Source organism: Micromonospora inyonensis (assembly GCF_900091415.1).
GTDB classification, from domain to species: domain Bacteria; phylum Actinomycetota; class Actinomycetes; order Mycobacteriales; family Micromonosporaceae; genus Micromonospora; species Micromonospora inyonensis.
The window spans coordinates 2010387-2067097 of record NZ_FMHU01000002.1 but is presented as its reverse complement, the minus strand read 5'-3'; the positions used below and the strand labels follow the sequence as shown (position 1 = coordinate 2067097).

Below are 56711 nucleotides of genomic sequence, written 5' to 3'. Positions count from 1 at the left end.
TGGTGATCCTCACCGGCCGTGGTCGGCCCGCGCACCTGCCCCGTGCCCTCACCACCGGGGCGCGTGGTTTCCTGGCCAAGGGCTCGCCAGCCGGCGCGCTGGCCGACGTGATCCGACGGGTACGCGCCGGCGGCCGGTACGTCGACCCCGCACTGGCCGCCGACGCATTGAGCATCCCGCCCTGCCCGCTGACCCCACGGGATCTGGAGACGCTGCGGCTGGCCGAGTACGGCGCACCGGTCGCGGTGATCGCCCGCCGCGCGCACCTGTCCAGCGGTACGGTGCGCAACTACCTCGCCTCGGCCGTGCAGAAGCTCGGGGCGGCCAGCCGCGCCGATGCGGTCCGTCTGGCCCACGACAACGGCTGGCTGTGACAGACGCGCCCGCGCCCCGCCGCCGCCTGCTCGCCAGAGGACGGTCGAGCCGGACACGTGCCCAGGCGCAGGAAGGGCCCTCCCGCCCGGCGGCTAACCTGGGCGACGTGCGGACCGTCGAGCTGCTCTGCTCCCCGCCGTTGGAGGACGCCGTCCGGGGCGCGTGGCATCGGCTCGCCGAGGCCGGCCTGCCCAGCCTGGCCCGGAACACGCACCCCACCAACCGCCCCCACCTGACCCTGGCCTCGGTCGACGAGTTCCCGCCCGGGGCGCAGGCCCGCCTCGCCGCCCTGGTCGACGCCGTGCTGCCCCTGCCGGTGCAACTGGACCGGGTGACCGTCCTGGACGGCAGCGCCCCCCTGGTGTGGCTGGTCCGTCCGTCTCCGGCACTCACCGCGCTGCACGCCGCCGTCTGGGACGCTCTCGCCGGTGCCGACGGGCTGCTGCCCTGGCACGCGCCGGGCCGGTGGATCCCGCACCTGAGCCTGGCGTTGCGCTTCCGTGACGCCGACCGCCGGCGGGCCCGCGCGGTCGCCGCGGCCGACCGCCCAACCGGCGCGTTCGTCGCCGCCCGAAGCTACGACGGCGCCGACCGGACGGTCACCGCGTTGGGCCGGGCGGTTCCCGACACGTGACCGGGCCCCCGCCCGTTGGGGCAGGGGGCCCGGTTGGGCGGTCCGACGCCGCACCCCGTGGACCGTCCGTCCAGGTGACTACCGGTGGAATCGCAGGTAGTCGAACTCTGCGGTGACCGCCGGCTCGGCCCCGCCGTACGCGACCAGGCCGATCCGGGGGGGTGGTGTCGGCCGGGAACGTCCAGACGCCACCCCAGGTCCAGGTGCGGCCGTCGCGGCTGGAGCCGGCCCGGAACTCGTGTTCGCCGGTGACCGGGTCGACCCGGTGCGCCAGCCGCAGCCAGGTGGTGGCGGCAGGCGTACCGACGATGGTCCCGCCGTACACCGGCTGGCCGGCGAAGGGCAGCTCGTAGCCGTACTCGACCTGGCGGGTGTTCCAGATCGCCACCTGGCTGAGCCGGGCGAAGCGGTCGTCGTCGACGTACGCCACGAGGCCGGCCTGCTGGTAGTTGCGGACCGTCTCCTCGCCCAGGTCGAGGGTCACCTTCGTCTCGACGACGTAGTCGCCGGTCGGCGCGTCGCGCAGCAGCACACCGGCGTCGTTGCCGGTGCCGGTCAGGTCCGCCGAGCGCACCGGCCAGCGCAGCGCCCCGTCGGCGACGGTGGCCCCCGGGTCGGGCCGCACCCACTGCCAGGGCGTGCCGAGGCCGCCGTCGAACTCGTCGGAGAACTGCGGCAGGATCCCGCCGACGCGGGGCGCGGGCACGGTCCGCCGCACCGGTCGGTGCAGGCGGGCGACGCTGACGTTGTCGAACTCGGCGACGCCACCGGCGGCGACCAGTCCGAGCCGGCCGGTCGGCGGTCGGTCCAGCCGTAGGGTGACCGCCGCGAGCTGGTCACCCAGGCGGGCCGGGCTCAGCGCGGCGACCAGCCGGTCACCGCGTACCTCGACGGCCAGGTGGTGCCGGTGGTCGGGGACGAAACCGGCCGGCAGCGGCGCGGTCGCCGTCCGGCGGCCGTCGCGGGCCACCAGGAGGCCCCTGGCCACGTCGACGCGGTCGCCGAGGGTGACACCCGCGGCGCGGGCACCGGCCGGACGCAGGTCCGCCTCGGCGCGGACGTCCCCGCCGGTGGTCGTGTGATGGGTCAGCGTTCCCGTGCCGCGCAACTGTCCGTCGGTGACCCGCCAGTCGCCGTCGCGCCGCCAGCCGGTGAGGGCGACGTCCTGGAAGCGCTCGTCGACTCGTCCGGTGGTGACCGGGGCGGGCCGGTCGCCGTCGGACGGTCCGGCGCCCGCGTTCACCACCGGCCACCCGTCGACCCAGTCGAGCCGGTCGATGAGCATCGGCCGCTCGTTGATGCCGAACGGCTCGTCCAGGTACGGGTCGGCCCGGTCGATGCCGTGGTAGACGATCCAGTCCTGACCGGACAGGTCGGTGAGAAAGCCGTTGTGCCCGACACCGATCCAGCGGTTGCCGTTCTGGGTCAACACGGGCGTGCCGCCGGCCCGGGAAGCGGTCAGCGTCAGCCCCTCACGGTCGACGAACGGCCCCCGTGGACTCCTCGACCGGCCGACGTGGACGGAGTAACCGGTGGCCGGCCCGGCGCAGCAGTTGGCGGTGGAGGCGAAGAGGTAGTACCAGCCGTCGTGGCGCAGCACGTAGCTGCCCTCGAACTTGTTGTCGATCGCCACCAGGGTCGGCGTGCCGACCGCCCGCAGCCCGTCGGGGGAGAGCTCGGTGACGGATACGCCCCCGTAGTAGCTGCCGTAGTAGAGGTAGGGGGTGCCGTCGACGTCGGTGAACTGGCTCGGGTCGATGGTCCAGAGCCAGCCGCCACCACCACCCGCGCGGGGGGCGACGACCGGCTCGTCGGCGAAGGTCCACGGGCCGGTCGGGGTGGGGGCGGTGGCCGCGCCGACGGCGAAGTCGCCCCCGTCGGGCGAGACGGTGGTGTCGGTGACGGTCACGTACATGACCCAGCGGCCGTCGACCCAGCGCACGTCGGGGGCCCAGAACCCGGCCCCCTCGGCGGCGGCCCGAGACGTCCGGCTCCCGGTCGGACCGGTGGCCGGCGGGCCCGGTCAGCCCCAGCCGTACCTGCCGGGGTAGTCGCCGACGTCGGGGTACCTGCGGTCCCAGCCCGCCCACGCCGGGTAGCTGGACCGCTCGTCGGCTCTCCGCAGTGTCGCGGTGGGCACCGGGGTCAGTGGACCCCGCGTACCGCGTCGAACGGCGGCGCACATGGTGAAGATGTCGAGGTCGACGGCGTGATCGATCGAGTTGGGAGCAGGCACGCCATGGGTCGTGCCGATGCTGGCCCGCAAGGTGCCGTCACGGTCCCGGTCGAGCTTCCAGGCGTCGGAGGCCCACCCGACGTTCCACACGGAGCTGAGCACGTCGCGGCTTACCGGCAGGGTCCACAGCGGCCACAGGAAGACGTCCTCGGCGCCCAGGCGGAACCATCCGTTGGGCAGTACCGGCCGACCGGCTTTGACGCCGTTGCGGCGGCGGTAGCCGAAGGTGGGGACGGCCAGGGTCGCCAGCCAGGTGGCACCGGGTACGGCCCCGCTGCCGCCGGGGCCGTGCAGGCCGGGATGGGTGGAGTAGCTCGCGTGGTGGTCGAGGAGCCATCCCTCCGAGCCGTCGACCCGACGCCAACTCGTCAGCGCCTCGGTCAGCAGCCGCCGGGGATCCTGCCGCACGTCCCGCATGGGGTAGTACCAGAAGCTGCCGACGGTCTGCCGGCCACGCACGGCGACCAGCGGATTCACCACGCAGAACCCGTCCTCGTCGGTCGCCCTCCCGGTCACCGTGGCCTCGAGCCTGTGGCGCCCTCCGGAGGATCGGCTCACGCGTTCGAGCAGGCTGCGGTAGTCGGCTGGGCGGACGCGCAGCGGATCGGGTGCCCCTCGCCGCCGTCGCACCGGGAAGCCCGAGGTGTGGGGGATGGCGGCCCCGTGTTCGATCCGGTCCAGCTGTCCCGTCAGGTGGTCCACGAGGTCGGCGACGCTGGAGTGCCGACGGCAGTACAGGATCGCGTGCCGGTCCTGCCGGTCCCAGCACAGATAGCTGGTCTCCATCAGCTGGTCCATCAGCCCGACGGCGGCCAGGAATCCCAGCGGCTCCTCACCGGTCAGGCCGGGCAGGTCCACCCGATTCACACTGCTCACACTCCCTGCGTCGGCCGACACCGTCCCGCCACGGCCGATGGACGCTCCGACTCTACTGTGGATGCACGGCGGGGACAGCAGCACGCCGCGGGGTCCGGCGGCGAACGGATGGAGCGCGACCACGACCGTGGAAACCACCGGAGCCGGGACGCCTTCGTCGCCGCGCTCACGGCCGGGCTGCTCCGCGACGAACCCCGCTGGCCGTGGCGGCGGCCGGGGCCACCGTCGGTAGTCCCGGCGGACGGCCGGCGCTGACCGAGGCCGCCATCGCCGCCCAGCCGGCGCGGATCCCGGGAAGCTGATCCCGTGGCACCGGGGCGGGTACGCCGACGGCCCGCCGGTCCCAGCGACGCTGGTGGCCCGGCGGGCCGTCGGTGGTGCGGACGGGGGCGTCAGCCCGCCGGCGGGTACGGGTCGTCCTTGTAGGTGTACTCGGTCTCGATCCGGCCGTCGGCGGTGTGGACGACGAGCTGGCTGGGTTCGTCGGCGTGTGCGGCCTTCCGCCCCGCCTCGACCGCGACCTGCTTGGTGTCGTACCGGCCGACCTGCTTGCCGCCCTGTTCGACCTTCCAGCCCTGACCGTCCGGCACCACGTGGTATTCGTTCCGCTTCATCGTCACCTCACCATCCCTTCGGCGTTCCTGGTACCCGACCGTGGCGGCCGGAAACCGGAGTCGGTCCACCACCGTGGACAACCCGCCGCCGCTGACCTAGCGTCTTCCAGCTATGCGGAGACATGCGCTCGTGCTCGGTCTGGTGGCGCTGCTGGCACTGACCGGCTGCTCAGGGTCGGAACCGGTCACCGGCGCGCCGGCCGGGCCGACCGACGCCCCGTCCACCCCGGTCGCCTCCCGACAGACCCCGGCCGAGGCCGAGCGGACCATGGCCAGCCTGCGTCGCGTCGACGACCTGCCCCTGTACGAGATGACCTACGTCGGCGACTACGACGCGCAGGCCGGCCTGGACCGGCCCACGCCCAGCCCGGTCGGTTGCTCGCTCTTCGCCGCCCTCGGCGACCGGGACCGGCCGCTGTTCGCCCGCAACTTCGACTGGGACCCCAACCCGGCGATGGTGCTGCGCACCGACCCGCCCGACGGGTACGCCTCGGTCTCCCTGGTGGACATCTCCTACCTCGGCTTGGGGGCCGACCCGACCGGCGACCGCCGGCTGCTCGACGCCCCGTTGCTGCCCTTCGACGGGATGAACGAGCGCGGCCTCGCGGTGGGGCTGGCCGCCGACGACAACGCCCGGGCCGAACCGGTGCCGGGGCTGCCCCGGGTGGGCAGCGTCCGGATCCTGCGGCTGGTGCTCGACGAGGCGGCCACGGTCGCCGAGGCGGTGCGGGTGTTCCAGCGGTACAACCTCGACTTCGAGGGCGGCCCGCCACTGCACTACCTGCTCGCCGACGAGACCGGAGCGTCGGCGGTGGTGGAGTTCGTCGACGGTCGGATGCGGGTGCAGCCGGGTGGCGGGAGCTGGCAGGCGCTGACGAACGTGCCGGTGGTCGACGTCCCGGAGCAGCGGCGACGCGACGACCGTCGCTACCGCGTGCTCGCCGAGGCGCTGACCGCCGCCCATGGGCGGCTGGACGCTCCGGCGGCGCTGGAGCTGCTCGACGACGTCCGGCAGGGGCACACCCGGTGGTCGGTGACGTACGGCCTGCGCAGCGGCGAGGTCCGGGTGGTCACCGCGACCGGCGGCCGGCGCGAGTACCGGCTACCGCCGGCCTGATCCGGGACGTGCCTCGGCTCGGCCCCCCGCAGGGGCCGGGCCGAGGACGTGGCCGGACTACCAGCTGCGGTAGCTGGGCTGGGTCTGCGGGTTGAACTCCTGGAACCGGGTCAGCTTCGCCGAGGCGGTACGCGGGTCGTCGATCTCCAGGACGTCCAGGCCCTTGACCGTGTCGTTGGAGTAGATGTACCCGTTGTAGTAGTACGCCGACCAGCTGCCGCCGAAGACGAGCGCGCTGTCCGACAGCGGCCCCCGCTCCCAGTAGCCGATCTCCTTCGGCGTCGTCGAGTCGGTGAAGTCCCAGACCGACACGCCCCCCTGGTACCAGGACTGGACCATGATGTCCCGGCCCTTGACCGGGAGCAGCGCGCCGTTGTGCGCCACGCAGTTCTCGGTGTCGGCGTTGGCCCGCGGGATCTTGAAGTAGCTGCGGAAGGTCATCGTCCGGGCGTCCCCGTCGCCGGAGATGTCGTAGACGGCGTTCGCGCCCCGGTTGGGGCCCACGGTGGCGTTGCAGGTCGCCGCACCGCCGCCACCCAGTTCGTCGACGAACACCACCTTCGTGCCGGTGTTGTTGAACGTGGCCGAGTGCCAGAACGCGAAGTTCTCCGTGTCCCGCACCCGGTTGATCACCCGGGGAGCCTCCCGGTCGGCGATGTCCATCAGGATGCCGTCACCCATGCACGCACCGGCGGCCAGGTCCCTGTCCGGGTAGACGGTGATGTCGTGGCACCCGCTGGTCGCGGACCCGTCCGGACGTCCCTCGTACCCACCGTCCGGGAAGAGGTTCGGGGTGGCGACCACGCTCGCCGCCGTCGGGTCCTGCACCGGCACCCGCACGATGGAGATGGAGTCGTGCGGCCGGGGGCAGCCGACGTACGTGTCGGACGGGCCGTACGAGGAGACGTAGAGGTAGACGGTGCCCCGGGTGCGGGCCGGCACCAGGGTGTGCGTGTGCGAGCCGCAGGCCGTCTGGACGGACTTGACGTAGCGCGGGGCGGTCTTGTCGCTGATGTCGAAGATCTTGATGCCCTCCCACGCGGTCGCGTCCGGGTTGACCCGGGTGCTGGCGCAGGAGTCGTCGCTGCGGGGTGAGTCGGTCGACAGGAACAGCAGGTCGCCGTGGACCGAGATGTCGTTCTGCGAGCCCGGGCAAAGTACCTGGGAGACCAGCTTGGGCCGTTCCGGCCGGGCGATGTCGTGGATCTGGAAGCCGTTGTAGTTGCCGACGAACACGTACTTGCCCTGGAAGGCCAGGTCGCTGTTGACGCTCGTGTTCAGCGGTGTTCCGATCGGCGCGTTCGCGACCAGCCGCATGTTCGGGCTGCTGGCGATCTCGTCGACCCCGGGTATGGCGGTGGGGCTCTCCGCGCCCGCCCGCGCGGGGGCCGGATCGACGGCGGTCTGCGCGGCGCCGGGCGCGGCGGGAGCGAGACCGAGCAGGAGGAGGCCGGTGGCGGCCAGGCCGAGGGTCCGCAGGTGACGTGGGGATGGGAAGGGTCTGCTCATCGTCGGCATCCTTCGACGGAAGGCTATGGTACGAGGGCGCCTTGCAACCTGACGATAGCAGTCGATGTGGCCCAGGTGGCGAAAGTGGACACCACGGTCTCGTGCGCCATGCGGAGGGGGAGGGGTGTCGATGACGGTCCGACATGGACGGTTCCTGGCCGTTGCCATGGTGCTGTTGGTGGTGGGCGCGGCCGCCCTGCTGCTGCGGTTCGCCGCCGAGCCGCCCGAGCCGCCCGAAGAGCCCCTGCCACCCGCCGCCCGCCCCACCGCCACGCCCGTGCCGGACGGCCCACCGGTGGTCGTTCCGGGGCGTCCCGGTGAGTCCGCGGTGACCCGCGCCGGCAGCGACGTGCGCCCGGACGTCTCACCCGGCTACAACGACGCGGACGTCTCGTTCGTCCGGGCGATGATCCCGCACCACAGCCAGGCGTTGGAGATGGCCGATCTCGCCCGGCAGCGGGCCGGCGACCCGGCGGTGCGGGCCCTCGCCGAGCGGATCAGGGCCAGCCAGGGGCCGGAGGTCGGGATGTTGCGGGGCTGGCTCGCCACCCGGGGACTACCTGCGGAGGCGACCGGCCACGGCCACGGCAGCGGCGCCATGCGGGGCATGCAGTCCCCGGAGGCGATGCGGCACCTCGCCGCCGTCCGGGGGGCGGACTTCGACCGGCTCTTCGTCAGCATGATGACCGATCATCACCGGGGTGCCGTCGCGATGGCCACCGACCTGCTCCGGGTCGGTGCGGACCTGACCCTGTCGGAGTTCGCCACCGCGGTCGCGGTCGAGCAGAACGTGGAGATCGACCGGATGCGGACGCTGCTCGACCGCTGACCTGCCTCGCACCCTGCCCGGAGGTCAGGCGGGGCCGTCCGCCCCGCCGTTGCCGCCTCCGGGCGGGGCGGTCGTCGTCTGGCCGGTCGTGGGAGCCGGGTCGGTCGGCTCGGTCGCCGGAGTCGTGGTGGCTGCCACCGGTGGCGTGGTGGTCGGCGCGCCGGTCGGTTCGGTCGACGGGACCGGTTCGCCGGAGTCGCTCGGCCCCGGGCTCGGGGTCACCGTCGCGCCGGCCGAGGGGCGACCGGTCGGCCAGCCGGGGCGGTTCGGGCGGTTCGGTCCCGGCGTGGTCTCCTCGGCCGGCCCCGGCCCCTGGGGATCGCCGCTCGGGACCGTCGCGGACGGGGTGGTCCGCAGGTTGGTGGCCGGCGCCGAACCGTCGTTGGTCAGGCTCATCGCCGTGACCAGGCCGGTGATGGCCACCAGCACCGCCGCGACCGCGCCCACCAGGGGACCGCGCCGCCGGTTGCGTGCACCGGCCGCACCGGTGGACCCCACGGCGGGCAGGTCGGTGCGGGTGTCCGGCCCGGAGAGCCGCAGCGGGCCGCGGACCGGCACCGTGGGCGTGCCGCCGGCCGTGGTGGCCGTCGCGGCGCCCGCCGCCGCCCGCGCGGCGACGGCCATCTCGGCGCCGGAGGCGTACCGCTCGGCCGGCTCCTTGGCCAACGCCCGGAAGACGAGGTCCCGCACGGGCGCGGGGATCTCGGCCGGCAGCGGTGGCGGTTCGTCGTCCAGATGGCGCACGGCCACCTGGAGCGGGTTGTCGCCGGTGAACGGCGGACCGCCGGTGAGGCAGCAGTACGCGACCGCGCCGAGAGCGTAGATGTCGGTGGCGGCCGAGACCGGCCGGCCGGCGGCCTGTTCCGGCGCCATGTAGAGCGCGGTGCCCGGAACGGCGTTGGTGCTGGTGATGCTGGTGACGTTGGTCGAGCGGGCCACGCCGAAGTCGACGAGGACGACCGCGCCGCTCTCCTGGACCATCAGGTTGCTCGGCTTGACGTCCCGGTGCACGATGCCGCCGCTGTGCGCCGCGTGCAGCGCCTCGGCGGCCTGGGCCACCACCGACATGGTCTCGGCGACGCCGAGCGTGCCGTCGGCCTCGATGCGCCTGGACAGCGGTCTGCCCTGGACGAACTCCATCACCAGGTAGTCGGCCGTGCCGCCCTCGGGCAGCTCGTCCTGGCCGCAGTCGTAGACCTGCACGATCCCGGGGTGGCGCAGCGCCGCCATCATCCGGGCCTCGGCGCGGAACCGGGCGATGAAGTCGGGGTCGGAGACCAGCGCGGGCAGCAGGATCTTGACCGCCACCTGCCGCCCCAGCACCACGTCGGACGCGCGCCAGACATCGCCCATGCCGCCGGTGGCGACACGTTCGTCCAAGCGGTACCGACCGCTGAGCACGACTCCGGAAGACAACACCGCAATACCGTACCCACCGGCGCGCGGAGCTATCCGGGCGCGATCCCGGGTAGAGTGAGCGGGGCGCAGTGGTTGCGGCACGCTGAGTGACGAAGGCTCGTGGTGGGCGGTGTCCCGGCGTCCGACGAGCCGCCGGTCGGCCCCGAGTCGCGCCGACGGATGTGCTCGTACGCTGCGGGAACGCCGCCCTGCGGTTGGCGAGCGTCCCGGTGTCGGCAGACGTTACGTCGACACGCCGTAGCGATTCGTTGATTTATGTCACTTGTTTTACTTGTGATGCTGCCTTGTCGCTGGGTGACCTGCCCCCTACCGTTACCGACTCGGGTCGACCCCGACCGGGGCGCGGGATCCGCCGTGACGGGCGGTTCCGCCCCGGTGCGCGCCGTGCCGTCTCGGCCACGGCTGGTGCGAGGCCAGCGGGGGGCTGATGGTGCGGGTGAAGGTCCGGTCCGGCGTCGACGGCACCGACCCCGAACGGTCGGACCCGGATGGACACGTGGCAGGATCGACCCCCCGATGACCGGTGACCTGAACGCGGTGGTGGCCGCCGCGCAGAACGGCGACGAGGAGGCGTTCCGTCTCCTCTACCGCACCCTGCAACCGGGCCTGTTGCGTTACCTCACCGCCCTGGTCGGTGCGGACGCCGAGGACGTCGCCTCGGAGACCTGGCTCCAGGTCGCCCGGGACCTCGCCACCTTCACCGGCGGTGAGTTCCGGGCCTGGGCGGTCACCATCGCCCGCAACAGGGCCATGGACCACCTGCGTCGGCAGCGCCGCCGGCCGTCCGTACCGGTGCCGGTGCAGTCCCTCAGTGAGCTGCCCGGCGACAGCGACACCGCCGAGAACGCCGGGGAGACCCTCGGCACCGAGTCGGCGATCGCGCTGATCGCCACGCTGCCGCCCCGCGAGGCGGAAGCGGTCCTGCTCCGGGCGGTGATCGGGCTGGACGCCGAGTCCGCCGCCCGGGTGCTGGGCAGACGGGCCGGCGCGGTCCGCACCGCCGCCCACCGGGGCCTGCGCCGGCTCGCCGGGCTCCTCGGCGACGCCGACGGCACGTCGTCCCCGGTCACTCCACCCCGCCCACGTCCCGGCCGGGGCCGGCAGCTGCCGGGCCCGCCCCGAACCGAACCGGCGGACGGTTGACGTGAGGGGAGCCTGGATGCGTTTCCGTCGATCCCGCCGTCCGGACGAGCGGACGGCCGAACGGCTGCTCGACACCGTCGCGACCGGTCACGCCGAGCGGTCCGACGATCCCGTCGCCCGGCTGCTGGCCGCCGCCGTCGCGCCGGCCCGCCCCGACGAGCTGGCGGGGGAGGACGCCGCGCTGGCCGCCTTCCGGGCCGCCCGGGCGCAGCGCCCCGCAACCGGGCCGGCCCGTCCGCGCCGCACCGCCCGCGCCGCGGTCTGGCTGGCCGGGTTCGCGGTCGCGGCGACCGCCGGGGTGGCGGTGGCCGCCGTCGGCCTGGACCGGTCCGACCCACCCCCGGCCCCACCCGCGCCGACCACGGGCGTCCCGGTACCGCCGGAAAGCGCGCCCGTGCCCACTCCGACCACCGGCAGCGGTGCGTCGACCACCGGGTCCCCACCTGGCTCGGGGCATCCACGCTCCATCGGACCGCATCCCCCCGGCCCTGCGGCGCAGCGGGGCCTCTGCACCGCGTACCTGGCCAAACCCGCCGACCAGCGGGCCACGTCACTGGAGAATCCCACCTTCCGTCCGCTCGTCGAGGCGGCCGGCGGTCCCGGGCGGGTCGACGCGTACTGCCGGGGCCTGGTGACCGCCTCCCCGGGCGAGCACCCCGCCTCCCCGGGCGACCGCCCCTCGTCCCCGGGCGGCCACCCGTCCTCCCCGGGCGGGCGGCCGACAGCCCACCAGCGGACCAGTCCACCGGCCGACCGACCGTCGCCGCCCCGCTGACCTCGTACGACGAGCGACGACTGTCGTTCGTCTGCTAGACATGACGCGGAAGGGCCGCCGCCCCGGTTCGCGCCGGTGGGCCCGGTGTCGACGAACGGCTCGGGGAAGGACCACAGATGGTGATGTCGCCGGAGCTGGACCGCTCGGCGATCCTGCGGGAGGCCGGTGCCGCCGCCGGCCACATCGCCCGGATCTGCTTCAAGACCGGTCCCCCGATCCTCACCGGTGTCGAGCTGGAATGGACCGTGCACGACGCCGCGGACCCGGCCCGTCCCGTCGACCGGGACCGGCTGCGCGCGGCACTGGGGCGGCACAGCCCCACCACCCTGGACAGCACGAGCCCGGCCGAGCGGCTCCACCACGGCAGTACGGTCACCGTGGAGCCCGGCGGGCAGGTGGAACTCTCCACCCCGCCGCGACCCTCGCTCGCGGCCCTGCTCACCGGCACCGACGCGGACGTCGGTGAGCTGACCCGGCTGTTGGACACCGCTGGCCTGTCCCTGGGCCGCAGCGGCATCGATCCCCATCGGGTCCCCCAGCCCGTCGTGGACACCCCCCGTTACCACGCCATGCGCCGTGCCTTCGACCGGCGCGGACCGGCCGGGCGGACCATGATGTTCAGCACCGCCGGGCTCCAGGTCTGCCTGGACGCGGGGGAGGAAGCCGATCTGACGGCCCGGTGGACGGCGGCCCATGCCGTCGGCCCGCCGCTGCTGGCGGCCTTCGCCACCGCCGACCGGCACGCCGGCCGGCTCACCGGCTGGGCATCGGCGCGGATGGCCGCGTGGCTCACCATCGACCCGACCCGCACCCGGCCGGTGTGGCAGCCCGCCGACGGGAACCGGGACCCGGTCGCGGCCTGGACCGGGTACGCGCTCGCCGCTCCGCTGCTCTGCGTCCGCGCCGACGGCCCGGACTGGACCGTGCCGCCGGGGATCACCTTCGCCGACTGGATCGACGGGGCACTACCGCGACCGCCCACCACCGACGACCTCGACTACCACCTGAGCACCCTCTTCCCACCGGTCCGGCCCCGGGGCTACCTCGAGGTCCGCTACCTGGACGCCCAGCCGGGCCGGGACTGGATGGTGCCCGTCGCGGTGGTGGCGGCCCTGTTCGGCGACCCGGCGACGACCGCTGCGGCGGCGGCGTGCGGCGCTCCGGTGGCGGACCGCTGGTACCAGGCGGCCCGCTACGGGCTTGCCGATCCACCGGTCGCGCGGGCCGCGGTGGAGCTGCTCGACCTGGCGTTGGCGGCCCTGTCCCGCTTCGACCTGCCGGCGGGTACGTCCGAGGAGATCGTTCGAGGTGTACGACGGCGTCGGGCCGTCGCGGAGAGGAACGTACGGTGACATCGACCCAGTGGGACGAGGAGACCCTCCGCGACCGGATCGCGGCCGAGTTGGCCCGCACCCGGGTCCGGACCGCCGGGCTGACCGACGCGGTCGACGACGACGACCTGACCCGCCAGCACTCTCCGCTGATGTCCCCGCTGGTCTGGGACCTGGCGCACGTCGGCAACCAGGAAGAGCTCTGGCTGGTCCGCGACGTCGGCGGCCGGGAACCGGTTCGGCGGGACATCGACGACCTCTACGACGCGTTCAAGCAGCCCCGCCGGGACCGACCGGCCCTGCCGCTGCTGCCGCCCCGGGAGGCCCGCGCCTATGTGGCGACCGTCCGGAAGAAGGTGCACGACCTGCTGGAGCGGGTGCGCTTCACCGACCGGCCGCTGGTCGCCGACGGTTTCGCCTTCGGCATGATCGTCCAGCACGAGCAGCAGCACGACGAGACGATGCTCGCCACCCACCAGCTGCGTTCCGGCCCGCCGGTGCTCGCCGCGCCCTCACCGCCCGAACCGACCGCCCGGGTCGGCGGGGAGGTGCTGGTGCCGGCGGGACCGTTCACCATGGGCACCTCCACCGACCCGTGGTCGCTGGACAACGAGCGCCCCGCCCACACCGTCGACCTGCCCGCGTACCTCATCGACGCCGCACCGGTCACCAACGGGCGGTACCGGGAGTTCATCGCCGACGGCGGGTACGACGAGCCCCGGTGGTGGACTCCGGCCGGCTGGGCGCACCGGCGGGCCGAGGGGCTGACCGCACCGATGCACTGGCGGCGCGACGGCGACGGCTGGGCGTACCGCCGGTTCGGCCGGTGGGCCCCGGTCCGGGACGACGAGCCGGTGGTGCACGTCTGCTTCCACGAGGCGGAGGCGTTCGCCGCCTGGGCCGGCAAGCGGCTGCCCACCGAGGCGGAGTGGGAGAAGGCCGCCCGCTGGGACCCGGCCACCGGCCGCTCGCGCCGCTACCCCTGGGGTGACGAGGAGCCGACCGCCGCCCACGCCAACCTCGACCAGCGTCACCTCTGGCCGGCACCGGTCGGCGCCTACCCGGCCGGGGCGTCCCCGCTCGGCGTGCACCAGCTGATCGGGGACGTGTGGGAGTGGACGTCGACCACCTTCCGGGGGCACCCGGGCTTCACCGCCTTCCCCTACCGGGAGTACTCCGAGGTCTTCTTCGGCGACGACCACCGGGTGCTGCGCGGCGGCTCCTTCGGCACCGACCGGGCCGCCTGCCGGGGCACCTTCCGCAACTGGGACTATCCGATCCGCCGGCAGATCTTCAGCGGCTTCCGCTGTGCGCGGGACGCCGGGCCGGCTGCGGCGGCCCGACGCGCCGTCCCGACCGGCGACGCCTGATGTGTCGGCACCTGGCCTACCTGGGGCCGCCGGTGCCGCTGCGGGCGCTGCTGTTCGATCCGCCGCACTCGCTGGTCCGGCAGTCCTGGGCCCCTGCGGACATGCGTGGCGGCGGCACGGTCAACGCCGACGGTTTCGGCGTCGGCTGGTACCCGGACGACGGTGAGCCGGTCCGCTACCGCAGCGCCCAACCGATCTGGAGCGACCCGGCGCTGCCCGGCCTGGCCACCACCACGGTCGTCGGCGCGGCGCTGGCCGCCGTCCGCTCCGCCACGGTGGGCATGCCGGTGCACGCCGGGGCCGTCGCCCCGTTCGGGGAGGGTCGGTGGCTGTTCAGCCACAACGGCGTGGTGCGCGGCTGGCCGGACACGGTGGCCGGCCTCGCCGCCGCCCTGCCGGTCCGCGACCTGCTCACCCTGGACGCGCCCTCCGACGCGGCGCTGCTCTGGGCCCTGGTCCGGGACCGGCTGCGTAGCGGCGCGGACCCGGCCGACGCGGTCGCCGACACCGTCCGGGCGGTCACCGTGGCAGCTCCCGGGTCCCGGCTGAACCTGCTGCTCACCGACGGCCGTGATGCGGTGGCGACCGCCGCCGGGCACGCGCTGTCGGTCCGCGTGGACGGCGACGCGGTGCTGCTCGCCTCCGAACCTCTCGACGACCACCCGGCCTGGCGGCCGGTTCCCGACGGTCACCTGGTGGTGGCCGACCCGGCCGGGCTGCGCACGACCCCGCTCGCCAGCGGGTAGCGCCGGCCGACGCGACGTTCACCAACGAAAGGGAAGTTCATGAGCGCCGAACCACTGGAGATCCACCTGGAGGAGCGGGACCTCGACCGAAGCCTGCGCGAGGACGTCCGGGTCGGCCTGACCGCCGGGGAGAAATGGTTGCCCCCGAAGTGGTTCTACGATGCCCGGGGCAGCGAGCTGTTCGAGGAGATCACCCGGCTGCCGGAGTACTACCCGACCCGGGCGGAACGGGCGGTGATCCAGCGGCACGCGTCCCGGATCGCCGAGGTGACCGGGGCGAAGACCCTGATCGAGCTGGGCTCCGGCTCGTCGGAGAAGACCCGGCTGCTGATCGACGCGCTGAGCGGCCGGGGCACCCTGGGCACCTTCGTCCCGCTGGACGTGTCGGTGAGCGCGCTGCGCCAGTCCACCGCCGCTCTCGCCGCCGACTATCCCCGCCTGCGGGTCCGCGGCATCGTCGGGGACTTCACCCGCCACCTGGACCGGCTACCCGCCGGCGGCCGTCGGCTGGTGGCCTTCCTCGGCGGCACGATCGGCAACCTGATGCCGGACGAGCGGGCCGCCTTCCTGACCGCGATGCGCGCTGCCCTGGAGACCGGGGACTGGCTGCTGCTCGGCACCGACCTGGTCAAGGACCCGGGGATCATCCTGCCCGCCTACGACGACGCAGCCGGAGTGACCGCCGAGTTCAACCGCAACGTGCTACGGGTGGTCAACCGCGAACTGGGTGCCGATTTCGTCCCCGAGGAGTTCCGGCACGTGGCCCTCTGGGACGCCGAACGGGAGTGGATCGAGATGCGCCTGCGGGCGCAACGGTCGATGCGGGTCCGGGTGCTCGATCTCACCGTCGACTTCGCCGAGGGGGAGGAGCTGCGGACCGAGGTGTCGGCGAAGTTCCGCCCGGAAGGTGTCGCCACCGAGTTGGCCGCCGCCGGTCTCACCGTCGAGGAGCTGTGGACCGACCCGGACGGCCTGTTCGGGCTGACCCTTGCCCGGGCGATCTGAGTTTCCGCTGCCCGGGGCCGCCCCCGCCGGTGGTGGCGGCCCCGGGTCGGGTACGCTGGGTGCCGCGAAGGGGAGTAGCCCGCAATGTCGTGGTCGACACACTGATGCGTTCCGCATCCGGCCACGCGGCCCCGTACCGGGGCGGGCGAGACCTTCGACCAGGCTGTCAACAGCCGGGTCGAGGGCGCCCCTGTTCCTCCTCCCGGCCTGATCCGGAAGGACGCCCATGGAGGGCTTTCTCGTCGCGCTGGCGGTCAGTTTCGGCGTGATCTTCGTTGCCGAGCTGGGGGACAAGTCCCAGCTCATGGCGCTGACGTTCGCCACGCGGTTCAGGACGGTCCCGGTGCTGATCGGGATCACCGTCGCCACCGCCGTGGTCCACCTCGTGTCGGTCGCCATCGGCTACGGCCTCGGCGCGACCCTGCCCACCGGGTGGATCTCGCTCGTCGCCGGCCTCGCCTTCCTCGGCTTCGGCGCCTGGACGCTGCGCGGGGACACTCTCACCGAGGAGGAGAAGCGCAAGGCCGAACGGAGCACCAAGTCGGCGGTGTTCGCCGTCGGCGTGGCGTTCTTCCTCGCCGAACTGGGCGACAAGACGATGCTCGCCACCATCACCCTGGCCACCCAGTACGGCTGGTTCGGCACCTGGATCGGCTCGACGATCGGCATGGTGGCCGCCGACGCACTGGCCATCCTGGTCGGCCGGATGCTCGGCCGCAGGCTGCCGGAGAGGACCATCAAGTACGGCGCGGCGGTCCTCTTCGCGATCTGCGGTCTGTGGCTGATCCTCGACGCGGTCGACCAGCTCACCTGACGGCGCGGGGAGCGCCTCGGTCACACCGAAGCAGTCAGCCGTGTTGCTGTCGACAGCAACGATGACAGCAACACGGCTGGACAGTGAGAGCCGAAGCCAGCTGGCGACGGATCAACACCCGACGTCTGTCAATCCCCTGGAAGCGTGGAGGGCTGTTTAAGCTGCCTGAGCCAGGCGGGCTTGGGCGATGAAGCGTTCGTAGTCGATGGGTGACATGCCATCGCAGGCGCTGTGGCGTCGGCGGGTGTTGTAGAAATCGACGATCCAGGTGGCGATCTTGAGTCGGGCTTCGGCGCGGGTGCGGAACCGCTGCCGGTGGATGTACTCGACCTTGATGGTGGAGTTGAACGCCTCCGCGGCGGCGTTGTCCAGGGCGCAGCCGACCCGGCCCATCGATTGCAGGACACCCAGCCGGCGGCAGGCGGTGGCGTATTCGGCGGCGGTGTACTCGCTGCCGCGGTCGCTGTGGAAGATCACTCCGTCCACGGTGCCGCCGCGGGTCGCGGCGGCCATGCTCAGGGTGGCCTGGGTCAGGTCGGCGTCGTGCCGGTCGCCCATGGCGTAGCCGAGCAGCCGGCGGGAGTGCAGATCGATCACCGTGGCCAGGTACAGCTTGCCCTCGTCGGTAACGATCTCGGTGATGTCGCCGCACCACAACACGTCCGGTGCGACGGCGGTGAACTGCCGCCGGACCCGGTCCGGTGCCACCGGCCGTTTGCCCTGCTTGGTGAGGGCGCGTCGGCGGCGCGGGGTGCGTCCGGCCAGACCCAGCCGCGCCATGCGGGCCGCGACGGTGTTGACCGACACCTGCCACCCGTCGGCGTGCAGGTCCTGGGTCACCCGCGGGGAGCCGTAGGTGCCGCCGGAGGCGTCGAACGCTGCCCGGATCGCCTCGTCGAGGGCATCGCGGCGGGCCTGCCGTGCGGTGGGTCGCCGGTCACGCCACTTGTAGAACCACGACTGCGACAGCCCCAGCGCCCGGCAGGTCACCGCGTGCGGCACGGCATGCTCGGTCCTCTGGGCGGCGACGAAGCGGGCCACGGTCACTTCGTCGCCTCCTTGACCCACAGGACCACGGATCGCTTGAGGACATCACGCTCCATCGCCAGCTCAGCGTTTTCCTTACGCAGCCTGGCCAGCTCGGCGCGTTCGTCCTCACCGAGACCACCCGCGGCGGCCTCGCCCCGAGCCCGACGCTCCTGCGCCACCCAGTTCGCCAAAGTGCCGTTGTTGATACCCAGATCCCGAGCGACCTGCGCGATCGGCTTACCCGTCTCCCGCACGATCCGCACGGCGCCCTCACGGAACTCCCGGTCGAACCGTCTCCTCGTTTCAGCCATGACCATCTATCCCCTTAGGTCTGGCCTCCACACTATCGGGGGAACCTCAAGGGGACCTGTCGGCCGGCACGTTGCTGCCCGGGGTGCGGGCAGCGGACGGTCTGGGTGAAGCAGTGGGCCGCGACCCGGCCGGGGAAACTGCCGCCACGGTCAACCTGGCCCGAGTCAGCCCGCAACCGCAAGCGCATCTCGGCGATCACGGTACATTACGCAGGATCTGACGGAGAGTCGTGGAGGATTATCCATATTGGACTCGGGATGTGGCGTTGCACGAAGCTGCCTCCCAGCTGCGCACCGGCAACGCGCCCCGCAACATGGCCTTGAACATTCTCCGCCTCGCCGGCCGCACCAACATGGCCTACGCCCGCCGCGACATGCAAGACCGCGCCAACACCTTCGCCGCCTACGGCATCCAGCAAACCATGATCAAACCGGACATAGCACAACAGCGCCGGGGCCGGGGCCGGGGTCGCCGCGCTCTTTCGGTCTCTGAATTTCTATTGCGTTCTCTTGACGCTCGTGACCAACAAGTCATATGTTTAGTGGGCAGGACCAATTGGAGGTTGAGATGCCGCTGTCGCGCTCCGCCCACGTCGACGACTTCTGTCGCCGGAACCTGCCGCCTGAGAGCCAGTGGCCAGACTTCCTCCTGCACGCGCCCGAGCTGAACTATCCGGTACGCCTGAACTGTGCCGTCGAGCTCGTTGACGCGGTCGCGTCCCGATTGGGCGACGACCGCCGCTGCCTCCTCACGCCGGGCGGTGAGACCTGGACCTATGGCCAACTGCGGGACACGTCGAACAAGATCGCGAAGGTCCTGACCGCCACCTACGGGATCGCTCCGGGCAACCGGGTTCTGCTCCGCGGCCCGAACAGCCCGTGGCTCGTCGCATGCTGGCTCGGTGTCATCAAGGCAGGCGGCGTCGTGGTCACCACCATGACGATGCTGCGCGCGGGCGAACTGGCGACCATCGCGGAGATCAGCGAGGCCAACTTCGCGCTCTGCGACTACCGGTTCGTCGACGAACTCCAGATGCCCGCAGGCCCCAAGCTCCGTGAGCTTGTCGAGTACGGCGGCGACGGCGGTCTGACCGAGGCGATCAAGAACGTCACCCCCGAGTTCGAGGCGGTGCAGACCGCAGCGGACGACGTAGCGCTGCTGGCATTCACCTCAGGTACCACCGGCCGGCCCAAGTCGACGATGCATTTCCACCGCGATGTCCTCGCGATCGCGGACACGTTCTCAGCCCAGGTCGTCAAGCCGACCGAGAACGACGTCTTCGTCGGTACCCCGCCGCTGGCCTTCACCTTCGGACTGGGCGGCCTCGTCATCTTCCCGCTCCGAGCCGGAGCCGCGAGTCTGCTGCTCGAGCGGGCGACACCGGAAGAGCTGGCCGACCACATTGCCAACCACAAGGTCTCGATCTGCTTCACCGCACCGACCGCATACAAGGCCATGATAGCGCGCGGAAAGGTCGGACAGCTCGCCTCGCTCCGCCGGGCGGTCTCTGCGGGCGAGCATCTCCCGGAGTCCACTTGGCGGCAGATCGAACGAGCGACCGGGATCAAGCTCATCAACGGAATCGGCTCGACTGAGATGCTCCACATCTTCGTCTCCGCGGCCGACGAGAACATCCGCCCGGGCGCTACGGGGCTCCCGGTCCCCGGATACGTCGTCGACGTGCTCGACGACGAGGGAAACCCGGCACCGGACGGGGTGCCCGGCCGGCTGGCGGTCAAGGGACCGACCGGTTGCCGATACCTCGCGGATGACAGGCAGACCACGTACGTGCAGAACGGCTGGAACATCACGGGTGACACGTTCATCCGGGATGCGGACGGATACTTCTGGTACCAGGGCCGCAACGACGACATGATCGTTTCCTCGGGCTACAACATCGCCGGCGCCGAGGTGGAAGAAGCGCTCGTGGCTCACCCTGACGTGGTCGAGTGCGGTGTGATCGGCACGCCTGACGACGATCGCGGCCAGGTGGTCACCGCAGTCGTCGTCCTGCGTCCGGGCGCGGAACCGTCCGATGCGATGACGAAGGAGCTCCAGGACTTCGTCAAGGAGACGATCGCACCCTACAAGTACCCCCGGCGAATCGCGTTCGCGCCCGAATTGCCGAAGACCACCACCGGCAAGCTCCAGCGCTTCAAGTTGAGGGACTTCTACCAGGACTTCGCATGACCGGCAGCGGAGGCGATCCCGTGCTCAGCGCGCAGATCGAGCGGCGTGTGGAGTGGCCGGACACCGATGCTGCCGGCCACTACCACCACTCCACGATCCTTCGATGGATCGAAGCGGCTGAGGCGGAGCTCTACGAGCAGGTGGGTCTCACCAACATGTTCGGAGTCATACCTCGGGTCCATCTCGAGGTGAACCATCGTGCACGCCTGTGGTTCCGCGACAGGGTCGATGTCCGTATCGAAATCGCGGAGCTCGGAAGAACATCCATCACGCTTCGATTCGACGTTCGCCGTGCGGGCGAACTCGCCGCTGACGGGTCGATGACCGCGGTCCACATCGACCCGGCGGCAGGGAAGGCCATCCCGTGGCCCGACGCCGTGAGAACGGCTCTCATGCCGTCCGTCGAACCCGGTACGTAGGACTGCACTCCATGCATGACGTTCGTCAAGAATCAATGTACGCAGTCACCCAACATACTTCGCATCTGTCCACCACACGCCTCATGCAGGAGGAACCCACCATGCGGATCGCTGTGATCGGCGGCGGGCCGGGCGGCCTGTACTTCGCAGCTCTTGCGAAGCAGCTCGACCCTGGGCACGAGATCACCGTCTGGGAGCGGAACGCGGCCGATGACACGTTCGGGTTCGGTGTGGTCTTCTCCGACGAGACCCTCGGCGGCATCGAGCACGCTGACCCGCAGATCTACCAGCAGATGGAGCGCGAGTTCGCCCGCTGGGACGACATCGACGTCCACTTCAAGGGCGAGGTGCACACCAGCGGCGGCCACGGCTTCGCTGCCCTCAGCCGCAAGCGCCTTCTTCAGATCCTCCAGGCCCGCTGCTACGAGCTCGGTGTCGAGGTCTTTTTTCAGCAGGACGCGCCCGACGTCGAGCAGCTCGCGGCGGAGTACGACCTTGTCGTCGCCTCGGACGGACTGAACTCGGTGGTCCGTCGGCGGTACGCGGACTCGTTCAAGCCAACCCTCGAGCAGAGGGCCTGCAAGTACATGTGGCTCGGCACCGACAAGGTCTTCGAGGCTTTCAAGTTCTACATCAAGGAAACCCCGCACGGCGTGATGCAGGTGCACGGGTACCCGTTCGATGCCAGGGGCAGCACCTTCATCGTCGAGATGAACGAGGATGTCTGGCGTGCCGCCGGTTTCGACGAGTTCGCGAAGACCGAGTTCCGGCCCGGCGAGTCCGACGAACGATCGATTGCGAAGATCCGCGAGATCTTCGCCGACGTCCTCGACGGACACGAAGTGATGGCCAACAACTCGAAGTGGCTCAACTTCAGCACGGTCAGGAACGAGAACTGGCGACACGACAACGTCGTCATCCTCGGCGACGCTGCCCACACCGCCCACTTCTCGATCGGTTCCGGGACGAAGCTCGCCATGGAGGACGCTCTCGCCCTCGCCGCGTGCCTTTACGAGCACAACTCGGTCGACGCGGCACTTGAGGAGTACCAGACCGAACGTAAGGCCGTGGTCCTGTCGACCCAGCGCGCCGCGCAGGCGAGTCTCGAATGGTTCGAGAACCTGGGCCAGTACGTCGACCAGGACCCTCTCCAGTTCGCGTTCAACATCATGACGCGCAGCCGGCGCGTCACCTACGACAACCTCAAACTGCGCGACCCCGAGTTCGTCGAGCGGATCAACACGTGGTTCGCGAAACAGCAGGGCGCCGGAGCGGATCTCACGGCGCCGCCGATGTTCCAGCCTTACCGCATCGGCGAATTGGACCTGGTCAACCGCATCGTCGTCTCTCCGATGGACATGTACAGCGCCATCGACGGCGTGCCGAACATGTTCCACTACGTGCACCTTGGCGGGAAAGCCCTCGGCGGCGCCGGTCTCGTCATGACCGAGATGGTGTGCGTATCCCCGGAAGGTCGCATCACGCCAGGCTGCATGGGCCTGTGGAACGACGACCAGAAAGATGCCTTCGCGAAGCTCACCGACTTCGTACATCAATGGAGCAAGGCCAAGATCGGGATCCAGGTCGGCCACTCCGGTCGGAAGGGTTCGACCAGGAAGATGTGGGAAGGGATCGACCTCCCGCTCGACTCCGACAACTGGGAAGTCGTCGGTCCATCGCCACTCCCGTACAAGCCAGGGGTCAACCAGGTCCCGCGCGAGCTCACCGCCGAGGACTTGAATGCCATCAAGGCGGACTTCGTCGAAGCGACCCGACGTGCCGACGCCGCCGGCTTCGACCTCGTCGAACTCCACTGCGCACATGGCTACCTGCTCTCCTCCTTCATCTCGCCGCTGACGAACCAGCGAACCGACGAGTACGGAGGCAACCTCGAGAACCGGCTGAGGTTCCCCCTCGAGGTGTTCACCGAGATGCGGGCCGTGCTCGCGAGCCACAAGCCGCTCACGGTCCGAATCTCGGCGACCGACTGGTGCGACGGAGGCATCACCGGCGACGACGCCGTCGACATCGCCAAGGCGTTCAAGGCAGCAGGCGCAGCCGCCATCGACGTCTCGACAGGTCAGGTGACGTCGGCAGAGAAGCCCGCGTACGGACGCTCGTACCAGACGCCCTTCGCCGACAAGATCCGCAACAACGTCGACATACCGACGGTGGCCGTGGGTGCGATCTCGTCCTACGACGACGTCAACTCGATCCTGCTCGCGGGTCGGGCAGACCTCTGCGCCCTCGCTCGCGTCCACCTCTACGACCCCAACTGGACGCTGCACGCGGCCGCAGACCAGGGGTATGTCGGCGATGGAGCCACCTGGCCCGACCCGTGGAAGGGCGGTAGCTGGAAGCCGCAGACCGGGCGGATCGACGGGCCCAAGCCACGCCTGGAACTCATCCGTCACGGCGAGGCGACGACTCGCCACGCGCGCTGGACTCCGGAGGTCGAAGCGTGACGAGCGGGCTGAGCACCGACGAGCAGCAGTTCGTCGCCGATGTGCGCAGAGTGACCGAGCAACAGCTCCTGGAATTTGCCCACACCGGGGTCGAAGGTCGGGTCAATCGCCCGCTCCTCGAGGAGATGGGCCGGACCGGTCTGCTGCGGAGCCTGTTCGGCGGGTCACCGGACGAAGCGCCGAGCGACGCGGCAGCCCTGCAGCTGTGCCTACTCCGCGAAACCATCGCCGGGATCTCCGCCGAGGCCGAGACCGCCCTTGCCCTCCAGGGACTCGGCAGCTACCCGATCCTGCAGTCCGGGTCGCCCGAGACGATCGAACGCTGGATGCCTGGAGTAGTGGCCGGAACGACGATCGCGGCCTTCGCCCTGACCGAGCCGAACGCCGGATCGGACGCCGCCGCCCTGGAGCTACGTGCCACCGAAGACGGTGACGGCTGGCGGCTGACGGGTGAGAAGATCTGGATCTCGAACGCCCCCGAGGCAGATGTCTACACCGTGTTCGCGCGCACGACAGAGGATGCCGGCGCTCGTGGAGTGACCGCCTTCGCGGTCGCCGGGAACAGCAACGGACTCAGCGGCGACCACCTCGACCTGATCTCGCCCCACCCCATCGGGCGTCTGACGTTCGATGGCGTGCGGGTAAAACGCACCGATGTCCTCGGCGAGGTCGACGCCGGCTTCAAGGTCGCGATGCGAACTCTCGACCTGTTCCGCCCCAGCGTCGGTGCCTTCGCGGTCGGCATGGCGCAGGCCGCGCTCGACATGGCACTCGACCACGTCTCCAAGCGCAAGGCATACGGAGGCGTGCTTGCTGACCAGCAGGCCATCGCCCACACCTTGGCCGACCTGGCGACCCGCGTGCAGGCGTCGAGGCTCCTGGTCCACTCCGCTGCTCGGATCTACGACGCTGGTGCGACCCGTGCCGAGATCACGAAGTCCGCTGCCATGGCCAAGCTGTTCGCCACTGAGACAGCTCAGGCAGTCGTCGACCAGAGTATCCAGTTCCATGGTGCCATGGCTCTGGAGCGTGGACATCGGCTCGAACATCTCTACCGCGACGTACGCGCACCTCGCATCTACGAAGGCGCCTCAGAGGTCCAGCGCTCGATCATCGCCAGGGAACTCTTTAAGGAAAGGGTGAATGCCACGTGAACCGGTTCCGCGCGTCTGCCGCGCTGACCAAGCAGTGGGACCACTTCGACTTCGCTGTCGAGGGCCCGGTCGCGACGGTCACCCTCAACCGCCCCGAAAAGCTCAACCCCCTGACCTTCGAGTCGTACGCGGACCTGCGCGATCTGCTCGCCGAGCTCCCTCACCACGAGGGCGTCCGGGTCCTCGTGATCCAAGGCGAAGGTAAGGGATTCTGCGGTGGCGGGGACGTCAACGAGATCATCGGCGAACTGATCAAAATGAAGCCGGCTGAGCTCATGAAGTTCACGAAGATGACCGGCGATGTCATCCGTGCCATGCGCGAGTGTCCGATCCCGATCATCACGAAGATCCAGGGCATCGCTGCCGGTGCAGGCTCGGTCCTCGCGCTCGCGTCTGACTTCCGCGTCGTCGGTCGCAAAGGTCGCTTCGCGTTCCTCTTCACCAAGGTCGGCCTCTCTGGCGGCGACATGGGTGCCGCCTACCTACTGCCCCGGGTCGTTGGACTCGGCCGCGCCACCTCTCTGCTCATGCTCGGTGACACGATCGACGCGGAGACGGCTGACCGCTACGGCCTCGTTTCCCAGCTCGTCGACGACGCCGACCTGGACGAGGCCGTAGCGGCCCTGGCCGACCGCCTTGCGTCGGGACCGGCACTCGCGCTCTCGCAAACGAAGTCCCTGCTCACCCGAGAGCTCGACATGTCCATGTCGGCCTCGATGGAACTCGACGCCATGACCCAGGCACTCCTGATGACCACCGAGGACCACGCGGAGTTCCACGCCGCGTTCAACGCCGGCCGCACACCGGAATGGAAGGGCCAGTAGGAATGAACCGCACCGACTTCCTTGAGACCGACGCTCTGCTTGACGAAGAGGACCGGGCGATCGGCGAGGCTGTCCGATCGTACGCGAACGCCGAGCTCGCCCCGCACGTCGCCGAGTGGTACGAGAGCGGAACCATCCCGATCGATATCGCGATCGGCCTCGGCAAGCTCGGCGTCCTCGGAATGCACCTTGAGGGCTATGGCTGTGCCGGTACAACGGCAACGGCCTACGGCGTTGCCTGCCGCGAGCTCGAGGCGATCGACTCGGGCCTTCGCAGCCTCGTCTCTGTCCAGGGATCGCTCGCCATGTTCGCTATCCATCGATGGGGAACCGAGGAGCACCGCCAGGAGTGGCTCCCACGAATGGCAGCCGGCGAAGCGATCGGGTGTTTCGGTCTCACGGAGGCTGACGCGGGAAGCGACCCGGGGTCGATGCGCACCCACGCGCGTCGAGACGGCGATGACTGGATCCTCAGTGGGTCGAAGATGTGGATCACCAACGGCACCGTCGCGCATGTCGCTGTCGTCTGGGCCCAGACCGACGACGGAATCCGAGGCTTCGCGGTACCGACCGACACCCCCGGATTCTCTGCACACGAGATCCACCGGAAGCTCTCGCTGCGCGCGTCGGTCACCGCCGAGCTGGTCCTCGACGACGTCCGCCTCCCCGCCTCCGCCGTCTTCCCCGACGTACGCGGGCTCAAGGGTCCTCTCTCCTGCCTCAACGAAGCCCGCTACGGCATCCTGTGGGGCGCGGTGGGCGCTGCCAGGGCGTGCCTGGAGGAGGCACTCGAGTACACGCTGGTCCGAACGCAGTTCGGCAAGCCTCTCGCATCCTTCCAGCTGACCCAGCGCAAACTCGCCGACATGTCCATCGCAGTGACGAACGCGAGTCTCACCGCCATCCAGCTGGGCCGGTTGAAGGACCAGCGCCGGATCACGCCTGAGCACGTCAGCCACGGCAAGTTGGCGAACGTCAAGGTGGCTTTGGAGGTGGCTCGGACCGCCCGCGGGATGCTGGGCGCCGCAGGTATCACCCTCGACCACACCGTGATGCGTCACATGAACAACCTTGAAACGGTCTCGACGTACGAGGGCACCGAAGAGATGCATGCTCTGAGCATCGGTCGGGCTCTCACCGGCATCGCGGCGTTCCGGTAGGCCGGGCCACGCACGCCCTTCCGCGCCCGCCGCTGCGTCGCGTCCGGAAGGGCATGACCGGCATGCTCGGCCAACTGTCCACCGAACAACGGCTACGCGGCCACCGCACGATCGGACGACGTGTCCACGACGCACAGACGATCCGCGGTGGCCGCCTTCCGCTCACTCCGGTTGAGCGGCGAAGCCCCAACGGCGGCTGCCCCACTAGCTTGATCTTTAACCTGGGGTCGGTTGCATCGCCCCCCGGGCGATCATGGCCGCAGCCCTTGATCGATCATTCCTCTTGTCTGGGGAAGAAGATCGGGACCAAGGGCTGCGGGATGATCAGTGTGCATGACGCCGGGCGTGGAAGCGCGGTTGGGGACCTCGCGACGTTCCGTACGGAACTGCATCGCTGTCTGAGCGCCAGAGCTGATGCGCTGTTCGAGTTGGCCGACGCGGTGTTGTGCGCGGACGGGCCGGTACGGTCGCTGCCGGCCTTGTCCCTGGTGGCGGAGCACCGTCGAGGTCACGGCGCGTTGTACGACGCGCTTGGCGCCGGTCGGATCGATGTGGAACGGTTGCGGACCGTGGTGGCCTCGATGCCGATGCCACGGGCCGCCGACGGGCGGATCGTCCTGGCCGTGGATGTCACCTGCTGGCTGCGGCCGGAAGCGCACACCGTGCCGGAGCGGATCCTGTGCCACACCTACGGCCGTGGCAAAGACCAGCACATCGGTGTGCCGGGCTGGCCGTACTCGTTTGTGGTGGCCCTGGAGTCCGGGCGCAGTTCGTGGACCGCGCCGCTGGACGCGGTCCGGCTGGCCCCGGGCACCGAGCTGGCCGCGGTCACCGCCGAGCAGCTGCGCGCGGTGGTGGACCGCCTGATCACCGCCGGGCACTGGCAGCCTGGTGACCCGGCGGTCTGGGTGGTGATGGATGCCGGCTACGACGCGGCCCGGCTGGCCTGGCTGCTACGGGACCTGCCGGTACGCGTCCTGGCCCGGATGCGATCCGACCGGGTGCTGCGCCGCCCGCCGGGGCCATGGATACCGGGCCCCAAGTGCGGTCGGCCACCACGGCATGGCAGCGAGTTCATCTTCGGCGACCCGGCCAGCTGGGGCACCCCGGACGTCACCACCGTGACCGAGACCCGCCTCTACGGCACCGCGACCGCCCGTGCCTGGCACCGGCTGCACCCCAGGCTGACCCGCCGCGCCGCCTGGGCCGACTGCCCTGAGCTGCCCATCCTGGAAGGCACCCTCATCCGCCTGGACGTGCAACGGCTGCCCTCCGGCGCGACCGCGAAGCCGGTCTGGCTGTGGTGGTTCACCGGCCTCGGCCACCAGTCCGGCGGCGACAACCCCGACCCGACCATGATCGACCTGCTGTGGCAGGCGTTCCTACGCCGTTTCGACATCGAACACACCTTCCGGCTGCTCAAGCAGACCCTCGGCTGGTGCGTGCCGAAACTGCGCGACCCGCACGCCGCCGACCGCTGGACCTGGCTGATCATCGCCGCCTACACCCAGCTACGGCTAGCCCGCCCCCTCGCCTCCGACCTGCGTCGCCCCTGGGAACGACCAGCCCCACCCGAACGGCTCACCCCCGCCCGGGTCCGCCGCGGATTTCGGCACCTGCGCGCCAACAGCCCCTGTCCCGCCGGTGCACCGAAACCCACCCGACCAGGACCCGGCCGCCCACCCGGACGACCCAACCGCCATCCCACCCGCCGCTACGACGTCCACATCGCCACCAGCAACGCGACCAGGAAGACAACCTCTTCGAAGAAGAAATCGGCCAATCCCCGGCCGCGCCGCACAGGTTAAAGATCAAGCTAGGCCGTGTGTCATAAGTGCCCGTGGTCCTGGCTGTAAGGTTGATCGGCTGGGCGTGTCGGTGATCGATACGCGGTGAGGTCTCCGGTAGATGGGTTATCGACCAAGACAACTATCTGCACGGAGACCTCGTGGCCAGCGTAGCGGTGACGAGGCGGCACGACCTGACTGACGCGCAGTTTGCGGTGTTGGAGCCGCTGCTGCCCAGACCGAAGAAGGCAGGTCGACCGCCGAAGTGGAGCAAGCGGCAGCTCATTGACGGGATCAGGTGGCGGGTCCGCACGGGTGCGCCGTGGCGGGACGTGCCGGACTGCTACGGGCACTGGCGCACGGTGTACGGGCTGTACCGGCGCTGGCAGCGGGCCGGTGTGTGGGCGCGGATCCTGGCCGGGTTGCAGGGTAGGGCCGACGCGCTCGGGTTGATCACCTGGGACGTGAGCGTGGACTCCACGATCGCCCGGGCGCATCAGCACGCCGCCGGTGCCCGCCGGGACAGTCACACGCAGGTCGAGCCGCCGGGCGGCAGTGGCGCCGTCGAGCCGGCCGATCACGCGCTGGGCCGCTCGCGTGGCGGTCTGACGACGAAGCTGCACCTGGCCTGCGAGCAGGGCCGCATGGTGCTGGCGTTCGTCATCACCGGTGGGCAGCGCGGCGACAGCCCGCAGTTCACCACGGTGCTGCACCGCATCCGGGTGCCTCGCCTCGGCGTCGGCCGACCCCGGTGCCGGCCGGACCGGGTCCTGGCCGACAAGGCGTACAGCAGCAAGGCCAACCGGAGCTACCTGCGCCGGCGCGGCATCGGCTGCGTCATCCCGGTCAAGGCCGACCAGGCCGCGAACCGACGCAAGAAGGGCTCGGCGGGTGGCCGTCCACCCGCCTTCGACCCCAGCGCATACCGGCAGCGTCACGCCGTGGAGTGCGGCATCAACCTGCTCAAACAGCACCGTGCCGTGGCCACCCGATACGACAAGCTCGCCGTGCGGTACGAAGCCACCGCCACCATCAGCATGATCGACATCTGGCTCCGACGCCTCGAACGGCACTTATGACACACGGCCTAGGCGGGGCCGAGAGGAGTCCCGTCCTCCGCATACTCGTACCAGCCGCGCCCGGTCTTCCGGCCCAGGTCGCCACGCTCGACGAGCTCAGTGACCGACCTCGACGGTGCGTCCTTCGGGTCGTTCGTCTCCGCGAAACGTGCCTTCTTCGTGAAGTAGCCGATGTCGATGCCGGTCAGGTCCATGAGCTCGAAGGGGCCCATCGGGTATCCCAGAGCCGTCCTGCATGCGGCGTCGATCGAGTCCACCGACGCGACGCCGTTCTCGTACAAGAACACGGCCTCGTCGCGCACCGCGTTCAGGATCCTGTTGGCGATGAACCCCGGGATCTCCTTCTTGAGTACCACGGGTTCCTTACCGATCCGCACGACGAATGCCTTCGCCAACTCGACCGTCTCGGCCGACGTCTCAGGGCCGGCGACGATTTCGACGCACTTCATCACCAACGCAGGGTTGAAGAAGTGGATGTTGCAGAACAGGTCGGGGCGGCTCGTCGCATCTGCGAGCTTCGAGGGAACGAAGCTCGAAGAGTTCGTCGCGAAAATGGCGTGTTTCGGGGCGACTTCTTCGAGCTGGGCGAAGATCCGACGCTTCAGGTCCAGGTTCTCGACAGCAGCCTCAATGACCAGATCGACGTCGCGCGCGAGCGCATCGAGGTCTGTGCCGAAGACGAGCCGCCTGAACACAGCGGCTTCCTGGCCCGCATCGCGCCGCCCCTTGGCCACGTCACGCGCGGATCGCGACCGCAAGTCCTTCCGAGCGCGTTCTAGAGAGCTCTCGGCAACGTCATGGCACAGGACTTCGTAGCCCGCCCGAGCGCACACGAGCGCGATCTGTGAGCCCATCGCGCCAGCTCCCACAACAAGAATCCGTTTGATGGTCGCAAGGTCATTCGGACTCTCCCGGCCGAGGTGCTCCATCTCGATCTACCTTCCCTCGAACTTCGCAGGCCGCTTCTCAAGGAACGCCTCGACGCCCTCGACCTTATCTGTTGTCTCGTACAGCACAGCCTGTGCCAGCCGTTCGATCACTTGTGCACTGCGCATGTCGGTGTCTGAACCACTTCGAACGACCAGTTTCGCCAAGCGAACTGCAAGCGGACCACGAGCAAGAATCGCCGTCGCGATTTCGCGACATTCGCTCATCAGCGAGCCGGGGTCGGTCACCCGCGAGATCAGGCCGAACTGAAGCGCCTCAAGGGCGGTGAGCAAACGACCGGTGAGGATCAAGTCCAGGCTGACACCCACCCCGACCAGTCTGGTCAACCGTTGGGTACCCCCGGCGCCCGGAACAATCCCCAGCGCGGTCTCCGGAAGTCCGAAGCGGGCAGTCTTGGACGCGACACGAATGTCGCAGGCCATGGCCAGTTCACATCCGCCGCCGAGGGCAAAGCCGTTCACGGCCGCGATGGTCGGCTTCTCGAGCGTCTCGATGTCGTCGAGCAGCCGCTGGAGGTTGGACCGTAGCGCGGTCTGACGGTCGTAGTCACGAAGACGGTTGATGTCGGCGCCCGCCGCGAAAGCCCGGTCACCGGCACCGGTGAAGATGACCGCCCGTACGTCGTCGTCACCACCGACGAGCTCGAGAGTGCTCCTCAGGTCAGCCTGCACGTCCGGGCCGAGAGCGTTCCTGACCTCCGGCCGATTGATGGTGACCGTAGCGATGGCGCCGTCGCGGACCACTGCGACCGTGTCGAACTCTGTCGTCTTCTCAGGCATCACGCCTCCTCGAGAAGAACGGAGATGCCCTGGCCAACACCGACGCACATCGACACCATCGCACGCTTCGCGTTTCGGTAGCGCAGCTCCAAGGCTGCAGTCAGAGCCAGACGGGCCCCCGAGGCGCCCAACGGATGGCCGAGAGCGATGGCCCCTCCGTTGGGGTTCACGTGCTCTGCGTCGTCCGGCAGGCCGAGCCCCCGGGTCACAGCTAGCGTCTGGGCGGCGAACGCCTCGTTGAACTCGAAGATGTCGATGTCACTGGTGCGAAGGTTCGTACGCGACAGGAGACGCTCCGTCGCAGGCAGCGGCCCGATTCCCATCAGAGCTGGTTCGACACCGACGACGGTGCCCGAGGTGACCTTCGCGAGCGGCTCGAGACCGAACCGCTCCACCGACCGCTCGGATGCAAGCAGAACGGCCGCCGAACCGTCGTTCACGCCCGCCGAGTTGCCCGCAGTGATGTTCCCGCCCGCAACGATCGCCTTCAGGTCGCCCAACGCCTCCATTGACGTTGCCCGCGGGTGTTCGTCGAGCGAGACCACGGTTGACGGACCGCGCTTGGCCGGAACTTCGACGGGAGTGATTTCCGAATCGAAGCGGCCGGACTCGATGGCCCGGGCGGCACGCTCCTGAGACCGCAGAGCGAACGAATCCTGGTCCTCCCTGGATATGTCGTACGCCTCGGCGACGTTCTGCGCCGTCTCGGGCATCGAGTCAGTTCCGAACATCTCGGCCATCCGGCTGTTCACGAAACGCCAGCCGATGGTCGTGTCGTGAACCTCCACGTTCCGTGACCACGGCACATCTGTCTTCGCCACGGCGAACGGCGCTCGCGTCATGCTCTCCACCCCGCCCGCGATGACCAGGTCGGCTTGATTGCTCTGAATGGCCCTCGCGCCCTGCAGGACCGCATCCAGGCCAGAGCCGCACAGGCGGTTGACCGTCACGCCGGGGGTACCAACCGGCAGGCCCGCAAGCAGGACGGCCATCCTGCCCACATTGCGGTTGTCCTCGCCGGCCTGGTTGGCGCACCCGATCAGCACGTCATCGAGGTGTTCCCAGTCGACAGACGGATTTCGGCGCACAAGCTCGACCAGCACATGAGCGGCGAGGTCGTCGGGGCGCACGTTGGCGAGCGCTCCGCCGTACCGCCCGATCGGGGTTCTCGTTCCCGCTACCAGATAAGCGTCAGGCATCAGCGCCTCCATGACCATGCATGGCGCAATCTTGACGGGCGTCACCAGCCCGTGGCAAGGTTGAGTGGTGGACGACATCGACCCCATCGCCATTGTCACCGGCGCCGGGCGAGGTATCGGGCGTGCAGTGGCCGTGCGGTTGAGCCGCGAGGGTTACAAGCTCGCCCTGACCTCGCGCAACGAATCCGAACTCCGGGAGACGGCAGATCTGTGCCAGGGCGAGACGATGGTCATCCCAGCCGACATCACGTCGGCCGAAGCGATCGAGACCCTGTTCGACTCGGTCGAGGACGCCTGGGGCGCTGCCGAGGTCCTGGTAGCCAACGCTGGATCCGGCTTCGCGGCGCCCATCCACAAGACGACGGACGCGCAGTGGGCCTCGATGCTCGACCTGAACCTCACCGCGCCGTTCCGTTGCATCCGTCGAGCTGTCCCGAACATGGTCGCAGCGAAACGAGGCCGGATCGTGGTCGTCGCTTCGGTTGCCGCTAAGCAGGGCGAGCCATACATCTCCGCCTACACGGCAAGCAAGCATGGAATCCTCGGGGTCGTGCGGTCGGCGGCTGCTGAACTCGCCAAGACCGGCGTGACCGTGAACGCGGTATGCCCCGGCTACGTCGACACGCCGATGACCGCTCAAACCGTGTCTGAAATCGTGTCCAGGACCGGCAGGACCGCGGACGATGCCAGGTCGGCCCTCGAGGCGAAACAGGCCAACGGCCGCCTGGTGACCGCTGACGAGGTCGCAGACGCCGTCTGGGCCTGCGTCGCAAACGGCGCGATCAACGGGCAGGGAATCAACGTCGACGGGGGAGGACTCCAGTCATGAGTCTCGAGTACGTCAACCCACCGGAACTCGGGGTGCCCAGCGGCTTCTCGCACGCAACCGTAGGTGCCGGCCGAGTCGTGTTCCTTGCCGGACAGACCGCCCTCGACGCATCCGGCGTGATCGTCGGCGACGACGTCGTGGAACAGTTCGAGAAGGCCCTCGGGAACCTGCTCGTCGCACTGGCTGCCGCTGGCGGCACCCCTGACCACCTTGCCAGCCTGACCATCTACATCGTCGACATGGCCGACTATCGCAAGAACTCACGCGCGATCGGTGCGGTCTGGCGCCGGCTCATCGGCGACAACTATCCGGCGATGGCCGGAATCGGGGTCAGCCGACTGTGGGACGCCGAGGCGCTGGTCGAAGTCCAAGGCCTCGCATTGCTCCCGCCGGTCGCGTCGAGACTCGGCGAAGGTCGCACACACCCGGAGGTCTGAGCTCCGAGACCGGCGACGAGCCGGTCGAGCCGGGCCGCGCGTCGTGGTGGCGCGCGGTCGAAGGCTCCGACCTCCGCCGCGTTCGTCGCAGTGGCGGCGGCGGTCGGCTCGGCGGGAAACGGCACGACACAGGGCTCCGGGGCGACCCGGAGCCCTGTGTCGGTGGTGGTGACCGTGTCGGTGGTGGAGCTGTGGAGGCGCGGTGTGCTGGGCCGGTCAGCCGAGGGGACCCGGCGCGAGCCGGACGAGCCGGACGAGCTGGGTGACGTGGCGCGGCTCGAGCTCGGCGAGGGAGGAGACGCCGAGCAGCTTCATGGTGCGCTCGATCTCGTCGCGCAGGATCGCGATCGTGCGGTCGACCCCGGGGCGGCCGCCGGCCATGAGGCCGTAGAGGTAGGCCCGCCCGATCAGGGCGAAGTCGGCGCCGAGGGCGACCGAGGCGACGATGTCGGCACCGTTCATGATGCCGGTGTCGACCATGATCGTGGTGTCCCGCCCGACCTCGCGGACGACCGTCGGCAGCAGGTGGAACGGCACGGGGGCCCGGTCCAGCTGGCGGCCGCCGTGGTTGGAGAGCACGATGCCGTCGACGCCGTGGTCGACGAGGCGCTGCGCGTCGGCGACGTTCTGCACGCCCTTGACCACGATCTTGCCGGGGAAGATCCCGCGGATCACCTCGAGGTCCTCGTAGCTGATCGTCGGGTCCATCGCGGAGTCGAGCAGCTGACCGACCGTGCCGCCGGTTGAGGAGAGCGAGGCGAACTCCAGCTTCGGCGTGGTGATGAAGTCGATCCACCACCACGGCCGGATCGCGGCGTCGACGATGGTGCGCAGCGTGATCTGGGGTGGGATGGAGAAGCCGTTGCGCTTGTCGCGCAGCCGCGCACCGGCGACGGGGGTGTCGACGGTGAAGAACAGCGTGTCGTAGCCTGCGGCGGCGGCCCGGCGGGTCAGCTCGTACGACGTCTCGCGGTTGCGCATGACGTAGAGCTGGAACCAGTTGCGACCGTCGGGGTTCGCGGCCTTGACGTCCTCGATCGAGGTGGTGCCCAGGGTCGACAGGGTGAACGGGATGCCGGCCGCGCCGGCCGCGCCGGCACCGGCGACCTCGCCCTCGGTCTGCATCAGCCGGGTGAAGCCGGTCGGCGCGATGCCGAACGGCAGGGCGCTACGACCGCCCAGAATCTGGGTGGAGGTGTCGACGTCGATGGCCGGGCGCAGGACGTCGGGGTGGAACTCGATGTCCTGGAACGCCTGGCGGGCGCGGATGATCGATAGCTCGCCCTCGGCGGCGCCGTCGGCGTAGTCGAACGCGGCCGTCGGCGTACGGCGCTTGGCGATGAGGCGGAGGTCGTCGATCGTGAGCGCCTTGGCGAGCCGCCGTTTGCGGGGGTTGAGCTCGGGCTTCTTGAATTTCAGCAGCTCGAATATCTCGGCGGGCTTCGGGAACTGGCGGGTGACCATGGTCGGATCCTCTCGGGGCTGGTCACGATGTGCCGGGATCAGGGGCGGAGCTGGGCGAAGTAGCCGTGGATGTGGTCCCTGACGCAGGTGCGGGCCAGCTCGGCGTGGCCGGCGGTGACGGCGTCGAGGAGGGCCGCGTGCTCGGCGCGCAGCCGGGCGACGGTGGCCGACCAGTCGTCGATCCGGGTGATGCCCTGCTGGACATAGGCCTCGATGGCGGTGCGCAGCCCGCCCATGACGGCGAGCATCACCTGGTTGCCGGTGGCCTCGGCGAGGGTGAGGTGGAAGCGTGCGTCGAGGGCGAGGAACTCCGCAGGGGTGAGCAGGTCGTCCTCCATGGCGGCCAGCAGCTCCCGGGCGGGCCCGAGGCTCCTGACCTCGTCGGACGACGACGCGAGCGTCTCGACGACGGCGGTCTCGATCGCGACGCGGGTGGCGACGACGTCGTCGACCCCGAACGCCTGGGCGGCGGTCTGGAGCCGCAGCATCGTGGACATCCCGGCGCCGGGGCGTGCCACGATGATCGCGCCGGACGACGGACCGGAGCCGGTGGCCGTACGGACCACGCCCATGACGTCGAGCACCCGGACCGCTTCGCGCACGCTGGAACGACCGACGCCGAGTCGGGCGGCGAGATCACGCTCGCCGGGGAGTCTGTCTCCGGGCCCGAGACGACCCCCGCTGAGCTCGCGCTCAAGGTGGTCGAGCACGGTCCGCCAGGCGCGTGGGGCCTCGGCCATGGGAGCTCTCCTCGGGACACGGACATGTGGTCTGACCACACGGTAGCACGTGGTCAGACCAGATGGGGCGAGCGCTCACCGACGACATGGCGCGGCTACGTGCTGCTCCCGCGCCGCCGGCCCGGACCGGGCCGGCCGCCGCGGTCTTCCCGACCTCGAGGCCAACGTGCTGACCGCCCGGAAGCGGGTAAGGGCAGCTGGGCGAGGGTGCTGCGCTCGAGCACGGGTAGGTCGAATCCTTGACGCTCGTCGCACAAGCGTGATAGATGTAACGCTCGTTCCCTGGAAGAGGAGTCGCAAATGGGATACAAGATCGACACGCTGGACCCCACTCGCACGGCGCTACTGGTCATCGACATGCAGCACGACTTCCTCGCGCCCGGTGCTCCGCTGGAAACGCGTGCTGGGCGCGAGATGATTCCGACTCTCAACGAGATGATTCGCTTCTCTCGGGAACGGCGGATCCCGGTCATCTTCACGGCGCATGTGCACCGGGAAGACGGCGCCGACATGGGCCTTTACGCAGACCTTTACCCGCCTATCGAAGCGCGCTCCGCGCTCATCGACGGAACCCCCGGGGCGGAAATCTACGCCGATGTCGACAAGTTGCCGAACGAGCGCCTCATTCGGAAGCACAGGTACAGCGCCTTCCATGCCACGGATCTGGACATGGTTCTTCGAGGCATGGGAGTGACGCACGTCGTCGTCACAGGCGTCACCACCGAGGACTGTGTCCATGCCACAGCGCGCGACGCCATGTTCCGAAACTACCGGACTGCAGTTGTCTCCGACGCCACCGGCACCTACGACCACCCGGACCTGGGCTTCGGCGCGATGTCCGCTGCGCAAGTGCACCAGGCGACTCTCGTTGTTCTGGCCCAGTCGACGGCCGCCGTCATTCGGTCGGATGAGTTCTACGGGCTGCTTTCCGATGGTGCTTGATGCAATTTGTCACGACCGCCTTTCTGCGTCCGGGGATGGCGACGGGGAGTCGCACCGGCGCGACGGCGGCGAATAACGAGGCAGCGGCTCTGGTCGGTCAGAACTACGACGGTCCCATGGACGTGATGGCGATGACCGGTCCCGTCGCGTCAGCCAGCCGATGACAATCGTCACAAGGGACGGATCGAAGGACGGGTTCGCCTCCATACCTGAACCGCTGCACCCCAGCCAGCCTGCCTGCGGACTACTGGCAGCATCGAAGGAGGAGACTCCATGAGTATCGTGAACAGCACGCCCTTCGTCCGCCGGGTTGGGGACTCGGTCGCTTTCGGGGTGACCGTCGATATCTCGCACGCAGAGCCTGACGACGCGCTCGAGATGATTTTCCGCTGCCTGCAGGACGCTATCGTTGACGCCTCGGTGGGCGACATCGAGTTCGTCGATGCTGATCTCAGGTACCCGGCCAAGCGCGTGCCTGACGCTGCCCACGTCGAACGAATGTGGCGCCAACACTTTGCCGGAAACATCCCCTTGCTCCGCGTCGAGCCGAGCGGAGACGGCTCGGGGGGCGTTGCCGAACTGACCGGACGGGGCAGCGTCGGTGAAAGTCGTTCAGTTCGAGAGCCAATCTTTGCCGGTTTCGACGAGAACGAGCTCGGCTGGCAGTATTCACCGATTCTTTGGGAATCCGGCGTACCCGACATTCTGGCTTCCTGGCGAAGGCGTGGCCTGGAACACCTCGCAAGTCACGACGTCCGAGCCGATCTTCGCTATGGAGCGGACAAGAACGCCGTCCTGGACCTCTACCTGCCACGCACCCCTGAGCCGCGGCCCTTGGCCATCTTCCTGCACGGTGGCTATTTCCAGATGATGGACAAGGCCGACCACGGCCACTTCACCAAGGGGATCCTCGACAGCGGTTACGCGGTCGCTGTCCTCAACTACAGTCTCTGTCCCGACGTCGGCCTTTCGGATATCGTGACGCAGGTCGACGAGGCATGTTCGTGGCTGTATGCGAACGCGCACGACCTCGGATATCGGTCCAGGGGAGCTGTGGCGATCGGGCATTCGGCGGGCGCGCATCTAGCCGCAATGATGTGCGCAGGCGTCCGAGGAAAGCCGGAAGAAGAGTTCTTGAGTGGCTTTCTTGGAGTCAGTGGCCTGTATGATCTGACCCCTCTGCTCCTCATGCCGGTGGCCTCCACGCTCGGACTTCAACGGGCAAACGGGTTCCGAGGATTGAGCCCGATGTTCCTGGTGCCGCCGGCCAACCTCCGAGCCGTCGTGGCCGTGGGCGCACAGGAATCCAGTGAGTTTCACCTCCAGACCGAGCAGCTCAGGACGCAGTGGGCGGCACATGTCGGGGAGGTCACATCCCTGCATGTGCCAGATGTCGCTCACTTCGGGGTGATGGAGCACCTGGTCGAAGGTGTGCTGTTGGACGCAGCCCTCGATCTGCTTGGACAGGAATAGGCGCGACGAGGCCGGCTCACATGAACGAGAGTGGCATGGTGCCGATGGGAGGGCGGGACTGCTGCACGAAACGGTGACAGTTTGACCTGCCCTACGACCTGGTTTCCCGCTCGCGGTGTTGAATCTTCCGGCGGGAACGGTGTTTGCGGGTGGGAGACTAGCTCGTACTCGATCTGGTTCCCGGAGCCGAGCGCTGAGGCGGTGCTGGGCGCGGAACCCGATGTACTCGAAGATCGCGCTCGCAAGCTCGACGTGGTCTCCATTTTTCGGTGGTTCAGGGGCTCGATCTGCGCCGAGGACCAGGACCTCTCCATCATCGCGTTGTCAGGGCCGTGGCCGACCGTGCCGAAGGATGGCAGCAGCCTCAACCGAGCGGACCCGCTCACCGAAGGCCCAGGAAGTGAACTGACCTGAATTGACCGGACTCACCGGTGTATGCAACACCGGTCTGTCCGAGCGAGGCCAGTTGATCGCCGAGTGCCTCGGCGGGTGTCTTCCGCCCCAGTGTCTTCGCGGAATCTACCTGTGAGTTCCTTGCCGCGGTCGGAGGTCAGCGAGCGGCGCAGCTGTTCGGACATCGTGGCCATCTGGGTGGTGCCGCGGAGCGTCGGAGCGCGTGGTTGGGGGGCGCGGCACGCAGGTCCCGGCGTTCCACTGGCCGATCGGCCCCTTCGGGGTATTGACAAAACAAGGACGATCGCAAAATATTCGTTATATCCGTAAGTTCTTCGCACCATCCGTCCATCGCAGGGTGTTCATGCCTTGCCTCAGGAGGCGCTGTGAAACTCAAGTTGTGTACACGTCGAGGGAACTCCACGCCGCGCCGCGTGGCGGCAGCCGTCACCAGTCTCGCGCTGGCCGGGCTCACGATGTCGGCGTGCGGGAGCGACTCCGGCAACTCGTCCGACGGCGCCACCAAAGGTGCTCCCAAGGTCGCGATCTTGACGAGCGTCGGACTCAAGGACTCCGGCCTCGGCCGGATGACCCAGGCCGGGGGCGACGAGATCGCCAAGAAGTTCGGAGCCGACGTCGATGTAGAGGGCGACATCAAAGCCGAGACGTGGGCAGACACCTTCCGCAACTACGCATCGCGCGGCTACAACCTGGTGATCGCCAACGACATCACCGGCCAGGCGGCAGCCCTCGAGGTGGGCCCCGAGTTCCCCGACACGGACTTCGTGATTGTGGGCGGCTACAAGTCCCAGGCACCCAACGTCTCTGCCGTGACGAACGACTACAAGGACGGCGGCTACCTCGCGGGCCTGGCTGCGGGCGTGGCGACCAAGACGAACCACGTCGCCGGGATCGGAGCCGACGACTCTATTGCGCCGATCAAGGAGTTGATGGATGGCTACGCCGCCGGGGTCAAGAAGGTGAACCCGGGTGCCACCGTCGACATCTCCTACACCGGCATTCCCACCGGCGACCCGATCAAGGCCACCCAGCAGGCGACTGCCGCCCTCGACAAGGGTGCCGACGTCATCTTCGGTATCACCAATGATGGGCAACCGGGCCTCTTCAAGGCGGCCGAGAACGCGGGCGCGTATGCGATCGGCTTCGGGGTGGACGAGAACGAGATGGCCCCGAAGACCGTGATCACCTCTCTGGTGTTCGATTTCGTTGGCATGATGGTGCGGACCTTCGAGCGCTATCACGCCGGATCGCTGGCTCCGGAGGTCGTCTCCGAGGGCTACAAGCAGGACGTCTTCTCTCTCGCGGACTTCCGCGGATTACTCCCCAACGACAAGGTCAGCGAGATCAACGCCAACGTCGCGGCCGCCACCGCTAACTGAGGACACATTCGGCATGGATCTGTTGCGAATCTCGCCGCTCCGAGCGGTGGTCGCTGCGGCGCTCGCGCTCGTGACGAGTGCTCTCGCCGCGTTGACCGTGGGTGTCTCACCCTGGTCGACCCTGGCGACCATCGTCTCAGGGGCGGTAGGGACCACCTACGCCCTCGGCTCGACGATGAACTCGGTAGCGGTCCTGACGATGCTCGGTTTGAGTTTCGCATTCGGGCTGCGCGGCCACGTCATCAACATCGGAATGCAGGGTCAGTTCCTGCTCGGCACGGTCGGATCGTTCCTGGTGGCAACCTCCGTCAGTCTCCCGACGGCGCTGCACCTACCGGCGTGCCTTCTCGGTGGAGCTGTCGGCGGAGCCCTGTGGGCGCTGATTCCGGCATTGATGAAAATGCAGCGCGGTGCGAATGAGCTGGTGACGACGCTGATGATGAACTTCATCGGGGTCGCGTTGGTCGCGTATCTCCTGCGCGGTCCACTGAAAGACGCCAACGCTGATTTGCCGGAGAGCGTCGTCCTTCCGCAATCGGCTCGCCTGCCGATCATCATGCCCGGAAGTCGAGCGAGCGCGGGCATCATCGTCGCTGTCGGATGTGTCCTCCTGATCGGCTTCCTGCTGCGTTACACCACGTGGGGCTTCAAGCTCAGCAGTGTCGGGAAGAATCCCGAGGCCGCGCGTTACGCCGGCTTCAACGTCCGTTCTGTCAAGCTGCAAGCGTTCCTCGTCAGCGGTGCCCTGTCAGGTATAGCGGGCGCTATGGTCCTGCAGGGCGAAAAGTACCGCTTGCAGGAGGGGCTGATCGACAACTGGTACATCGGAATCGTGGTTGGCCTCATCGGCGGAGGATCGGCCCTCGGATGCCTCGTCGCGGGGGTGGGATTCGGAGCACTACAGACCGGGGCGTTCGAAGCTCAGTTGAACCTCGGAGTACCCGCCGCGATCGTGGACCTGATGCAGGGAGTGGTCATCGTCATGTTCCTCCTCGTTGCTCGCGCTCCCGACATCCGCGCGCTCATCAAACGACATCAGAGGTCTCGTGAGCGACCTGTCGGCGCGGCGGTCTCGCGGGGCGACGCGGACGTCGGTTCGACCAGCACACGAGAAGGGGTGCGCTCGTCATGAATGACGTCAGCACGATCCTTGTCTCTGCGATTGCGTTGACGACCCCGCTTCTCCTCGCAGCGATGGGCGGCCTGCTCTCCGAACGAGCGGGCGTGTTCGCTCTCGCGCTGGAGGGCTACATGCTCGTCGGCGCGTTCCTCGCTGTCATAGTGGCCCGAGACACCAATGCCTACGTCGGAGCCGTCGCCGGAGGAATCGGCGGGATGCTCCTGGCCTGGGGGTTCGCCGAACTCTCGATTCGGCTGCGCATCAACCAGGTGACGGTCGCGATCGGCCTGATCACCCTGGCGAGCGGTGCCACGACCTTCTTCAACGACGTGATCCTCGGCAAGGCCGGGACGCCCTACCAGCGGGCACCCGGCCTACCCCGCCTGGAGATTCCGCTACTTTCCGAGATCCCCGTGATCGGGCAGGCGCTTTTTGCGCAGAATATCCTTGTCTATATCGCCTACGGGGCGGCCGCGTTCCTAACGTACTACCTGACGAAGAGCCACTCCGGCATGCGACTGTCCTCGGTGGGCGAGGCTCCGCGGGTTGCCGAGACGCGAGGAATTCCGGTCTCCACCACCCGCAACCGCGCCGTACTTGTCAGCGGGCTCCTGGCTGGTCTCGGTGGCGCGATGCTGTCGCTGGGGATCCTCAGCTCGTTCACTGCCGGCGTGTCGGGAGGCAGGGGATTCATCGCGCTGGCGGCTCTCGTCGTCGGGGGCTGGCGGCCACTCAGGGTGCTGTTCGCCACGTTGATGTTCGGTACGGCCGACGCATTGCAGCTGTGGATGAACGCCCGTGGCATGGACGTTCCTCCCGAGATCTTGGGCATGTTTCCATACGTGCTGGCGATGGCGGCCCTGTGCCTGTTCGTCAATCATCGGGCGCCTGGCGCCCTGGGTGTTCCTTTTCATCGCGAGCTCAGGGGGTAGGGGCCGTCATGACTGTCGCCACCTTGGAAATGCGCGGAATTTCAAAGCAGTTCGGGGGCCGATACGCCAACGAGCACGTTGACTTCGCCGTTATGCCCGGTGAGATTCATGCCCTGATCGGCGAGAACGGTGCGGGCAAGACCACACTGATGAACATCGCGTCCGGCCTGTACAGGCAGGACGAGGGGCACGTCTTGGTCGAGGGCGACACCCGCGACTGGGCAGATCCGCTCGAGGCACTCGAGGGCGGCGTGGCGATGGTGCACCAAACATTCATGCTGGTTGACACCCTTACCGTCGCGGAGAACGTCGCTCTGGGCAGCAGGAAAGGACTGGGACACAGTTCGCGCGATCAGCTGGCGCAGGAGATCGTGGCTGTCGCGGACGAGTTCGGAATCCCGATGGGCAGGGCGTCCGACACCGGCGTGAACTGGACGAGCAGACGTGGACGAGACTTGTCTCCCTCGGAGAAACAACGGGTCGCGATCCTGTCGGCGCTCTATCGCCACTCGAAGCTCCTCATTCTTGATGAGCCGACGTCTGTTCTGTCTCCCGAAGAGACCAAGTCGTTCTTCGACGTACTCCGTAAGCTGAAGGCCGCAGGTCTGGCCATCGTCTTCATCAGTCACAAGGTTCGCGAGGTCCTGGAGCTCTGCGACAAGGTGACGGTGATGCGCGGAGGTCGTGTCGTCGCCGCTGCCAACGTGGACGAGCTCGACGACGAGAGTCTCGCGGCGCTCATGGTGGGCCGCGACATCCACCCCGCGTTGCGAACGACCAGCACCGTTCGCCCCACTGAGGTTCTGCGGGTCTCAGATCTCTGGGCGAAGGGGGATCGGGGAGCGTGGGCGCTCAAGGGAGTGGGGCTGAGCCTGAGACAAGGCGAGATCCTGGGCGTTGCGGGGGTCGATGGAAGCGGACAGCACGAGCTGGTCGAATGCCTGGCGGGGCTGCGCCCCTGGGAGCGCGGAGACGTCGAGTTCGTGGGAACCGGATCATCCGCCGGCGGCCCGCGGCGGGTCAGCCATGTTCCCGCTAACCCGCGCCGAGAGGGCCTCATCCTCGACAGCGACGCCGCCTGGAACATCGGCCTGCGGCATATCGACGAACCCGAGGCGCGAAGGGCCTGGGGCCTCATCGTCAACACGGGGTACTTCTCGCGTCTGGCAGACAGGCTCATCTCGGACTACGACGTCCGGAACTGTCGGCCCACGACCAGGGTGGCGGACCTCAGCGGTGGGAACCTCCAGAAGTTGCTGCTGGGTCGTGAGCTGACCCTCCCGCGCGACGTCGCCCTGGTCGTGAACCCGACGACCGGCCTGGACATAGGGGCGATCGAGACCATCCGGAAACAGATCCTGCGCAGTGCCGAGTCAGGTACCGCAATCCTCCTCGTATCCAACGAACTCGAGGAGCTGTTGGCGCTCAGTGACCGTATTGCTGTCTTCTACAACGGCGAGATTGCCGGCGAGATCGATCGTGCCCACGCCGACCGCGGTTCGATCGGCCGGCTCATGAGTGGGCTCCATCGTGAGTGAGGTGAGGGTTGGCCGTGGCGGCTCGGCCACGTGAACGTCGGCCGGGAAACATGTTGCTCGATCTGATTACCGATGACGGTCGCGACGTGGCGGCCCGCTGCGCGGAGTCAGGTGGCCACGGATCTGGTCCTGGAGCGGCCGGGACGAGCCCGCTCGCTGTGGTGTCGCCCACGACCGCTACGTGTCTGTCCACATCGACGGCGAACGGGCCGGTGCGGAAAGCGCCGCAGCCCTTCCCCCAGCGGTAGGCGTGGATCGATCAGCTATAGGGTAAGGCGCGAGTGGGTGCCTGAGTGGGGCTGAGGCCCGGAAGGGCCGTAGGGCACTGGGATGGTTCGAGGGGAACGCATGAGCGCTGGTCACGACGTTGATGAAACGCGTCCGCATGACCCTGGCGATCCTACGCAAGGTTCTCGCCGTACCCAGCAGCTCGTCACCAGCATCATCGCGCTGTACGGGCGCCCCCAGCCGTTGACGGTCGCCGCGATCGTCCGGCTCCTTGGCCTGCTCGGGGTCGAGGAGCCAGCCGCGCGCACCGCCCTGTCGCGATTGAAGCGCCGCCATGTCCTGGTGAGTGACAAGCGCGGGGGGTCCTCGATCTACGTGCTCAACCCCGAGCTTGAGGAGACCTTCCGCGAGGGCGACGAGCGGATCTTCACGCCGCGTCGCGCTCGACGCGAGGACCCGTGGGTGCTCGCCACCTTTTCAGTTCCCGAGTCTCACCGGAACCTGCGCTACCAGATCCGCAAAATCTTGACCCGACGTGGCTTCGGCACTGTCAGCGCGGCACTGTGGATCGCGCCTGGCCCAGTCTACGAGGGCGCGCGACGGGAGTTGGAGCGCGATGGGCTCGACCATCTCGTGGAGTTCTTCTCCGCCCGCAGCCTCGCGCAGGGCGATCTCGCGGAGAAGGTCGGTACCTGGTGGGACCTGAACGACCTGGCGACCCGCTATCGACAGTTCGAAGCCCTCTTCCGTCCCCTCCTTGAGAGGTGGCGACCAGTGACGCCTGAGGAACGGGCGTGTGCGGAGGCATTCGCCGAATACGTCGACGCGGTGACCGCCTGGCGGCGACTGCCGTACGTCGACCCTGGTCTGCCGCCTGAGTGCCTCCCACCGGACTGGCCGGGTCTCGCGGCCGAGCGTCTTTTCGGGGAGCTGCACGGTCTGCTCGCCGAGCCGGCTGCGCGCTTCACCCGCGAACTGGTCCGCAGCATCTGATTCACGCCCTCGGGCTTCACCTTCTCCGGCGGGGACCTCGACGCGACCAATAGGCGATGCACCGCGCACCTACCGGCGACCCGGCAGACGTGCGTCACGCTCCGGCACGGTCAGGGACGGGCTACGGCCTCTGACTGTGCCACACCGCCAATCGCACGGACGAGGCGCTCGCGCGCTCGCGCCAGGTGCAGCTCGAGCAGGGCGACCGCTTCCGATTCCTCTCCTTCTGCGATGAGGTCCAGCAACTGCTCGTGCTCGGCTGCGATGAGCGTCGTCTCCAAGAGGTGCCGACCCTGCACCTGAGTCATGCACAGAGTTGCCTCGGTGACGAGCGAGCCGTACATACGGCTGATCCGCGGGCTGCCGAGCGCATCGACCAGAGCGGTGTGGAAGCGCATGTCGGGTCCCACCACTTCCAGAACGGAGTCGTCCGTCAAGGCGGAGATCTCTGCGTTCGCCGCGCGGGCCGCCGGCACGTCGGTGCGTGCGCGTGCCAGGCGGCGCGCCGCTTCGCCCTCGATGTGGGCGCGGGTGCGGTAGATGTCCCGGACGTCCTCTGCCCCGAGCGTCACGACGCGCGCCGAACGATGGTTGTCCCGGACGAGCAACCTGTCGTAGACCAACTGCTCTACGGCAGCTTTCCCGGTGGGTCGCGCCACCTCGTAGCGCTTCGCCACCTCCCACTCGGTCAGCGGGGTGCCGGCCGCGAGCTCCCCGCTGAGAACGGCACGCCGGAGGTCGCGGGCGATGGCGTCCACCACCGACACGGGCTTCGCGCGAGCACTCACAGCGACAGGCTAGCTGTCTCTTCAGGGGTTGTCTAAGCAGCATACTTGCTAGACAATTAGGCCATGGATGTATGTGTGGGTCCGGGTGTTCGATGACCACGGCGCTTGTCAACGCCCTCCGGGCGGCGGTCGGTGATGTCGCGGACGTCCGCTCCCGCGCCCTGGACCGTCATGTGCGTGCAGCGGATGCCTCCCACTTCCTGCTGACTCCGCAGGCCGTCGTGGTCGCTCGGGATGCCGAAGCTGTGGGTCGGTTGATGCGGGCGACGGCTGGCCTCCGTGTCCCGTTGACGTTCCGGGCAGGCGGCACGAGCCTGTCAGGGCAGGGCCTCACCGAGGGGGTGCTCGTCGATGTCCGGGCCGGCTTCCGAGACCTCGAGGTGCTCGACGATGGCCGGCGCGTCCGTGTCCAGCCCGGCCTGACGCTGCGGCAGGTCAATGCGCGTCTAGCGCCGTACGGGCGGAGGCTCGGACCCGATCCCGCGAGCGAGGCGGCCTGCACGGTCGGCGGCGTCGTCGCCAACAACTCCAGCGGAATGGCGTGCGGGACCGTGGAGAACTGCTACCGCACCGTCGAGTCGCTCGTCCTGGTGTTGCCGTCAGGCACGGTGGTCGACACGGGAGCTCCCGATGCCGACGAGCGGCTGCGTGCCGCCGAGCCGGAGCTGCACGAGGGGCTGCTTCGGCTACGAGATCGAGTGCGCGGGAACCCTCGGTCGTTGGCCACGATAGAGCGACAGTTCGCCATGAAGAACACCATGGGATACGGCGTGAACTCCTACGTCGACTTCGACACGGCGTGTGAGATCCTCGCCCACCTGACGATCGGGAGCGAAGGGACGTTGGCATTCGTCGCCGAGGCGACCTTCCGCACCGTTCCGTTGCGCACGCACGCCGCGACCGGTTTCGCGGTGTTCGACACCCTCGCGGAAGCCAATTACGCCCTGCCTTCCCTTGTCGCAACCGAGGCCGCGACGATCGAGCTGCTGGACGCGACGTCCCTTCGGGTCGGGCAGTCACTCGGGCCCGCCGCGGATGTCCCGGCTCAGGTCGCGGCAGTCACGGGGAGGGAGCATGCTGCGCTTCTGGTGGAGTACCAGGCCGAGACTGCCGAGCAGCTGGCCGACCTTGTCGATGTGGCCGGCGCTGTGCTCGCCCAGCTGCCGGTCAGCACCCCCGTGCGGCTGGATCGGGACCCTCGAGGGCGGGCGAAGCTCTGGAAGCTCCGCAAGGGTCTGTATGCCGCCGTCGCCGGTTCTCGACCCAGCGGGACCACGGCTCTGCTCGAGGACATCGTGGTGCCGGTAGGCAGTCTCGCCGACACCTGCGAGAGTCTCCGCGACCTGTTCGACGTCCACGACTACCGCGACAGCGTCATCTTCGGGCACGCCAAGGACGGCAACGTCCACTTCATGTTGACGGACCGCTTCGAGTCCGAGGAACAGCTCGAGCGGTATCACCTGTTCACCGAGGCGATGGTCGATGTGGTCCTCGGCCATGGCGGATCGCTGAAGGCCGAGCACGGCACGGGTCGCGTGATGGCGCCGTACGTCCGTCGCCAGTACGGCGACGAGCTCTACGACGTGATGCTGGAGACGAAGCGTCTTGTTGATCCGGACGGCATGCTCAACCCGGGCGTCGTGCTGAACGACGATCCAACGGTGCACATCCAGCACCTCAAGCTCCACCCGAAGGTCGAGGAGGAGGTCGACAGGTGCGTCGAGTGCGGTTTCTGTGAGCCTGTCTGCCCGAGCAAGAACCTCACACTCACGCCACGTGAGCGCATCGTCGCACGGCGCGCGGTCGAGTCGGCCCGTCGTCGGGGCGACGAGGCGCTGGTGGCCGAGCTCGAGCAGGCCTACCGCTACGACGGGGTCGACACCTGCGCCGCAGATGGGATGTGCCGGACGGCGTGCCCGGTCCAGATCAACACAGGTGACCTGGTGAAGCGCCTCCGGCGTGACATCCACGGCCGCGCCGAGACAGCGGTGTGGACTGCTGCCGCGAAGCACTGGTCGAGTGCGACCCGCGCCGGCTCGGTGGCGCTCAGCCTCGCCGCACTGTCTCCGTCCAAGCTGGTGACCGGTGCCACCGACGTCGGTCGCACCGTCCTTGGAACCGAGGTCGTCCCCCGCTGGACGCCGGATCTGCCAGCGGGCGGGCAACGGCGTGCGCGACCCACCGTCGACGATGCGGACGCGCTCTACCTCCCGGCTTGTGTCGGATCGGTGTTCGGCGCCGTCGGCGACGGCGTGCAGGTCAGCCTGGAGCGTCTCTGTGAGCGGGTCGGGCTCCGCTTGGCCGTGCCGGAGGAGATCGACTCGTTGTGCTGCGGCACGCCCTGGTCGTCGAAGGGATTCCCGCGGGGGTACGACGAGATGCGTACCCGAGTGCTTCGAGCGGTGAGGCGAGCTGGGCACTTCCGGGTCATCAGCGACGCGACGAGTTGCACCGAGGGTTTCACGACGCTCTTGCGTGATATCCCTGGCGTTCAGGTCCAGGACGCTGTGGCATTCGTGGCCGAGAAAGTCCTGGATCGCTTGCCGGCCCACCACAAGATCCCCAGCCTCGTGCTCCACCCCACCTGCTCCTCCGCGCACCTCGGCGTCGACGACGCCCTCGTGCACATCGCGCGGTCGGTCGCCGAAGACGTGCACGTTCCGGTGGACTGGGGTTGCTGCGCGTTTGCCGGCGACAGGGGAATGCTCCATCCGGAGCTGACCACCGCCGCCACGGCACCCGAGGTACGAGAGGTGAAGAATCTAGGGGGAGCCGCGCACGCCTCTTGCAATCGCACGTGTGAAATCGGGATGACTCGCGCGACTGGTTTCCCCTATCAACACATCCTCCAGCTTCTCGACGCTGTCACACGACCGAGGGAGGAGTCGCACGGAGCGTAAGACCGGGCTGCCCACCGTGGTGGTGTGCAGCGTCGCGATGGAGCTTGGTCAGGACGCTGCGCACGCCGTGCGACCGATTCCAGACCCGGGCTTCGCGTGAATGACCTCCAGAGCGTGTGACCGGGCGGGCTGTCGAAGAAGAGCATCGAGGTCCGCGAACAACTCGGTCGCCCTGGTCCCGCTCCAGTCCTTCGGAAGCACCGAGGCAGGCAGCCCCGGGTCCAGGTACGGAAGCCGGCGCCATTCGGTCAACAACGGCACATAGACCTCGAACGCGCGCTGCGGTGACTTCGACGACTTGCGCCACTCCGCCTGAACGCCCCCAAAGTTGTCGATGAACGTGGAGTACTCGGCGTTCATCGCCTCGAGGTCCCACCATGTCCGGACGCGCTCCTCGAGAGCGCCGAAGTGCTCGTACGAAGCCCGGAACACCTCCACGTAAGGACTGAGCCCGCGCGTGGTGAGCATGTTCACCGTTTCCTGGAACAGGACGCTAGGAGCAACCCAGACTCCCGGCGACACCGTGCCGAAGCCCGACCCGGACAGCAGCGTCCGGAGCTTGTGCCGCCGGTCCCTCTCCGACTCGGGTACCGAGAACACCACCATGACCAGTCCGTCCGACTCGGTCGCCCTCTTGAGGCCGAAGATGCGGACGTCTCCTTCGCGCAGGACCTCGAGAGCACTCGCCGATAGGGAGTATCCAGCCGAACCGCCCACCTTCATGGACTCCAAGACACCGCGCCGCTTGAGGCGGGAAATCGAAGAACGCACGCTGGCCGAGTCGACGCCGAGGTCAGACATCAGACGCACGACCGCACTCACCGATAGCCAGTTGTGCTCGTCGCGGGCGTAGAGGCCGTACAGGGTCAAAATCAGCCGACGAGGCGCAATATCGAACACGGGACGAGCGTAGCGCTTCCTACACAGTCGCGATGGATCCAGGGCCCCGGTGTCGCTGTTACAATGTCCGGTTTGATAGTGCTTTGCTGGATGGCGTAGGCGACGAAGGTATTGGCGCGGTCTTAGCGTCGCTCCGGGTGGGCGCGTCCGACGGCGCCCGCCCTGCCCCACCGCCCGGGGATGTCGAGCAGCTCGATCCGGCCCATGCCCGGGGGCACGGCCGGTCTGGCCACCAGGTGCTCGCCGCGTGGCTCCATGCCGAGCATGGTCCGCAGCAGCAACAGGGGAGTTCCGGTGGACCACGCCTGTGGGCTGCACGCCGTGGGGTACAGCACGGGATATCTGGTCAGCGTCCGCTCGTATCCGCCGAACGCCTCGGGGAGCCGTCCGTCGAAGTGTTCCGCGGCGTCGATGATTCCCTCGGCGATGCGGCCGGCCTCCTGGTGGAATCCGTAGCGGCGCAGCCCCCAAGCGATGAAGGAGTTGTCGAACGGCCACACGGTGCCGACGTGGTAGCCGATCGGGTTGTAGCGTCCCTCGCCGGTGCCGAGCGTCCGCACCCCCCAGCCGGAGAAGAGTTGGGGGCCGAGCAGGTGTTGGGCGATCTTCGGTGCCCGGGATTCGTCGACGATGCCGCTCCACAGTAGGTGGCCGATGTTGGAGGAGAGGGCGTCGACCTGGCGGCCGTCGCCGTCGAGGGCGATTGCGTAGTACTCGCCGTCGGCAATCCAGAAGTCGCGGTTGAAGCGTTCCTTGAGGTCGGCGGCTTCCCGTTCGAGGCGGTCGGCGTACGCGGGGTCGTGCCAGAACTCGCGGGCCAGCCTGGCGCCGCGGATCTTGGCGTCGTAGGCGTAGCCCTGCAGCTCACAGGTCGCCCGGGGCAGGCTGGGCAGCCGCCCGTCCCGGAACGAGATGGCGTCCCAGGAGTCCTTCCAGCACTGGTTCTCCAGCCCGGTCCGCTCGTTGCGGCGTTGGTACCAGACGTAGCCGTCGCCCATGATGTCGCCGTACTCGTCGATCCAGTGCAGGGCGGCTCTCCCGGGACGTTCGAGAGACCGGACCAGGGTGGCGTCGCCGGTCCACCGCTCGTACTCGTCGAGCAGGATGACGAAGAGAGGAGTGGAGTCGGCGCTACCGTAGTACGGCGAGTGTGGCTGCTCCTCGAATGCGGCCGTCTCCCCGTACCGCAGCTCGTGGAGGATCTTCCCGGGCTCCTCCTCGCGGAAGTCGTGCAGGACGGCCCCCTGTCGCACGGTGAGCTGGTGTAGCGTCGTGGCGGCGAGGTCGGGCGCGAACGGCAGTGCCTGGATGCTGGTGAGGATGCTGTCCCGGCCGAAGATCGCCATGAACCACGGTAGGCCGGCGGCGGGGATGGCGCGTCCGCCGGCGGTCAGCGGTGCGTAAAGCAGCGCGGAGAGGTCGGCCAGGCTCCGTCGGTAGGTCATTCCCAACGTGGGCGAGTCGCAGGTGAGGCGGGGTGCCCGCGCGAGCCACCCGACCAGGTCCTGCCGGATCTGCGCTCGGGATCGACCGGGTCTGCCCTCCAGGCTCTCCCGAAGGTCGCGCCCGTCCCGGCCCAGCGCCTGCACGTGCAGGTTGGTGGTCCATTGACCGTGCGGTTCGAGTCGAACGTGGTATGTCAGCCCCTGCTCGTCGACTCGGGCCGGCACGGTGGACGAGACCAGGGTCTCCCGGCGGAACGCTTCCCGCCGATAGCCGAGACGTAGGCGCCCGCCGTCGACCTGGGTGTAGTACGTCCCGCTCTTGTTCCGCACGTCCTTGATCTCGAAGAGGTCGGCGAAGTCGCTGTCGACGTCGAGCCGAATCCGCAGGTCGACGGGCCTGGATTCGTTGTTGATCACGGTCAGTTGCTCCGTGAAGCTTCCGCCGATGGAGCGGTCGCGAATGGCCGAAACACCGATGTCCGAAACACCGATGTCGACGAGTGGAGCGGGGAGGGTCGGGACGACGACCATGCGGCTCTCGAAGTGCTCGACCTCCTCGACGCTGAGCGCGTTGACCCGCTCGTCGTTGATGGACAGGATCCATTTCGACAGGAATCGGGTGTCGAACGAGAAGAACCCGGTCGGGATGGTGGGGGACGCGTCGATGTCGCCCGTCTCCTCACTGACGACGAACGTGTTGCCGTCCAGCAGCCGGATAAGGCCGTCGCTCATGCCGCACGTCTCCGTTCGCGGCCGAAATCCCGAGGGTGATGGGCTTCGGGCGGCGCCGGCATGAGCCGAACGAAGAGGCGGGCCAGCCGTTGATCACCCTCCGTCGTGACTTCGTTGCGCAACCATGCCGGGTACATCTGTGACTGGCCAGCCAAGATCCGGTCGAAGGTCGCCCGGCTGACATGGAAGACAGAGTCGGCCTTGCCTCCATCCCGAGAGACGCGGATATTGCCCCGTTCGATGGCCACGAACCAGCGGTCGACGCCCTGCTCGTGGGTGAGGTCGAACCGTATGGTCCCGGTGGCGTCCTCGAGGAGGGTCTCGTGCCCGCGACGGGCGAGGGACTGGAAGAAGCTCGTGGTCAGATTCGACATGTCCGCCTCCCTCCGATGCGTGCCGAGCCCGGATATGCCGCGTACCCACCCTGACCCGGAGCGAGGCCCTGCCGCATCACCCGGATCGGGTGGATTTCCCCGCGCCGCTCGCCGCCGCAGTCCAGGCTCATCCGTTCCGGGTGAGGACGACCCACCCTGATGCGCATGACGCTGCTCGTGGTCCGGCGGATTTCTACGGGGGTGGTGCCATGTCGGAGACGACCAGGAACTTCTTCGAGGCGCTCGAACGACACGGCCACGAACGCCTGCTGAAGAAGACGAACGGCACCATACGGTTCGACCTCGAGCGTGACCACGAGGTCGACCACTGGTTCGTGGAGATCCGCAGCGGCGTCGTCCGGGTGTCACAGCAGAACCGCGCCGCCGACACCGTCATCCGCTCCGACGACGCCTTCTTCGACCGGATGGTCCGCGGGGAAGCCAAACCGTTCCCGGCGTGGCTGAGGAACGATCTGACGTTCAAAGGACAAATCCGGCTCGTCAGCTTGCTGGAGCGGCTCTTCGCGCCGCCGCCCAACGCGCGTCACCCGCGGATCGCCGCCCGGGACCGGGGGAGGCAGGGATGAAAACCGATGTCGTCAGAATCCTGGACGGCAACATCTTCGTGTTGAGCGACGGCAGCGGCGACATAGAGGCGGCGCCCCACGTCCCGACCGGCTACTTCTCATCCGACACCCGGTTCCTCTCGCTGTGGCGACTGACCATCAACGGCGAACGGGTGAGCACACTGGCGATGGACGACCCGTCGTACTTCGAGGCGCGGTTCTTCCTGGTGCCCGGGGCCCCGACACACTACGTCGACGCCAAGGTCTCGGTGATCCGCGAACGGGCGGTGGCCGGCGGCTTCGAGGAGCGGTTGACAGTGCTCAACCATTCCGGGGAACCGGCCGTGTTCACCGTCCGGGTGGACGCCGGCTCTGACTTCAGCTCGGTGTACATGGTCAGACAAGAACGCACGCAGGCCGGCCGTGTCTACCAACGCGTCGAGAACGGTCGCCTGCACCTCGGCTACGTGCGGGAGAAGTTCCGGCTGGAGACAGCGATCTCCACGACCGAGCCGGCGCAGGTCGACGAAGAGGGGCTGACCTACCACATCCGGATCGAACCCCACGGGCAGTGGACCACCATGCTGCACGTCCGGGGGCTGGTGCTGCATCCCGACGGTCAGGACCTGCGAGAACAGCTGACTCCCCCCCGCCAGCAACGCGACGCGGCAAGGCTCCAACACGACCTGCGGCAGTGGCTCGACAAGGCTCCGCAGCTGAGCTGCGACTGGAAGCCACTGGAGCGGACCTACCAGCGCAGCCTGGTCGACCTTGCCGCGCTGCGGTTCTCGCCGCTGGCGCTACCGACCGAGCCGCTGCCCGCGGCGGGCCTGCCGTGGAACGCCACCCTCACCGGCCGCGACCCCATCCTCACCAGCCTGCAGGTCCTGCCGTTCACACCGGACATGGCCGTCAACACCCTGCGGATCCTCGGCATCGACCAGGGCAGCGTGCTCGACGACTTCCGGGACGAGGAGCCGGGCAAGATCCTGAGCGAGTTCCGCTACGGCGAGCTGACCGCGTTTGAGGAAATTCCCACATCGCCCTACTTCGGCGCCGCCGACAACACCCCGCTCTACGTCATCCTGCTCGACGAGTACGAGCGGTGGACGGGGGACGCCGCGGTGGTGCGCGAATTCGAGGACGAGGCGCGCGCGGCGCTGCACTGGATCGACGAGTACGGCGACATCATGGGCGACGGCTACGTCTGGTACCAACGCCGCAACGAGCGGACCGGGCTGGAGAACCAGTGCTGGAAGGACTCCCCGACGGCCATCTCGTTCCGGGACGGGCGGCTGCCCAGCCTGCCCCGGGCGACCTGTGAGCTGCAGGGCTACGCCTACGACGCCAAGATCCGCGGCGCCAGGCTGGCCCGCGAGTTCTGGCACGACCCCGCGTACGCCGACCGCCTCGAACGGGAAGCCGCCGACCTCAAGGAACGCTTCAACCGCGACTTCTGGATTGCCGACGGCGAGTACTACGCACTCGCCCTCGACGGCGACGGCCGCCAGGTCGACGCCCTCTCCTCCAACATCGGCCACCTACTGTGGAGCGGCATCGTCGACGAATCCCGGGCACCGAAGATCGCCCAACACCTGCTCGGCCCCCAACTCTTCTCCGGCTGGGGCGTACGCACCCTCGCGCAGGGGGAGGGACGCTACAACCCACTCGGCTACCACGTCGGCACCGTCTGGCCATTCGACAACGCCTTCATCGCCTGGGGGCTACGCCGCTACGGATTCCACCAGGAAGCCGGGCAGATCGCCGAGGGAATCATCGACGCGTCCCGGCACTTCCAGGGTCGACTTCCGGACGCCTTCGGCGGCTACGACCGCGAGTTGACCCGGCACCCCGTCCCGGAACCCGCGGCGAACAGCCCACAGGCCCTGGCCACCGCAGCGCCCCTGCTGCTGATACGCACGCTGCTCGGCCTCGAGCCCTACGGCGATGATCTGGTGGTCTCGCCGGCACTGCCCGAACGGTTCGGTCGCATCGAGCTACTCGACATCCCCGGACGGTGGGGCCGCGTCGACGCCATCGGCAGCGTGACATCCCAGGAGGCGAACGCGGCCGACAGATGAGCGTGGCGGCGTTGCCGTCGACCGATGCCGGTGATCAGTGCTGCGGCAGACAAAGCCGCAGTTCACAACCCCTGCAAACCAGTTATGGCACGGCACAGGGTCAACGGACCAAGCGAGCGAACCTCCGCAGCTACTCGCGTAGCCACCGCCGGTCCAGCGTGGGCGGGCCCGGCGCCCGACCGGCGCAGCTGGAGGCGGCCTGAGGGCCACCTCCGGTCAGCGGGCCGCTCACCGGCGTGGAACCGACTGGTGGGTCAGGTGCTGATCCAGTACCGGCGGGTCGCGCGGGGTTCGGTGTTCCGGACGTCTTCGAGGACGCCACCGCAGCGCTCGATCGTCTTCGCCGAGGCGATGTTGTCCGCCTCGCAGATGATCAGCACCCGGTCCAGGCCGAGCCCCCGCGCCTCGTCGAGCATCCGGCCCAGCGCCCAGGTGGCCAGGCCCCGCCGACGTGCGGACGGCCGGATGCCGTATCCGATGTGCCCGGTGACCCGGAGCCTGGATTCGTCGGGTGCGTGCCGGAGCGCGATCCCGCCGAGCATCCGGTCGCCCTCGACGATCCACCGGTACGTGCAATGCGACCGGCCGGCGTCCCGCGGCCCAGTCGGATCCGACTGGTCGACCAACCGGGCCACCCAGGCCGCGAATCCGTCCGGGGAGTCGACCTCGTCGGACGGCCGCAGCCCGAACCCGTCCTCGTGGAGGCCGGGGCCCCACTCGCGGTGCGCGTCGAGCCAGGCGGCGTGCAGCCGGACGGTGGGTGCGACCAGTTCGGGCATGCGGCGACGATAGCGCTTTGCGGTCGCGCGGTGGCCGGGGCGCGGCTCATCGAGAGCCCGGTCCGGTCGTGTCCCGATCGAGGCTCGTCCGGAGCACGTCCATGACCTGCGCCACCATGGTGGAGGGACGGCGGGCACGGAGGTCCAGGACGTTTCCGCAGACGCCGACGCGGTTCGCCACGAGCAGCCGCATGATCGTCAACAGCGGGTCGAACCGGCCGGTGAGGTCGAACTGCCGGCCGTCCGGAGCGATCACGAGAGCCGGGGTGACGCCGGCGGCGAGGTTGCTGCGATTCCAGTCGATCTCGTGCGCCCGGCGGTCAGGACTCACCAGCGCGACGAGGTCCTTCGTGCGGTGCAGCAGCGCGAGGTAGTTCATCGGATGTCTTCCGTGGAAACCCCCGGCTTTGGCCGTGGGGAGGAAACGGAACCCTTGCGGAGCAGGTCAGGGATAGCCCATTCGCTGCCAAGGCGGATGGGCGTCTGGTCACACGTTGCGCTGGTTCTCGACATACCTCTTGACCACCTCCGAAGTGGCGCCGCCGGTCGTGGCGACGAAGTACGAGTTGGTCCACAGGGTCGGCATCCGGGACTTGAGGTGCGGGAACTCCTGGCGCAGCAGACGGGAGGATCGACCCTTGATCTGCTTGACCAGGCGGTGGATGCCGTACTGCGGGTCCACGACCACGAGCAGGTGCACGTGGTCGGGCATCGTCTCGATCGCCTCGATCGGTGCGTTCCGCTCGGCGCAAACCTCGCGGATGATCTCTTTGAGCCGCTCGTCCACCGTGCCGTCGATGACCTTGCGCCGGTACTTCGGGCACCAGACGACGTGGTAGTGGCAGCGGTACACGACGTTGTTGTTCGACCTGACCTCGTCCACGCCGAGACTATATAGCTTTGTGGTGTATAGTGTTCGGGGTGGACGAGACAGTGCGTTACACCTGTCGCCTGCGGCCCGGCCGTATCGCGCAGGCCGCACTGCTCGACGAGTGGGGCCGGTGCCGGTGGTTGTGGAACGAAGCTGTGCACCAGCAGAAGACCGGCCGCAAGCCGACGTTCGGGAGGCTGTCGAAACTGCTGGCCGAGGCCCGCAGCCGTCATGCCTGGCTGCGCGAGGGATCGCAGGTCGCACAGCAGCAGACACTGCGCACCTATGGTGCCGCCCTGGCCCACTCGTTCACGGTCAAGGGCCGGGGCCGACCGAAGGTCAAGCGGCTCAAGGACTCGCTGCCGACCCTGGAGTACACCACCCGCGGCTTCCGGATCAAAGACGGCCGGCTGTGCCTGCCGGGCACGGTGACCGTTGCGGTCGTCTGGTCGCGGGAACTGCCGTCCGAGCCGACCAGCGTGCGCGTCTACCAAGACACCCTCGGCCACTGGTACGCCTCGTTCGTGGTCCGCCGTGAGATCACCACCGCACCCGAGTCGGACTCGCCGGGTATCGGCGTCGACTGGGGTATCAAGACCACCGCCGCCACGACCGACCCGGCGTTCGACCTGCCGCACCTCGGCCATC

51 protein-coding genes and 1 pseudogene (2 of these 52 cut by a window edge) are annotated in these 56711 nt (G+C 68.8%); 32 read left to right on the top strand and 20 right to left on the bottom strand.

Going from position 1 to position 56711, the window contains the following annotated elements:
- Together GA0074694_RS23665 and GA0074694_RS23660 are read left to right on the top strand one after the other, a co-directional pair.
- Window positions 1-374: the 3' portion of a response regulator transcription factor gene (locus GA0074694_RS23665; RefSeq protein WP_245714871.1), read on the top strand. Its footprint begins 325 nt before the window's first position; the window shows 374 of its 699 coding nt (coding positions 326-699); its start codon lies off the left edge, out of view; its stop codon occupies window positions 372-374.
- A gap of 107 nt (window positions 375-481) precedes the next feature.
- Complete coding sequence (locus tag GA0074694_RS23660; protein ID WP_091461976.1) at window positions 482-1009, top strand: 2'-5' RNA ligase family protein; 528 nt, start codon at window positions 482-484, stop codon at window positions 1007-1009.
- Here the strand turns inward: GA0074694_RS23660 and GA0074694_RS23655 are convergent.
- The 3 genes from GA0074694_RS23655 to GA0074694_RS23640 all read right to left on the bottom strand — a co-directional run bounded on the left by GA0074694_RS23655 (window position 975) and on the right by GA0074694_RS23640 (window position 4735).
- Complete coding sequence (locus GA0074694_RS23655; protein WP_245714870.1) at window positions 975-2951, bottom strand: family 43 glycosylhydrolase; 1977 nt, start codon at window positions 2949-2951, stop codon at window positions 975-977. The genes GA0074694_RS23660 and GA0074694_RS23655 overlap by 35 nt on opposite strands.
- Before the next feature lie 81 nt (window positions 2952-3032).
- Window positions 3033-4121 (bottom strand): type I-G CRISPR-associated protein, Cas3-extension family, encoded by a 1089-nt coding sequence (locus GA0074694_RS23650; protein WP_141714258.1) that lies wholly within the window; start codon window positions 4119-4121, stop codon window positions 3033-3035.
- Window positions 4122-4513: 392 nt separating this feature from the next.
- Entirely contained in the window at window positions 4514-4735 is a 222-nt protein-coding gene (locus tag GA0074694_RS23640; protein WP_141714257.1) for a DUF2188 domain-containing protein, read from the bottom strand.
- Window positions 4736-4847: 112 nt separating this feature from the next.
- Between GA0074694_RS23640 and GA0074694_RS23635 the strand changes: the two genes are divergently transcribed.
- Window positions 4848-5852, top strand: coding sequence for a carcinine hydrolase/isopenicillin-N N-acyltransferase family protein (locus GA0074694_RS23635; protein WP_091461966.1), 1005 nt, complete (start codon window positions 4848-4850; stop codon window positions 5850-5852).
- Between the two features lie 57 nt (window positions 5853-5909).
- On the opposite strand, the gene GA0074694_RS23630 is transcribed toward GA0074694_RS23635, so the two are convergent.
- On the bottom strand, window positions 5910-7361 hold the full coding sequence (locus GA0074694_RS23630) for an LVIVD repeat-containing protein (RefSeq protein ID WP_091461964.1): 1452 nt from the start codon (window positions 7359-7361) through the stop codon (window positions 5910-5912).
- A gap of 130 nt (window positions 7362-7491) precedes the next feature.
- Between GA0074694_RS23630 and GA0074694_RS23625 the strand changes: the two genes are divergently transcribed.
- Window positions 7492-8190 carry a DUF305 domain-containing protein gene (locus GA0074694_RS23625; RefSeq protein WP_091461962.1) on the top strand — a complete coding sequence of 233 codons (699 nt, stop codon included), beginning with the start codon at window positions 7492-7494 and terminating at the stop codon, window positions 8188-8190.
- Window positions 8191-8214: 24 nt separating this feature from the next.
- Here the strand turns inward: GA0074694_RS23625 and GA0074694_RS23620 are convergent, their stop codons facing one another.
- Complete coding sequence (locus GA0074694_RS23620; protein ID WP_091461959.1) at window positions 8215-9609, bottom strand: serine/threonine-protein kinase; 1395 nt, start codon at window positions 9607-9609, stop codon at window positions 8215-8217.
- A 516-nt stretch (window positions 9610-10125) separates the two neighbouring features.
- Here GA0074694_RS23620 and GA0074694_RS23615 point away from each other — a divergent pair.
- The 7 genes from GA0074694_RS23615 (at window position 10126) to GA0074694_RS23585 (ending at window position 16793) form a co-directional block, all read left to right on the top strand.
- Window positions 10126-10752, top strand: coding sequence for an RNA polymerase sigma factor (locus GA0074694_RS23615; protein WP_091461957.1), 627 nt, complete (start codon window positions 10126-10128; stop codon window positions 10750-10752).
- Between the two features lie 16 nt (window positions 10753-10768).
- Window positions 10769-11527: a hypothetical protein gene (locus tag GA0074694_RS23610; protein ID WP_176738091.1), complete on the top strand. Its 759-nt coding sequence runs from the start codon at window positions 10769-10771 to the stop codon at window positions 11525-11527.
- 116 nt (window positions 11528-11643) lie between these two features.
- A complete protein-coding gene (egtA, locus tag GA0074694_RS23605; RefSeq protein ID WP_091461953.1) occupies window positions 11644-12879 on the top strand; it encodes an ergothioneine biosynthesis glutamate--cysteine ligase EgtA in 1236 nt (411 codons plus the stop codon).
- Window positions 12876-14228, top strand: a complete 1353-nt coding sequence (gene egtB / locus GA0074694_RS23600) for an ergothioneine biosynthesis protein EgtB (RefSeq protein ID WP_091461949.1) — start codon at window positions 12876-12878, stop codon at window positions 14226-14228. Before egtA ends, egtB begins: the two co-directional genes overlap by 4 nt.
- Window positions 14228-14974, top strand: a complete 747-nt coding sequence (gene egtC / locus GA0074694_RS23595; RefSeq protein WP_091461946.1) for an ergothioneine biosynthesis protein EgtC — start codon at window positions 14228-14230, stop codon at window positions 14972-14974. The genes egtB and egtC overlap by 1 nt, the downstream gene beginning before the upstream one ends.
- Before the next feature lie 39 nt (window positions 14975-15013).
- Window positions 15014-15979 carry an L-histidine N(alpha)-methyltransferase gene (gene egtD, locus GA0074694_RS23590; protein ID WP_091461943.1) on the top strand — a complete coding sequence of 322 codons (966 nt, stop codon included), beginning with the start codon at window positions 15014-15016 and terminating at the stop codon, window positions 15977-15979.
- A gap of 226 nt (window positions 15980-16205) precedes the next feature.
- Window positions 16206-16793 (top strand): TMEM165/GDT1 family protein, encoded by a 588-nt coding sequence (locus tag GA0074694_RS23585; RefSeq protein WP_091461939.1) that lies wholly within the window; start codon window positions 16206-16208, stop codon window positions 16791-16793.
- Window positions 16794-16949: 156 nt separating this feature from the next.
- On the opposite strand, the gene GA0074694_RS23580 is transcribed toward GA0074694_RS23585, so the two are convergent.
- Window positions 16950-17840 (bottom strand): IS3 family transposase, encoded by an 891-nt coding sequence (locus GA0074694_RS23580; protein ID WP_091455425.1) that lies wholly within the window; start codon window positions 17838-17840, stop codon window positions 16950-16952.
- The gene (locus GA0074694_RS23575; protein WP_091458880.1) at window positions 17837-18133 is read right to left on the bottom strand and encodes a transposase; all 297 of its coding nucleotides are present in this window, start codon (window positions 18131-18133) and stop codon (window positions 17837-17839) included. The genes GA0074694_RS23580 and GA0074694_RS23575 overlap by 4 nt, the downstream gene beginning before the upstream one ends.
- Before the next feature lie 568 nt (window positions 18134-18701).
- Here GA0074694_RS23575 and GA0074694_RS23570 point away from each other — a divergent pair.
- From GA0074694_RS23570 to GA0074694_RS23535, 8 genes are all read left to right on the top strand, one after another.
- The gene (locus tag GA0074694_RS23570) at window positions 18702-20324 is read left to right on the top strand and encodes an AMP-binding protein (protein WP_091461935.1); all 1623 of its coding nucleotides are present in this window, start codon (window positions 18702-18704) and stop codon (window positions 20322-20324) included.
- Window positions 20321-20743 carry an acyl-CoA thioesterase gene (locus GA0074694_RS23565; protein WP_091461932.1) on the top strand — a complete coding sequence of 141 codons (423 nt, stop codon included), beginning with the start codon at window positions 20321-20323 and terminating at the stop codon, window positions 20741-20743. Before GA0074694_RS23570 ends, GA0074694_RS23565 begins: the two co-directional genes overlap by 4 nt.
- A 101-nt stretch (window positions 20744-20844) precedes the next feature.
- Window positions 20845-23208, top strand: coding sequence for a bifunctional salicylyl-CoA 5-hydroxylase/oxidoreductase (locus tag GA0074694_RS23560; RefSeq protein ID WP_091461928.1), 2364 nt, complete (start codon window positions 20845-20847; stop codon window positions 23206-23208).
- A complete protein-coding gene (locus GA0074694_RS23555) occupies window positions 23205-24362 on the top strand; it encodes an acyl-CoA dehydrogenase family protein (protein ID WP_091461925.1) in 1158 nt (385 codons plus the stop codon). The genes GA0074694_RS23560 and GA0074694_RS23555 overlap by 4 nt, the downstream gene beginning before the upstream one ends.
- Window positions 24359-25186, top strand: a complete 828-nt coding sequence (locus tag GA0074694_RS23550; RefSeq protein WP_091461923.1) for an enoyl-CoA hydratase family protein — start codon at window positions 24359-24361, stop codon at window positions 25184-25186. The genes GA0074694_RS23555 and GA0074694_RS23550 overlap by 4 nt, the downstream gene beginning before the upstream one ends.
- 2 nt (window positions 25187-25188) lie before the next feature.
- Window positions 25189-26346: an acyl-CoA dehydrogenase family protein gene (locus GA0074694_RS23545; protein WP_091461919.1), complete on the top strand. Its 1158-nt coding sequence runs from the start codon at window positions 25189-25191 to the stop codon at window positions 26344-26346.
- 320 nt (window positions 26347-26666) lie between these two features.
- Entirely contained in the window at window positions 26667-28154 is a 1488-nt protein-coding gene (locus tag GA0074694_RS23540) for an NF041680 family putative transposase (RefSeq protein ID WP_091456034.1), read from the top strand.
- A 140-nt stretch (window positions 28155-28294) separates the two neighbouring features.
- Window positions 28295-29212 carry an IS5 family transposase gene (locus GA0074694_RS23535; protein ID WP_091461916.1) on the top strand — a complete coding sequence of 306 codons (918 nt, stop codon included), beginning with the start codon at window positions 28295-28297 and terminating at the stop codon, window positions 29210-29212.
- 8 nt (window positions 29213-29220) lie between these two features.
- Here the strand turns inward: GA0074694_RS23535 and GA0074694_RS23530 are convergent, their stop codons facing one another.
- From GA0074694_RS23530 to pcaF, 3 genes are read right to left on the bottom strand one after another with little or no spacing between them, the layout of a single operon-like run.
- Entirely contained in the window at window positions 29221-30141 is a 921-nt protein-coding gene (locus GA0074694_RS23530; RefSeq protein WP_091461912.1) for a 3-hydroxyacyl-CoA dehydrogenase family protein, read from the bottom strand.
- A gap of 6 nt (window positions 30142-30147) precedes the next feature.
- Window positions 30148-30939 carry an enoyl-CoA hydratase/isomerase family protein gene (locus tag GA0074694_RS23525; RefSeq protein WP_091461910.1) on the bottom strand — a complete coding sequence of 264 codons (792 nt, stop codon included), beginning with the start codon at window positions 30937-30939 and terminating at the stop codon, window positions 30148-30150.
- Window positions 30939-32138, bottom strand: a complete 1200-nt coding sequence (gene pcaF, locus GA0074694_RS23520) for a 3-oxoadipyl-CoA thiolase (protein WP_091463796.1) — start codon at window positions 32136-32138, stop codon at window positions 30939-30941. Before pcaF ends, GA0074694_RS23525 begins: the two co-directional genes overlap by 1 nt.
- Window positions 32139-32205: 67 nt before the next feature.
- Here pcaF and GA0074694_RS23515 point away from each other — a divergent pair, with 67 nt between their 5' ends.
- Together GA0074694_RS23515 and GA0074694_RS23510 are read left to right on the top strand one after the other, a co-directional pair.
- Complete coding sequence (locus tag GA0074694_RS23515; protein WP_245714869.1) at window positions 32206-32967, top strand: SDR family NAD(P)-dependent oxidoreductase; 762 nt, start codon at window positions 32206-32208, stop codon at window positions 32965-32967.
- Window positions 32964-33404: a RidA family protein gene (locus GA0074694_RS23510; protein WP_091461908.1), complete on the top strand. Its 441-nt coding sequence runs from the start codon at window positions 32964-32966 to the stop codon at window positions 33402-33404. The genes GA0074694_RS23515 and GA0074694_RS23510 overlap by 4 nt, the downstream gene beginning before the upstream one ends.
- Window positions 33405-33620: 216 nt before the next feature.
- On the opposite strand, the gene GA0074694_RS23505 is transcribed toward GA0074694_RS23510, so the two are convergent.
- Window positions 33621-34868, bottom strand: a complete 1248-nt coding sequence (locus tag GA0074694_RS23505; RefSeq protein ID WP_091461904.1) for an alpha-hydroxy acid oxidase — start codon at window positions 34866-34868, stop codon at window positions 33621-33623.
- A gap of 38 nt (window positions 34869-34906) precedes the next feature.
- Complete coding sequence (locus GA0074694_RS23500; protein WP_091461901.1) at window positions 34907-35608, bottom strand: FadR/GntR family transcriptional regulator; 702 nt, start codon at window positions 35606-35608, stop codon at window positions 34907-34909.
- 300 nt (window positions 35609-35908) lie between these two features.
- Here GA0074694_RS23500 and GA0074694_RS23495 point away from each other — a divergent pair, with 300 nt between their 5' ends.
- Both GA0074694_RS23495 and GA0074694_RS23490 read left to right on the top strand, forming a co-directional pair.
- Window positions 35909-36550 (top strand): cysteine hydrolase family protein, encoded by a 642-nt coding sequence (locus GA0074694_RS23495; RefSeq protein ID WP_091461898.1) that lies wholly within the window; start codon window positions 35909-35911, stop codon window positions 36548-36550.
- Window positions 36551-36823: 273 nt separating this feature from the next.
- A complete protein-coding gene (locus tag GA0074694_RS23490) occupies window positions 36824-38023 on the top strand; it encodes an alpha/beta hydrolase (protein WP_091461895.1) in 1200 nt (399 codons plus the stop codon).
- Between the two features lie 219 nt (window positions 38024-38242).
- Here the strand turns inward: GA0074694_RS23490 and GA0074694_RS33195 are convergent.
- Window positions 38243-38431, bottom strand: a pseudogene (locus GA0074694_RS33195) (IS3-like element ISAar24 family transposase); the annotation flags it as partial.
- A gap of 371 nt (window positions 38432-38802) precedes the next feature.
- On the opposite strand from GA0074694_RS33195, the gene GA0074694_RS23485 reads away from it, so the two are divergent.
- From GA0074694_RS23485 to GA0074694_RS23465, 5 genes are all read left to right on the top strand, one after another.
- Window positions 38803-39816, top strand: coding sequence for a BMP family protein (locus tag GA0074694_RS23485; protein ID WP_141714255.1), 1014 nt, complete (start codon window positions 38803-38805; stop codon window positions 39814-39816).
- A 13-nt stretch (window positions 39817-39829) separates the two neighbouring features.
- On the top strand, window positions 39830-40948 hold the full coding sequence (locus GA0074694_RS23480; protein WP_091461890.1) for an ABC transporter permease: 1119 nt from the start codon (window positions 39830-39832) through the stop codon (window positions 40946-40948).
- Complete coding sequence (locus GA0074694_RS23475) at window positions 40945-41868, top strand: ABC transporter permease (RefSeq protein ID WP_091461887.1); 924 nt, start codon at window positions 40945-40947, stop codon at window positions 41866-41868. Before GA0074694_RS23480 ends, GA0074694_RS23475 begins: the two co-directional genes overlap by 4 nt.
- 8 nt (window positions 41869-41876) lie before the next feature.
- The gene (locus GA0074694_RS23470; RefSeq protein ID WP_091461885.1) at window positions 41877-43406 is read left to right on the top strand and encodes an ABC transporter ATP-binding protein; all 1530 of its coding nucleotides are present in this window, start codon (window positions 41877-41879) and stop codon (window positions 43404-43406) included.
- A gap of 348 nt (window positions 43407-43754) precedes the next feature.
- Window positions 43755-44627, top strand: a complete 873-nt coding sequence (locus GA0074694_RS23465) for a PaaX family transcriptional regulator (protein ID WP_091461881.1) — start codon at window positions 43755-43757, stop codon at window positions 44625-44627.
- A 110-nt stretch (window positions 44628-44737) separates the two neighbouring features.
- Here the strand turns inward: GA0074694_RS23465 and GA0074694_RS23460 are convergent, their stop codons facing one another.
- A complete protein-coding gene (locus GA0074694_RS23460; RefSeq protein ID WP_091461879.1) occupies window positions 44738-45415 on the bottom strand; it encodes a GntR family transcriptional regulator in 678 nt (225 codons plus the stop codon).
- A gap of 92 nt (window positions 45416-45507) precedes the next feature.
- On the opposite strand from GA0074694_RS23460, the gene GA0074694_RS23455 reads away from it, so the two are divergent.
- Window positions 45508-48315 carry an FAD-binding and (Fe-S)-binding domain-containing protein gene (locus GA0074694_RS23455; protein WP_091461875.1) on the top strand — a complete coding sequence of 936 codons (2808 nt, stop codon included), beginning with the start codon at window positions 45508-45510 and terminating at the stop codon, window positions 48313-48315.
- A 48-nt stretch (window positions 48316-48363) separates the two neighbouring features.
- On the opposite strand, the gene GA0074694_RS23450 is transcribed toward GA0074694_RS23455, so the two are convergent.
- The 3 genes from GA0074694_RS23450 to GA0074694_RS23440 all read right to left on the bottom strand — a co-directional run bounded on the left by GA0074694_RS23450 (window position 48364) and on the right by GA0074694_RS23440 (window position 51766).
- Window positions 48364-49215, bottom strand: a complete 852-nt coding sequence (locus GA0074694_RS23450) for a PaaX family transcriptional regulator (RefSeq protein WP_218105788.1) — start codon at window positions 49213-49215, stop codon at window positions 48364-48366.
- 122 nt (window positions 49216-49337) lie between these two features.
- Window positions 49338-51392, bottom strand: a complete 2055-nt coding sequence (locus GA0074694_RS23445; RefSeq protein WP_091461872.1) for an amylo-alpha-1,6-glucosidase — start codon at window positions 51390-51392, stop codon at window positions 49338-49340.
- Window positions 51389-51766, bottom strand: a complete 378-nt coding sequence (locus GA0074694_RS23440) for an SCP2 sterol-binding domain-containing protein (RefSeq protein ID WP_091461870.1) — start codon at window positions 51764-51766, stop codon at window positions 51389-51391. The genes GA0074694_RS23445 and GA0074694_RS23440 overlap by 4 nt, the downstream gene beginning before the upstream one ends.
- Window positions 51767-51975: 209 nt before the next feature.
- Here GA0074694_RS23440 and GA0074694_RS23435 point away from each other — a divergent pair, with 209 nt between their 5' ends.
- Window positions 51976-52353, top strand: coding sequence for an SCP2 sterol-binding domain-containing protein (locus tag GA0074694_RS23435; protein ID WP_091461867.1), 378 nt, complete (start codon window positions 51976-51978; stop codon window positions 52351-52353).
- On the top strand, window positions 52350-54413 hold the full coding sequence (locus GA0074694_RS23430) for an amylo-alpha-1,6-glucosidase (RefSeq protein ID WP_091461864.1): 2064 nt from the start codon (window positions 52350-52352) through the stop codon (window positions 54411-54413). Before GA0074694_RS23435 ends, GA0074694_RS23430 begins: the two co-directional genes overlap by 4 nt.
- Before the next feature lie 254 nt (window positions 54414-54667).
- Here the strand turns inward: GA0074694_RS23430 and GA0074694_RS23425 are convergent, their stop codons facing one another.
- From GA0074694_RS23425 to tnpA, 3 genes are all read right to left on the bottom strand, one after another.
- On the bottom strand, window positions 54668-55192 hold the full coding sequence (locus tag GA0074694_RS23425; protein ID WP_091461861.1) for a GNAT family N-acetyltransferase: 525 nt from the start codon (window positions 55190-55192) through the stop codon (window positions 54668-54670).
- Between the two features lie 46 nt (window positions 55193-55238).
- Window positions 55239-55571 carry a hypothetical protein gene (locus GA0074694_RS23420; RefSeq protein WP_091461858.1) on the bottom strand — a complete coding sequence of 111 codons (333 nt, stop codon included), beginning with the start codon at window positions 55569-55571 and terminating at the stop codon, window positions 55239-55241.
- A gap of 108 nt (window positions 55572-55679) precedes the next feature.
- A complete protein-coding gene (tnpA, locus tag GA0074694_RS23415; protein WP_091460663.1) occupies window positions 55680-56075 on the bottom strand; it encodes an IS200/IS605 family transposase in 396 nt (131 codons plus the stop codon).
- 38 nt (window positions 56076-56113) lie between these two features.
- On the opposite strand from tnpA, the gene GA0074694_RS31110 reads away from it, so the two are divergent.
- Window positions 56114-56711: the 5' portion of an RNA-guided endonuclease InsQ/TnpB family protein gene (locus GA0074694_RS31110; RefSeq protein WP_218105787.1), read on the top strand. It continues 341 nt past the right edge of the window; only the first 598 of its 939 coding nucleotides appear in the window; the start codon lies at window positions 56114-56116; the stop codon falls past the right edge of the window.

What these genes read in the sequence shown, in the direction of transcription:
- GA0074694_RS23585 (WP_091461939.1), top strand. Translation starts at nt 16,206, where the DNA reads ATGGAGGGCTTTCTCGTCGCGCTGGCGGTCAGTTTCGGCGTGATCTTC.
- egtC (WP_091461946.1), top strand. Translation starts at nt 14,228, where the DNA reads ATGTGTCGGCACCTGGCCTACCTGGGGCCGCCGGTGCCGCTGCGGGCG.
- GA0074694_RS23560 (WP_091461928.1), top strand. Translation starts at nt 20,845, where the DNA reads ATGCGGATCGCTGTGATCGGCGGCGGGCCGGGCGGCCTGTACTTCGCA.
- GA0074694_RS23570 (WP_091461935.1), top strand. Translation starts at nt 18,702, where the DNA reads ATGCCGCTGTCGCGCTCCGCCCACGTCGACGACTTCTGTCGCCGGAAC.
- GA0074694_RS23615 (WP_091461957.1), top strand. Translation starts at nt 10,126, where the DNA reads ATGACCGGTGACCTGAACGCGGTGGTGGCCGCCGCGCAGAACGGCGAC.
- GA0074694_RS23525 (WP_091461910.1), bottom strand. Translation starts at nt 30,939, where the DNA reads ATGCCTGAGAAGACGACAGAGTTCGACACGGTCGCAGTGGTCCGCGAC.
- GA0074694_RS23425 (WP_091461861.1), bottom strand. Translation starts at nt 55,192, where the DNA reads ATGCCCGAACTGGTCGCACCCACCGTCCGGCTGCACGCCGCCTGGCTC.
- GA0074694_RS23510 (WP_091461908.1), top strand. Translation starts at nt 32,964, where the DNA reads ATGAGTCTCGAGTACGTCAACCCACCGGAACTCGGGGTGCCCAGCGGC.
- GA0074694_RS23455 (WP_091461875.1), top strand. Translation starts at nt 45,508, where the DNA reads ATGACCACGGCGCTTGTCAACGCCCTCCGGGCGGCGGTCGGTGATGTC.
- GA0074694_RS23440 (WP_091461870.1), bottom strand. Translation starts at nt 51,766, where the DNA reads ATGTCGAATCTGACCACGAGCTTCTTCCAGTCCCTCGCCCGTCGCGGG.
- GA0074694_RS23430 (WP_091461864.1), top strand. Translation starts at nt 52,350, where the DNA reads ATGAAAACCGATGTCGTCAGAATCCTGGACGGCAACATCTTCGTGTTG.
- GA0074694_RS23635 (WP_091461966.1), top strand. Translation starts at nt 4,848, where the DNA reads ATGCGGAGACATGCGCTCGTGCTCGGTCTGGTGGCGCTGCTGGCACTG.
- egtA (WP_091461953.1), top strand. Translation starts at nt 11,644, where the DNA reads ATGGTGATGTCGCCGGAGCTGGACCGCTCGGCGATCCTGCGGGAGGCC.
- GA0074694_RS23445 (WP_091461872.1), bottom strand. Translation starts at nt 51,392, where the DNA reads ATGAGCGACGGCCTTATCCGGCTGCTGGACGGCAACACGTTCGTCGTC.
- GA0074694_RS23640 (WP_141714257.1), bottom strand. Translation starts at nt 4,735, where the DNA reads ATGAAGCGGAACGAATACCACGTGGTGCCGGACGGTCAGGGCTGGAAG.
- GA0074694_RS23545 (WP_091461919.1), top strand. Translation starts at nt 25,189, where the DNA reads ATGAACCGCACCGACTTCCTTGAGACCGACGCTCTGCTTGACGAAGAG.
- GA0074694_RS23505 (WP_091461904.1), bottom strand. Translation starts at nt 34,868, where the DNA reads ATGGTCACCCGCCAGTTCCCGAAGCCCGCCGAGATATTCGAGCTGCTG.
- GA0074694_RS23475 (WP_091461887.1), top strand. Translation starts at nt 40,945, where the DNA reads ATGAATGACGTCAGCACGATCCTTGTCTCTGCGATTGCGTTGACGACC.
- GA0074694_RS23610 (WP_176738091.1), top strand. Translation starts at nt 10,769, where the DNA reads ATGCGTTTCCGTCGATCCCGCCGTCCGGACGAGCGGACGGCCGAACGG.
- GA0074694_RS23530 (WP_091461912.1), bottom strand. Translation starts at nt 30,141, where the DNA reads ATGGAGCACCTCGGCCGGGAGAGTCCGAATGACCTTGCGACCATCAAA.
- GA0074694_RS23435 (WP_091461867.1), top strand. Translation starts at nt 51,976, where the DNA reads ATGTCGGAGACGACCAGGAACTTCTTCGAGGCGCTCGAACGACACGGC.
- GA0074694_RS23565 (WP_091461932.1), top strand. Translation starts at nt 20,321, where the DNA reads ATGACCGGCAGCGGAGGCGATCCCGTGCTCAGCGCGCAGATCGAGCGG.
- egtD (WP_091461943.1), top strand. Translation starts at nt 15,014, where the DNA reads ATGAGCGCCGAACCACTGGAGATCCACCTGGAGGAGCGGGACCTCGAC.
- GA0074694_RS23575 (WP_091458880.1), bottom strand. Translation starts at nt 18,133, where the DNA reads ATGGCTGAAACGAGGAGACGGTTCGACCGGGAGTTCCGTGAGGGCGCC.
- GA0074694_RS23500 (WP_091461901.1), bottom strand. Translation starts at nt 35,608, where the DNA reads ATGGCCGAGGCCCCACGCGCCTGGCGGACCGTGCTCGACCACCTTGAG.
- GA0074694_RS23495 (WP_091461898.1), top strand. Translation starts at nt 35,909, where the DNA reads ATGGGATACAAGATCGACACGCTGGACCCCACTCGCACGGCGCTACTG.
- pcaF (WP_091463796.1), bottom strand. Translation starts at nt 32,138, where the DNA reads ATGCCTGACGCTTATCTGGTAGCGGGAACGAGAACCCCGATCGGGCGG.
- GA0074694_RS23625 (WP_091461962.1), top strand. Translation starts at nt 7,492, where the DNA reads ATGACGGTCCGACATGGACGGTTCCTGGCCGTTGCCATGGTGCTGTTG.
- GA0074694_RS23465 (WP_091461881.1), top strand. Translation starts at nt 43,755, where the DNA reads ATGAGCGCTGGTCACGACGTTGATGAAACGCGTCCGCATGACCCTGGC.
- GA0074694_RS23470 (WP_091461885.1), top strand. Translation starts at nt 41,877, where the DNA reads ATGACTGTCGCCACCTTGGAAATGCGCGGAATTTCAAAGCAGTTCGGG.
- GA0074694_RS23490 (WP_091461895.1), top strand. Translation starts at nt 36,824, where the DNA reads ATGAGTATCGTGAACAGCACGCCCTTCGTCCGCCGGGTTGGGGACTCG.
- GA0074694_RS23420 (WP_091461858.1), bottom strand. Translation starts at nt 55,571, where the DNA reads ATGAACTACCTCGCGCTGCTGCACCGCACGAAGGACCTCGTCGCGCTG.
- GA0074694_RS23540 (WP_091456034.1), top strand. Translation starts at nt 26,667, where the DNA reads ATGATCAGTGTGCATGACGCCGGGCGTGGAAGCGCGGTTGGGGACCTC.
- GA0074694_RS23480 (WP_091461890.1), top strand. Translation starts at nt 39,830, where the DNA reads ATGGATCTGTTGCGAATCTCGCCGCTCCGAGCGGTGGTCGCTGCGGCG.
- GA0074694_RS23630 (WP_091461964.1), bottom strand. Translation starts at nt 7,361, where the DNA reads ATGAGCAGACCCTTCCCATCCCCACGTCACCTGCGGACCCTCGGCCTG.